Source organism: Allobosea sp. BK604, assembly GCF_004341515.1.
Taxonomy (GTDB): Bacteria; Pseudomonadota; Alphaproteobacteria; order Rhizobiales; family Beijerinckiaceae; genus Allobosea.
The window spans coordinates 1-53,994 of sequence record NZ_SLZF01000011.1; the positions used below are offsets into that span (position 1 = coordinate 1).

Sequence of the window (53,994 nt, forward strand, 5' to 3'; positions counted from 1 at the left end):
AACATCGCCATGGAAGTGCACCTGATCGTGCCGATCGCGATGGAAGAGAAGCTGCGCTTCGCCATCCGCGAAGGCGGCAGGACCGTCGGCGCCGGCGTCGTCGCCAGCATCATCGCGTAACGCGTTTTCGTGAGGGCGGAAGTCCCTCGGGGCTTTCGCCTTTTCACGTCACGGAGAGAACAAGACCATGAACGGTCAAAATATCCGGATCCGCCTCAAAGCGTTCGACCACCGCATTCTCGACGCTTCGACGCGCGAGATCGTGTCGACCGCGAAGCGGACTGGCGCCCAGGTGCGCGGACCGATCCCGCTGCCGACGCTTATCGAAAAGTTCACGGTCAACCGCTCGCCCCACATCGACAAGAAGTCGCGCGAGCAGTTTGAGATGCGGACCCACAAGCGGGTCCTCGATATCGTCGACCCGACCCCGCAGACGGTCGACGCCCTCATGAAGCTCGATCTCGCCGCCGGCGTCGACGTCGAAATCAAGCTTTGAGTTGACCATGGTCTCGACGGCGAACCGGTTTCCACTTCGCCTGACCATGGTTTGATCCTGTTTTAGCCGGGTCCTCTGTTTCCGGGTTTTCCGGATGGACATGACCCCAAGGGAAGGTATGCACCGATGCGTTCCGGTGTGATTGCACAGAAAGTCGGGATGACCCGCATCTTCACCGATGCCGGCGAGCATATCCCGGTCACCGTGCTGAAGCTCGACAGCTGCCAGGTTGTCGCGCATCGCACGATCGAGAAGAACGGCTATGTCGCCGTGCAGCTCGGAACGGGCTTGGCCAAGGTCAAGAACGTCTCGAAGGCTGAGCGTGGCCATTTCGCCGTGGCCAAGGTCGAGCCCAAGCGCAAGCTGGTCGAGTTCCGCGTCAGTGACGACGCGCTGATCCCGGTCGGCGCCGAGCTCACCGCGGACCATTTCGTCGTCGGCCAGTTCGTCGATGTCAGCGGCACGACCACCGGTAAGGGTTTCGCCGGCGGCATGAAGCGCTGGAACTTCGGCGGCCTGCGCGCCACGCACGGTGTTTCGGTCTCGCATCGTTCGATCGGTTCGACCGGCGGCCGTCAGGACCCGGGCAAGACCTTCAAGAACAAGAAGATGCCGGGCCATCTCGGCGTCGAGCGCGTCACCACGCAGAACCTGCGCGTCGTGCAGACCGATGCCGAGCGCGGCCTGATCCTGGTCGAGGGCGCCGTCCCCGGCGTTGCCGGCGGCTGGATCCATGTCCGTGACGCTATCAAGCGCGCGCTCCCCAAGGACGCGCCGCTTCCCGGCAAGTTCAAGGTCGCCGGTGGCGACGCCCAGGCTCCTGCGGCCGAGACGGTTGAGGAGAACGCGTGATGAAACTCGATATCACCACTCTCGAAGGCGGCTCGGCCGGTTCGGTCGAGCTTTCGGATGCGATCTTCGGCCTCGAGCCGCGCGCCGACCTGCTCGCCCGCATGGTGCGCTACCAGCTCGCCAAGCGCCGCGCCGGCACGCATAAGTCGAAGGGCCGCTCGGAAATCGATCGCACCCGCAAGAAGGTCTACAAGCAGAAGGGCACCGGCGGCGCTCGCCACGGTGCGGCTTCGGCTCCGCAGTTCCGCGGCGGCGGCAAGGCCTTCGGGCCGATCGTGCGCGACCATGCGCATGACCTGCCGAAGAAGGTGAAGGCGCTCGCGCTTCGCCACGCTCTCTCGGCCAAGGCCAAGGGCGCGGAGATCATCATCATCGACGACGCCAAGCTGGCGGAGCCGAAGACCAAGGTGCTGCTCGGCCATTTCAGCAAGCTGGACCTCTCCAGCGCCCTGGTGATCGGCGGCAGCGAGATCGATGTGAATTTCGGCCTGGCCGCGCGTTCGATCCCGAATGTCGACGTGCTGCCGGTCCAGGGCATCAACGTCTACGACATCCTGCGCCGCGACAAGCTCGTGCTGACGCGTCAGGCCGTCGATGCGCTGGAGGCGCGCTTCAAATGAGCCAGAACCTGGATCCGCGCCATTACGACGTCATCCGTGGTCCGGTGATCACGGAAAAGGCGACCATGCTCTCCGAGCACAACAAGGTCGTCTTCAAGGTCGCGAAGACCGCGACCAAGCCGCAGATCAAGGCGGCTGTCGAGAAACTGTTCGATGTCAAGGTGAAGAGCGTCAACACGCTGGTCACCGAAGGCAAGGTCAAGGTCTTCCGGGGCCGGCTCGGCCAGCGCTCGGACGTCAAGAAGGCCGTTGTGACCCTCGAAGAGGGCCACTCGATCGACGTGACCACGGGCCTCTGAGGAAGGATCGTCATCATGGCTTTGAAAAGCTTCAAGCCGATCACGCCGAGCCTTCGTCAGCTCGTGATCGTCGACCGCAGCGAGCTCTACAAGGGCAAGCCGCTCAAGACCCTGACCGAGGGCAAGTCGTCCTCGGGCGGCCGCAACAATCTCGGCCGCATCACCGTCCGCTTCCGCGGCGGTGGCCATAAGCGCACGCTTCGCATCGTCGATTTCAAGCGTCGCGCCAAGGCCGGCATCCCGGCGACGGTGGAGCGGATCGAGTATGATCCGAACCGCACCGCCTTCATCGCGCTGATCAAGTACAGCGACGGCGAGCAGTCCTACATCCTGGCGCCGCAGCGCCTGGCTGTCGGCGACACCGTGATCTCGGGCGACACGGTCGACGTGAAGCCCGGCAACGCGGCCCCGATGGGCTCGCTGCCGATCGGCACGATCGTCCACAATGTCGAGCTCAAGATCGGCAAGGGCGGCGCGCTGGCTCGTTCGGCGGGCAACTACGCCCAGGTCGTCGGTCGTGACCAAGGTTACGTCATCGTCCGCTTGAACTCGGGCGAGCAGCGCCTGATCAGCGGCCTGTGCTATGCCACGGTGGGCGCGGTCTCGAACCCCGACCACATGAACACCAACGCCGGCAAGGCGGGGCGTTCGCGCTGGCTCGGCAAGCGTCCGCATAACCGCGGCGTCTCGATGAACCCGGTCGACCATCCGCATGGCGGCGGCGAAGGCCGCACCTCGGGTGGCCGTCATCCGGTCACGCCGTGGGGTCTGCCCACCAAAGGCAAGAAGACCCGCTCGAACAAGCGGACCGATACGTTCATCGTGTCGAGCCGTCACGCCCGCAAGAAGAAGAACTGAGGTCCGTTATGGCGCGTTCGCTTTGGAAAGGTCCGTTCGTCGACGGATACCTCCTGAAGAAGGCCGAGGTCGCCCGCACGTCCGGGCGGGCCGAGGTCATCAAGATCTGGAGCCGTCGCTCCACGATTCTCCCGCAGTTCGTCGGTCTGACGTTCGGCGTCTACAACGGGCACAAGCATGTGCCGGTGAACGTGTCCGAGGACATGGTGGGCCATAAGTTCGGCGAGTTCTCGCCGACGCGCACCTTCCACGGCCATGCCGCCGACAAGAAGGCGAAGAGGAAGTAAGCCATGGGTAAGCCCTCCGCCCCCCGTGCCTTGCCTGAGAACGAGGCCATTGCGGTCGCCCGCAACCTGCGCGTCAGCCCGCAGAAGCTGAACCTGGTCGCGGCCCTGATCCGCGGCAAGAAGGTCGCGACGGCGCTCGCCGATCTCGAGTTCTCGCGCAAGCGGATCTCGGTCGACGTGCGCAAGTGCCTGCAGAGTGCGATCGCCAACGCCGAGAACAACCATGATCTCGACGTCGACGATCTGATCGTCGCGCAGGCCTTCGTCGGCAAGGCGCTTGTCATGAAGCGCTTCCATGCCCGCGCTCGCGGTCGTGGCGCCCGCATCCTGAAGCCGTTCGCGAACATCACGATTGTGGTGCGCGAAGTCGCGGCCAAGGCCTGAGGAGAGAACGATGGGTCAGAAAATCAATCCGATCGGCCTTCGTCTCGGCATCAACCGGACCTGGGATTCGCGCTGGTTCGCCGCCAAGGGCGAGTACGGCAAGCTGCTGCATGAGGATATGGCGATCCGCGCCGCCCTGATGAAGCTGCTGAAGCAGGCCGCCGTCTCGAAGATCATCATCGAGCGTCCGCACAAGAAGTGCCGCGTCACCATCCACTCGGCCCGTCCGGGCGTGGTGATCGGCAAGAAGGGCGCCGATATCGAGAAGCTGCGCAAGGAAGTCGCGAAGCTGACCAAGGCCGATGTGACGATCAACATCGTCGAGGTCCGCAAGCCCGAGATCGACGCGACGCTGGTCGCCGATTCGATCGCGCAGCAGCTCGAGCGCCGCGTTGCTTTCCGTCGCGCCATGAAGCGGGCCGTTCAGTCGGCCATGCGTCTGGGCGCCGAGGGCATCCGCATCAACTGCTCGGGCCGTCTCGGCGGCGCCGAGATCGCGCGCCTCGAGTGGTATCGCGAGGGCCGCGTGCCGCTGCATACGCTGCGCGCCGACGTGGATTACGGTGTGGGCACCGCCTTCACCACCTACGGCACGTGCGGCATCAAGGTCTGGATCTTCAAGGGCGAGATCCTCGAACACGACCCGATGGCCCAGGACAAGCGTCTCTCGGACGAGGGCGGCCGCTCGGGTGAGCGTCGCGATCGTCGTGAGCAGGCTGCGTAAGGCTGATCGAGAAGAGCCATGTTGCAACCGAAGCGAACCAAGTTCCGCAAGCAGTTCAAGGGGCGCATCTCCGGCGTCGCCAAGGGCGGCACGGACCTCAATTTCGGCCAGTTCGGCCTGAAGGCGATGATGCCCGAGCGCGTCACCGCCCGTCAGATCGAGGCTGCCCGCCGCGCCATCACCCGCGCGATGAAGCGTGCCGGCCGCGTCTGGATCCGCGTGTTCCCCGACGTGCCGGTCTCGAAGAAGCCGACCGAAGTCCGCATGGGTAAGGGCAAGGGCTCGCCGGAATTCTGGGCGGCCAAGGTCAAGCCCGGCCGGATCATGTTCGAGATCGACGGCGTGGCCGAGGACACCGCGCGCGAAGCGCTGCGTCTCGGTGCGGCCAAACTGCCGATCAAGACCCGTTTCATCCAGCGCATCGCCGAGTAAGGAGGGCGACATGAAAGCTACGCAACGCCTGTCCGACCTCAAGGTGATGAGTGTCGATCAGCTCCAGGACGAGCTTCTCAAGCTCAAAAAGGAGCAGTTCAACCTGCGTTTCCAGCGCGCCACCGGCCAGCTCGAGAATACCTCGCGCGTCACCGAAGTGCGCAAGGACATCGCCCGCATCAAGACGCTGCAGCGGTCCAAGACCGTTGCTGCGAGCGCCTGAGGAGCAAGAACAATGCCGAAGCGCGTGCTGCAGGGCGTCGTCGTCAGCGACAAGCAGAATAAAACTGTTGTGGTCAAGGTCGAGCGGCGCTATACGCACCCGCTCCTCAAGAAGACGGTGCGCCGTACCAAAAACTATCACGCCCATGACGAGGCGCAGGTGGTCAAGGTCGGAGACACGGTCTGGATCGAGGAGTCCAAGCCCATCTCCAAGCTGAAAAGCTGGGTTGTGCTCGACAACGCCCCCAAGGCGTAAGTCAAATCACTGAGGCCAGGGGGCGATCGACCCCCGTCAGTCGTAGTCCGGGCCGGCGCTGACGCCGCGTCCGGAAACCGCGCTGATATTGAAGTGGAAGGATCAAGGCCATGATCCAGGTGCAGACGAATCTCGAGGTCGCGGACAATTCCGGCGCCCGTCGCGTGATGTGCATCAAGGTTCTCGGCGGGTCGAAGCGCAAATACGCTGGTGTCGGTGACATCATCGTCGTTTCGATCAAGGAAGCCATTCCCCGTGGACGCGTGAAGAAGGGCGACGTCATGAAGGCGGTCGTCGTTCGCACCGCCAAGGACGTCAAGCGCGCCGATGGTTCGGTGATCCGTTTCGACCGCAATGCGGCCGTGCTGATCAACAACCAGAAGGAGCCGGTGGGCACCCGTATCTTCGGACCGGTTCCGCGCGAGCTGCGCGCCAAGAACCACATGAAGATCATCTCGCTTGCGCCAGAGGTGCTGTGATGGCTGCGAAGATCAAGAAGGGCGACAAGGTCGTCGTGCTGGCCGGCCGTGACAAGGGCAAGGGCGGCGAAGTGCTCAAGGTGCTGCCGAAGGATGGCCGCGCCTTGGTGCGTGGTGTCAATCTCGTGAAGCGCCATACCAAGCAGTCGGCGCAGTCCGAGGGCGGCATCATCAGCAAGGAAGCCACGATCGACCTGTCGAACATCGCCATCGCCGATCCCAAGGACGGCAAGGCGACTCGCGTCGGTTTCAAGGTCCTCGACGATGGTCGCAAGGTCCGTTTCGCCAAGCGCTCGGGGGATCTGATCGATGGCTGAGGCTCAGCAGGCGGCTCTTACGCCGCGCATGAAGAAGCATTACGAGGACGTCGTTCGTCCGGCGATGATCGCCGAGTTCGGCTACAAGAATGCCATGGAAGTCCCGTCGATCGAGAAGATCGTCATCAACATGGGCGTGGGCGAGGCCACTGCCGACCGCAAGAAGGTCGACAGCGCTGCCGGTGACCTGGCGCTCATCGCCGGCCAGAAGCCGGTGATCACCAAGTCCCGCCTCGCCATCGCCGGCTTCAAGCTGCGCGAGAACATGGCTGTGGGCTGCAAGGTCACGCTGCGCAAGACCAAGATGTTCGAGTTCGTCGACCGGCTCGTCACCATCGCCTTGCCGCGCGTGCGCGACTTCCGCGGTCTCAACCCGAAGTCGTTCGACGGGCGCGGCAATTTCGCGCTCGGGATCAAGGAGCACATCGTGTTCCCCGAGATCAACTACGACAAGGTCGACTCCGTGTGGGGCATGGACGTGATCGTCTGCACGACTGCGAAGTCGGATGACGAGGCGCGCGCCTTGCTCAAGCACTTCAACTTCCCGTTCCGGCAGTGAGCCTTACCGCTCATACGCGGAAACCAGGAGAGATCGATGGCTAAGAAGAGCTCCGTCGAGAACAACGAACGCCGCCGCAAGCTCGTGAAGAAGTTTGCTGGCAAGCGCTCGCGTCTTCTCGCGATTGCCAATGACGAAAGCCAGTCCATGGACGAGCGTTTCCTCGCTCGCCTCAAGCTGGCCGAACTGCCGCGCAACTCGGCTGCCAACCGTATTCGCAACCGCTGCGAAGTGACCGGCCGCCCGCGTGCGTTCTACCGCAAGCTGAAGATGTCGCGCGTTGCGCTGCGCGAGCTCGGCAACAAGGGGCTGGTTCCCGGCCTCGTCAAGTCGAGCTGGTGAGGAGGACGCAACATGGCGATCATTGATCCGCTAGGCGATATGCTGACCCGCATCCGCAATGCGCAGATGCGGCGCAAGTCCCGTGTGAGCACCCCCGGCTCGAAGCTGCGCGCCCGCGTGCTCGACGTGCTGCAGTCGGAAGGGTACATCCGCGGCTATTCGACGACCGAGTTCGGCAATGGCCGGACGGAGTTCGACATCGAGCTGAAGTACCATGAGGGACAGCCGGTCATCCGTGCGATCTCTCGGGTCTCGAAGCCCGGCCGCCGCGTCTACTCTTCGGTGGATACGATGCCGCGCGTGGCCGACGGCCTCGGCGTGACCATCGTCTCGACCCCGAAGGGTGTGATGCCCGATCACCTTGCCCGCGAGCAGAACGTGGGTGGCGAAGTGCTCTGCAAGGTCTTCTGACCTTCACAGCCGCTGCTCATCAGGAGAGATCCAATGTCTCGTATCGGTAAGAAGCCTGTTCCGGTTCCTGCTGGCGTCACCGCCAACGTCACCGGCCAGCTCGTCAAGATCAAGGGCGCGAAGGGCGAACTGTCCTTCGAAGTTCCAGACGACGTTTCGGTCGCGCTGGAGAACGGCGCCATCGCCGTCCAGCCGCGTTCGCAGTCGAAGCGCGCCCGGTCGCTCTGGGGCACTTCGCGCGCCCGCATCAACAACCTCGTCGTCGGCACCACGGCTGGCTTCGAGAAGAAGCTCGAGATCAACGGCGTCGGCTACAAGGCCGCAGTCGCCGGCAAGGTGCTGAAGCTCTCGCTCGGCTACAGCCACGACATCGACTACGAGATCCCGGCCGGGATCTCGATCGTCACGCCGAAGCCGACGGAGATCGTCGTTTCGGGCATCGACAAGCAGGTGGTCGGCCAGACCGCTGCGGAGATCCGCGAGTATCGTGGCCCCGAGCCGTACAAGGGCAAGGGCGTCAAGTACGCTGGCGAGTTCATCTTCCGCAAGGAAGGCAAGAAGAAGTAAGGACGCGAACGATGAGCAAGCAGACAGAGAACACTGCGCGCCGTCGGGCTCGGGTCCGTCGCGCGATCAAGGCGGTGGCCAATGGCCGCGCCCGCCTGTCGGTGCACCGCACCGGCAAGCAGATCTATGCCCAGGTCATCGACGATGCGAAGGGCCTGACCCTCGCTTCGGCCTCGACCATGGACAAGGACATCCGCGCCGACATCAAGTCGGGCGCGAATGTCGAGGCCGCGAGCGCCATCGGCAAGATCATTGCCGAGCGCGCCATCAAGGCCGGCGTGAAGGACGTGGTCTTCGACCGCGGCGCCTACATGTATCATGGCCGCGTCAAGGCGCTGGCCGAGGCGGCCCGCGAAGGCGGGCTGAATTTCTGAGCTTCAAGAATTTCCGGCTGGCATGACGCTGGCCGGAATGCTCGAGCGAGCGGCGCCGCCAAGACGGCGTCCGCGCAAGTAAGAGGAATGACATGGCGAGAGAACCTCGTGACCGCCAGGATCGCGAAGAGCGCGATTCGGAGTTCGTGGATCGGCTGGTCCACATCAACCGCGTCGCCAAGGTGGTGAAGGGCGGCCGACGCTTCGGCTTTGCTGCCCTCGTCGTCGTCGGCGACCAGAAGGGCCGCGTCGGCTTCGGCCACGGCAAGGCCCGCGAAGTGCCTGAGGCGATCCGCAAGGCGACGGAAGCCGCCAAGCGCGGTCTCGTCCGCATCCCGCTGCGCGAAGGCCGCACGCTCCATCACGACGTCCAGGGCCGCCATGGCGCCGGTCGCGTCGTGCTGCGCGCCGCCCCGGCCGGTACCGGCATCATCGCCGGTGGCCCGATGCGCGCCGTCTTCGAGGCGGTCGGCATGCAGGACGTGGTGTCGAAGTCGCTCGGCTCCTCGAACCCCTACAACCTCGTCCGCGCGACGTTCGACGCGCTGAAGAACGAGGACAGCCCGCGCAGCGTCGCTGCGCGCCGGTCGCTGAAGGTCTCGGCCCTGCAGACGCGTCGTCGCGATGCCGGCACCGATGCCGCGGCCGAAGCGTGAGGGCGGTCCGATGGCAAAAGCTGAAAAGACCGTCATCGTCGAGCAGATCGGCAGCCCGATCCGCCGCGACGCCTCCCAGCGCCAGACCCTCGTCGGTCTCGGCCTGAACAAGATCCGCCGCCAATCGACCCTGCAGGACACGCCGGCCGTGCGTGGCATGATCGAGAAGGTCAAGCACCTCGTGCGCGTCGTCGACGCGAAGTGAGGGGGATTGTCCGATGAAACTCACAGACATTCGTGACAACGAAGGCGCGCACAAGTCGCGCATCCGCGTCGGCCGTGGCATTGGCTCCGGCAAGGGCAAGACCGGTGGCCGTGGCGTCAAGGGTCAGAAGGCCCGCGCCGGCGTGGCGGTCAAGGGCTTCGAAGGCGGCCAGATGCCGCTCTATCGCCGCCTTCCGAAGCGCGGCTTCGTCAACCTGTTCGGCCGCGAGCTGAACGAGGTCAATCTCGGCCGCATCCAGCAGGCCGTCGAGGCCGGCAAGCTCGACGCCAAGGGCGCGGTCACCGTCGAATCGCTCGTTGCCGCTGGCGTGATCTCCAAGGCTGCCCGCGACGGCGTGAAGATCCTCGGCAATGGCGAGTTGAAGGCGAAGCTCGCCTTCGAAGTCGCCGGCGCGTCGAAGTCGGCCGTCGAGGCCATCGAAAAGGCTGGCGGCTCGGTCAAGATCCTGGCGGCGACCGCTTCACAGGCGTGATCTCGACGCTTACATGAGCGCTTGCGAACGGCGGCCGGGCCCGAAGCCCATGGCCGCCGTTTGACTGTTGGACGTACAAGGACCGGACGCATGGCATCGGCGGCTGAACAGCTTGCGGCAAATCTGAATTTCGGTGCTCTCGCCAAGGCGGACGAGCTGAAGAAGCGCATCTGGTTCACGCTGGGCGCGCTGATCATCTACCGGCTCGGCACCTATATCCCGTTGCCCGGAATGAATCCGGACGCCGTCGCCGACCTGTTCAAGCAGTCGCAATCGGGCGTGCTCGGCCTGTTCAACATGTTCTCGGGCGGCGCCGTCGGCCGCCTGGCGATCTTCGCCCTGAACATCATGCCGTATATCTCGGCCTCGATCATCGTCCAGCTGCTCTCGAGCGTGATTCCGAGCTTCGAGGCGCTGAAGAAGGAAGGCGAGGCGGGTCGCAAGATCCTGAACCAGTACACCCGTTATCTCACGCTGGTGCTGGCCATCTTCCAGGCCTGGGCGATCGCGGTCGGCCTGCAGGGCTCCGGCAACCTGGTCCACGAGCCGGGCATGTTCTTCCTGGTCTCGACCACGATCACGCTGGTCGGCGGCACGATGTTCCTGCTCTGGCTCGGTGAGCAGATCACCAGCCGCGGCATCGGCAACGGCACCTCGATGATCATCTTCGCGGGCATCATCGCCGAGTTCCCGGCTCAGCTCGCCCAGACCCTCGAGCTCGGCCGCCAGGGCGCGATCTCGACCGGCCTGCTGCTGCTCATCCTGGTCATGGCCGTCTGCGTCATCGCCTTCTGCGTGTTCATGGAGCGCGCGCAGCGCCGCCTGCTGATCAACTATCCCAAGCGCCAGGTCGGCAACCGCATGTATGAGGGCCAGACCTCGTTCCTGCCGCTGAAGCTCAACACCTCCGGCGTCATCCCGCCGATCTTCGCCTCGTCGCTGCTGCTGCTGCCGACCACGGTCGCGAGCTTCTCGCAGGCCTCGGGCGGCACCGGCTTCCTCTCGACCGTGGCGACCTATCTGGCGCATGGCCGGCCGCTCTTCATGGTGCTCTATGCGGCCCTGATCATCTTCTTCTGCTTCTTCTACACCGCGATCGTGTTCAATCCGGTCGAGACGGCGGATAATCTCAAGAAGCATGGCGGCTTCATGCCCGGCATCCGGCCGGGCGAGCGGACCGCCGAGCATATCGACCGGGTGCTGACGCGCATCACCGTTCTGGGCGCAGGTTATTTGACCATAGTGTGCCTTATCCCGGAATTCATGATCACCTATGCTCAGATTCCGATCATCCTGCTCGGCGGCACGTCGCTGCTGATCGTGGTGACGACGACGATGGATACCGTGGCGCAAGTCCACGGGCATTTGCTGGCCCACCAATATGAGGGCCTGGTCAAGAAAGCGAAGCTGCGAGGGGCGAGGCGCTGATGCGATTGATCTTCCTGGGTCCGCCGGGGGCGGGTAAAGGCACTCAGGCAACCCGTATCGTCGAGAAGCACGGCATTCCGCAGCTCTCGACGGGGGACATGCTCAGGGCCGCGGTGGCCGCGGGCACGCCGATCGGACAGAAGGCGAAGGCGGTGATGGATGCGGGCGGGCTCGTCTCGGACGAGATCGTCATCGGCATCGTCGCCGACCGCATCGAGGAGCCGGACGCGAAGAAGGGCTTCATCCTCGACGGTTTTCCGCGCACCCTGGCACAGGCCGAGGCGCTGGACGCCATGCTCCAGACCAAGGGGCTGAAGCTCGACGCGGTGCTGGAGCTCAAGGTCGACCAGACCAGGCTCGTCGACCGAATCGTGCGCCGCGCCGAAGAGGCGAGGGCGGCCGGTCAGCCGGTGCGCAAGGACGACGATCCGGAGGTCTTCAAGACGCGGCTCGAGGCCTATAACCGCGATACCGCGGTGGTCGCGCCCTATTACGCGAAGCGCGGCCAGCTCACCGCGATCGACGGAATGAAGCCGATCGACGATGTGACGGCGGCGATCCAGACGGCGCTCGGCGGCCCCTGATCCCGGCGCATCGCCAGACTGGTTAAGAAGGGTTGACTCGTTTGTCGAAAGCGACTAACGAGCCCCATCCGGTTTCATGTGGCGATGCCGATGCCTTCGCGAGAAGGGATGGCGTCGCATTATCGCGTGGATCGGTTTCAACGCCTGCATGGGCCGGCCTCCACCGGACGCAGGGCTTCGTTTCACAGGCTTCAGCTGCCATCGGGCGCCGGGGCGACATGGAGAGAGAGTATGGCTCGTATCGCGGGTGTGAACATCCCGACCGGCAAGCGCGTGGTTATCGGCTTGCAGTACATTCACGGCATTGGCGCGGCCAAGGCCAAGGAGATTTGCGCCAAGGTCGGCATCGCCGACGAGCGTCGCGTCAACCAGTTGACCGATGCCGAGGTGCTCCAGATTCGTGAGACGATCGACCGCGATTACCTGGTCGAGGGCGACCTGCGCCGCGAAGTCTCGATGAACATCAAGCGTCTGATGGATCTCGGCTGCTATCGCGGCCTGCGTCATCGCCGCTCGCTGCCGGTCCGCGGCCAGCGCACCCATACCAACGCCCGCACCCGCAAGGGCAAGGCGAAGCCGATCGCCGGCAAGAAGAAGTGAGGATTGCCATAGGCAATCCTCACCCTCGGGCCTGACCCGAGGAGCTCATGACGAAGGCGCTCACCGGCGCCTTCTCCTGCGAGAGATGGTCGGGGCAAGTCCGACCATGACGCGCAGAATTCTCTCCCCAGCGCCTGGAATGACGGGCGCGCCTGAAGGATGAAAGAAAGACCATGGCCAAGGAAGCCCAACGCGTCCGCCGTCGCGAACGCAAGAACATCGTCTCCGGCGTCGCTCACGTGAACGCGTCGTTCAACAACACCATGATCACCATCACCGACGCGCAGGGCAACACGATCTCGTGGTCCTCGGCCGGCACGATGGGTTTCAAGGGCTCGCGCAAGTCGACCCCCTATGCGGCTCAGGTCGCGGCCGAGGACGCCGCCCGCAAGGCTGCCGAGCATGGCATGCGCACCCTCGAGGTCGAGGTCACCGGTCCGGGTTCGGGCCGTGAGTCGGCGCTGCGCGCGCTGCAGGCCGCCGGCTTTACCGTCACCTCGATCCGCGACGTGACGCCGATCCCGCATAATGGCTGCCGGCCGCGCAAGCGCCGCCGCGTCTGAGATCGGGTCTGGAATTGCGGCGCTCGCACCGGCGAGCGCCGGTACGGGGCGGCCCGTCGCCGCCGAGAGATGAAGCACCAGGAGTGCGCTCGTGATCAGCAAGAACTGGCAGGATCTGTCCAAGCCGAACAAGCTCGAAGTCAAGGTCGGAGACGACCCGAAGCGTCAGGCCACCGTGATCGCGCGTCCGCTCGAGCGCGGCTTCGGCATGACGCTCGGCAACGCTCTGCGCCGCGTGCTGCTCTCCTCGCTCCAGGGCGCCGCCGTCACCGCCGTCCAGATCGACGGCGTGCTGCATGAGTTCTCCTCGATCCCGGGCGTCCGTGAGGACGTCACCGACATCGTCCTGAACATCAAGGCGATCGCCATCAAGATGCAGGGCGAGGGTCCCAAGCGCATGACCCTGCGCAAGTCGGGCCCGGGCTCGGTCACCGCTGGCGATATCAACACCATCGGCGACGTCTCGATCCTGAACCCCGACCTCGTGCTCTGCACGCTGGACGAGGGCGCCGAGATCCGCATGGAATTCACGGTCAATACCGGCAAGGGCTATGTCCCCTCCGAGCAGAACCGTCCGGAAGACGCGCCGATCGGCCTCATCCCGGTGGACAGCCTGTATTCGCCGGTCAAGAAGGTCTCCTACCGCGTCGAGAACACCCGCGAGGGTCAGAATCTCGACCGCGACATGCTGACCATGCAGATCGAGACCAATGGCTCGGTTTCGCCTGAGGACGCGCTGGCGCTCGCCGCCCGCATCCTGCAGGACCAGCTGGCCGTCTTCATCACCTTCGAAGAGCCGCGCAAGGAAGAGGCCGTTTCGACCGCGCCGCAGCTGCCGTTCAACCCGGCCCTGCTCAAGAAGGTCGACGAGCTCGAGCTGTCGGTCCGCTCGGCGAACTGCCTGAAGAACGACAACATCGTCTATATCGGCGACCTCATCCAGAAGTCGGAGGGCGAGATGCTGCGCACCCCGAACTTCGGTCGCAAGTCCCTCAACGAGATCAAGGAAGTGCTCGCCACCATGGGCCTCCACCTCGGCATGGACGTGCAGGGCTGGCCGCCGGAGAACATCGAAGAGCTCGCGAAGCGCTTCGAGGAGCATTACTGAGTTCAAGACGGCGCAGGCATTCGCCTGCGCCTTTTCGCACGGCGCATCTGCGCCGGAGCATAAGGAACGGCCGTTCCGTGGCACGGCGGCCGTAAGCAACGAAGGAGCCAAACTATGCGTCACGGTTTTCGCGGTCGTCGTTTCAACCGCTCGGCTGAGCATCGCCAGGCGATGTTCGCCAACATGGCCCAGGCCCTGATCAAGCACGAGCAGATCACCACCACGCTGCCGAAGGCGAAGGATCTGCGTCCGGTCGTCGAGAAGCTGGTCACCCTCGGCAAGCGCGGCGACCTGCATGCCCGCCGCCAGGCGATTGCGCAGATCAAGGACGTTGCCCTGGTCGGCAAGCTCTTCTCGGTGCTCGGCCCGCGCTACAAGGAGCGCAATGGCGGCTATCTGCGCATCATGAAGGCGGGCTTCCGCTTCGGTGACAACGCCCCGCTCGCCGTGATCGAGTTCGTCGATCGCGACGTCGATGCCAAGGGCCAGGATTCGGGCCCTGTCTTCACGGCGGAAGACGAGGCGGCCTGAGCTTGCGCTCGGTCCTGCGATGAATTGAGGGCGGCCTTCGGGCCGCCCTTTTTCGTTCGCCCTTGTGCTGCCTTGCCAGTGCGGCTTTCGCTGCTAGCTTTCCTTTCGACGAGTCCGCCCGCAGAGGCCGGCCAGATGGGAGGGACGAGGATGGCGCTTCGGATTTCGCTTGCTCGCGGGCTGGCATTGGCTGCCGCCCTGACGTGCTCGGCTGCCGCCCTGGCGCAAGACTCCTATCCCTCGAAGCCGATCACCATGATCGTGCCCTTCGCCGCGGGCGGGTCGTCGGATGTGATCGCGCGCCTCGTCGGCGACGAAATGGGCCGCGTGCTCGGCCAGCGCATCGTCATGGAGAATATGGGCGGGGCGGGCGGAGCGACCGCATTGTCGCGGGCTGCGCGGGCCGAGCCCGACGGCTACACCATCGTGATCGGAAATAGCGGCACCAATGCCGCCTCCTATACGATCTATCCCGATCTCAAGTACACCCAGGCCGATTTCGCGCCGATCGGCCTCGTCGCCAAGACCTCACCGATGATCGCGCTGAAGCTCGATTTCCCGGCGCAGACCCTGATGGAGTTCGTCGACTACGCCAAGAAGAACCCGGGCAAGATCAGCCTCGGCCATGCCGGCGTCGGCTCATCGAATTATCTGATCTGCCGGAATTTTCTGAAGGCGTCCGGCGTCGACATCGCGTTGGTGAGCTATCGTGGCGCGGGGCCGGCGCTGAACGATGCGATGGGCGGGCAGATCGACGGCGTCTGCGATGCGGCGACCTCACTTTCGGGCGCGATCCAAGGTGGCAAGGTCAAGGCGCTTGCGGTGGCGACGCCGCAGCGGCTCGATAATCTGCCGGAGGTGCCGACCTCACGCGAGGCCGGGCTGCCCGCCTTCGAGGCGCAGGGCTGGAACGCGCTGTTCGCGCCGAAGGCGACGCCAGAGCCGGTCATCGCCAAGCTCAATCAGGCCCTGCGCACCGCGCTCGCCAGCGAAAACCTGCGCGGCCGCTTCAAGGAGCTTTCCTCGGTCCTGCCAGCCGAGACCGAGCTTACCCCGGCCTATGTCGCCGGGATGGTGCCGGGCGAGATCGAGAAATACCGGGTCCTGCTGCAGGACAAGTGATCAGGCCGGCCGGCTGGCCAGCTCGCCGGCGAGATCGACCAGCGCGTCGGCCGGCTGCTCGGCGAGATCGGTCTCGGGCGTCACGCGGTAGAGGCCGAAGATGAACATGGTGGTCTCGTCCTGCTCGGCGAGCCCCATCGACCAACGCGGAAAGCGCCGCTCGGCGATCGGCTCCTGGCTCAGAAGGCGGATGTCGCGATGGCGGGGATCGACCACGATCCGGCCATAGGTCTCGGCGACATTGGCCGGCCTGCCTTCCAGCACCTGGGCGAAACCCGTCGGGGTCACCATGAAAAAGCCTGTCACGTCGTTCTGCGTGTTGAGCCTGCGGGCACTCGCGATGATGCGTTCGATCTCGCTGCGCCTATCGGTCTCGACGAATTCGCTCCGGCTGGCATAGACAAGGCGTGTCAACGTCAATGGACCGTCCTTTCCGGGTGCCGGACCAGCGCAATCGGCATGGAACGCCGGGCTGTTGCTCGCGATTATTGCGAGCGTTTCCATTATGAAAGTAGCTGAATCGATGTTTGGTTTCACCGCGGAGACAGGAATGGGCCGCAGGACGATCGGGAAGCGGGGGCGGTACGGGGCCGCCGCCATGGCAATGCTGCTGGTCGCCGGCCTGCTGCCGATGCCGGCCTCGAGCCAGTCCCGGCAGGTGCCCGAGAGCCGCCAGCAGATCACGCTTTCCTTCGCGCCGATCGCCACCAGGGCCGCTGCCTCCGTCGTCAATGTCTATGGCTCGCGCGTCGAGAAACAGGCGCCAAACCCGTTCATGGACGATCCGTTCTTTCGCCGCTTCTTCGGCGATGGCGGCTTCGGCGTGCCGCGCGAGCGGGTGCAGCGCTCGCTCGGCTCCGGCGTGATCGTCGATGTGAGCGGCCTCGTGGTGACCAATAACCACGTGATCGAGAACATGAGCGAGGTGAAGGTCGCGTTCGCCGACAAGCGCGAGATGGATGCCGAGATCCTGCTGCGCGACCCGCGCACCGATCTCGCCGTGCTGAAGCTCAAGGGCGCCAAGGCGCCCGCGGCGCTGGAACTGGCCGATGCCGATCAGGTCCAGATCGGCGATCTCGTGCTGGCGATCGGCAACCCGTTCGGCGTCGGCCAGACGGTGACGCAGGGCATCGTCTCGGCGCTGGCGCGCACGCAGGTCGGCGTCTCCGACGCGCAATCCTTCATCCAGACCGATGCCGCGATCAATCCGGGCAATTCCGGCGGCGCGCTGGTCGATATGGAAGGCAGGCTGATCGGCATCAACACGGCGATCTTCTCGCGCTCGGGCGGCAACCAGGGTATCGGCTTCGCGATTCCCTCCGGCATGGTCCGGCTCGTGGTCGACAGCGCCAAGGCCGGCGTCAACATGGTCCGCCGGCCCTGGTTCGGCGCGCGCCTGCAGGCGCTCACCGCCGATGTCGCCGACGGGCTCGGCCTCGACCGTCCGGCCGGCTCGGTGGTCGTCAGCCTGGTCGAGGGCGGGCCTGCCGCCGAGGGCGGCCTGAAACGCTCGGACGTCATCCTTGCGGTCGACGGCGTCACGGTCGACGATCCCGAGGCCTTCGGCTATCGCTTCGCGACGCGCCCGCTCGGCGGCACGACGACGCTCACCGTGCTGCGCGGCGGCAAGCGCGTTTCCGTGCCGGTCAAGCTGCAATCCGCTCCGGAGACGCGCCCGCGCGAAGCGGTGAAGCTCTCCGGGCGCTCGCCGCTCTCGGGCGCGACGCTGCTCAATCTCTCGCCGGCGGTCGCCGAAGAACTTGCGCTCGAGGCCGGCAGCGACGGCGTCGTCGTCGGCGAGGTCAGCGAAGGCAGCACCGCGGCGCGGATCGGCTTCCAGAAGGGCGACATCATCATGGCGCTCAACGGCGAGCGCATGAAGAGCTCGCGCGATGTCGAGGCGGCGTTCCGGGAGCGCAAGCGCGCCTGGGAGGTGACGATTTCCCGCGGCGGCCAGACCATCACCTCGGTCTTCCCGGGGTGAGCGACCTTTTCTCCGCTTCCGGTCTCGACAAATCGGGTCCGCGCCCGCTCGCGGACCGGGTGCGGCCGAAGACGCTCGCCGAGGTCGCCGGCCAGGAACACCTGACCGGGCAGGATGGCGTACTGACCCGGCTCGTCGCTTCCGGCTCGCTCGGCAGCCTGATCTTCTGGGGCCCACCCGGCACCGGCAAGACCACCGTGGCGCGGCTGCTCGCCGGCATGGTCGATCTTGGCTTCGAGCAGATCAGCGCGATCTTCTCTGGCGTCGCCGATCTCAAGCGCGTCTTCGAGCAGGCGCGGGGGAGGAGGCTCGGTGGCAAGGGCACCTTGCTCTTCGTCGACGAGATCCACCGCTTCAACCGGGCTCAGCTCGATGCCTTCCTTCCAGTGATGGAGGACGGCACGATCACGCTCGTCGGCGCCACCACCGAGAACCCGTCTTTTGCGCTCAATGCCGCGCTGCTCTCGCGGGCGAGGGTTCTGACCTTCAAGTCGCTCGACGAAGGCGCGCTGCTGTTCCTGCTCGGCCGGGCCGAGCTGCTGGAGAATCGCGCGCTGCCGCTGACCACAGAGGCACGGGCGGCGCTCGCCCGCTTCGCCGATGGCGATGGCCGTGCCGTGCTGACCCTGGCCGAGGAGATCTGGCGTGCGGCCAAGCCGGATGAGATCTTCGACGAGGCCGGGCTCTCCGAGGTGATCCAGCGTCGTGCCCCGATCTACGACAAGGCGCAGGACGGCCACTACAACCTGATCTCGGCGCTGCACAAGACGATCCGCGGCTCCGATCCCGACGCGGCGCTCTATTATTTCGCACGCATGCTCGATGCCGGCGAGGATCCGCGCTTCCTGGCGCGGCGGCTGGTCAGGATGGCGGTGGAGGATATCGGCCTTGCCGATCCGCAGGCGCTGGTGCATGCGCGGGCCGCAGCCGAGACCTATGAGCAGCTCGGCTCGCCGGAAGGCGAGCTCGCGCTCGCCAACACGGTGATCTACCTCGCGACCGCGCCGAAATCGAACGCGGCCTACACCGCCTACAAGGCGGCGGTCAGCGTCGCCAAGCAGGGCGGCTCCCTGATGCCGCCCAAGACCATCCTCAATGCGCCGACCAAGCTGATGAAGACCGAAGGTTACGGCGCCGATTATTTCTACGATCACGATGCGCCCGACGCCTTCTCCGGCCAGAACTATTGGCCGGAGGCGCTGGGGCGCCAGCACTTCTACGATCCGCCGGAGCGCGGCTTCGAGCGCGAGATCAGGAAGCGGCTGGAGTATTGGGAGAAGCTGAGGCAGGAGCGCGGGGAGTGAGGTTCCCTTTCTTGCGCGCGGAGGCGGCAAGACAGGCACGATTTCGTTTGTACGCTTATCATCTCGGCTCTATTCCAACCCTATGATCACGACCCTCCTCATCTTTCTCGGCGCCGGCATCGGCGGCGTGATGCGCCATGGCATCAATCTCGTTTCGCCGAAATGGCTCGGGATGGGCTTCCCGTACGGGACGATGGCGATCAACATCCTCGGCTCGGCCGTGATGGGGCTCGTTGCCGGCTGGTTCGCCTTCAAGGCGGGTGAGAGCGCCTCGCAATCGCTGCGGCTCTTCCTGACCACCGGCATCCTCGGCGGCTTCACCACCTTCTCGGCCTTCTCGCTCGATGCCGTCCTCCTGTGGGAACGCGGCGAGAGCGGGTTTGCGGCCTTCTATGTGATCGGGTCGGTCATTCTTTCGCTCGCCGGGCTCGTGGCCGGGTTCGCGATCGTGCGGGGGCTGTCATGAGGCAGGGTGGCAAGGGCGACGGGCCTTCGCGCGGCGGCAGGCCGCCTGCACCGGGTGGCACCAAGCCCGGTGGCGCCAAGTCCGGCGGCGCTAAGAAGCGGCCGAGCCATGATGCCCGCCGGCGGGCGCAGGCCTCCGCCAAAGCGAGGCCCGATCTGACTGAGGGCGCGGTCCGCGCTGCGGCGCCGCGCAAGCCGGCGCCCCGCAAGCCCGCCGCTTCGGCGGCGCCGACACGGGCCGAGGTGAAGGCCGAGACCGCGCAGGTTCTCGCCACCGGTGTGCAGCAGCTCGTGGTGACGCCGGATGAGAACGAGATGCGGATCGACCGCTTCCTCGAGGCGCGGTTCCCACAGCTCTCCTTCAGTCATATCCAGCGCATCGTCCGGAAAGGCGAATTGCGCGTCGATGGCAAACGCGCCGACAGCAAGGACCGGCTCAGCGAGGGCCAGACCGTGCGCATCCCGCCGCTGAAGCTGGAGCAGGCGGCGGAGCGGCCGCGCTCGGCCAAGGCCGATGCCGATACGCTCGGCTTCCTGCGGTCGATCACGCTCTATGAGGACGATGACGTCATGGTCCTCAACAAGCCGGCGGGCCTGGCCGTACAGGGCGGCTCCGGCACCACGAGACATATCGACGGCATGCTGGAGGCGCTGACCGGCAAAGATGGGCAGAAGCCGCGCCTGGTGCATCGGCTCGACAAGGACACCTCCGGCTGCCTCGTCATCGCCAAGTCGCGCTTTGCCGCGGCTACGCTGGCCAAGACGTTTCGCTCGCGCTCGGCGCGCAAGGTCTATTGGGCGCTGGTCGCCGGCGTGCCGCGCGTGCGCCAGGGCCGGATCTCGACCTATCTCGCCCGCGAGGAGGCCTATGACGGCGACCAGCGCATGGCGGTCGCCAAGCATGGCGAGGACGGCGCGATGCATGCCGTGACCTACTATGCCGTGGTCGAGACCGCGGCGCAGAAGCTCGCCTGGCTCTCGCTCAAGCCGGTGACGGGCCGCACCCATCAGCTGCGCGCGCATGCGGCCCATATCGGCCACCCGATCGTCGGCGATCCCAAATATTTCAACATTCAGAACTGGGAGCTGCCGGGAGGCATCCAGAACAAGCTGCACCTCCTGGCGCGACGCATCGTGCTGCCGCATCCACGCGGCAAGGGCACGATCGATGTCAGCGCGCCGCTGCCGCCACATATGCGCCAATCCTGGAACCTGCTCGGCTTCGAGGACGCGCATTACGATCCGATCGTCGACGCGCCGGACGAATAGAACGGAGCGATTTCACCTGACCTTGCGTAAGAGAACGCTTGCAGAACAAAATTGATTGTGTTCTAATTTTGTTCTCGATCCTCCTACGCAGGTGCTCCGATGATGCGTTTCGCTTCTGTTCTCGCTGGCCTGACTCTCATGCTGGCCGTTCCCGCTATTGCCCAGACTCCCGCTGCGCCGACGTCACCGGTCGCGGCCGCCACGAGCGACGAGCCCGTGCCGCGCGCCGAGCGCGCCAAGGCCAGGCAGGATTGCCTCGCCGAGAATGTCGCGCTCTCCGGCGACGACCTGCGCCAGGCGATGCGCGACTGCGTCCAGGGCAAGTTCCCCGGCGTGCAGCTCTATGCGCGCGACGGCCTGACCCGCGACGGCAAGCCGACCGCGGTCGCGGCTCGCGCCACCTGCAAGACTGAAGCCGACGAGCGCAATCTCTCCGGCGCCGCCCGGCGCGAGGCGCTCACTGCTTGCTTCAAGGCGAAGCGGCCGGATCTGGCGGCACGCGCCGAGTGCCGCAAGGACAGCCGTGCCAAGGGGCTCGATGGCGCGGATCTGCGCAAGGCCGTGGCCGATTGCGCCCGCGCGGTCCAGTCATGAGCGAAGCGCGCTGGATGTGATGGCCTGGCTGCGTTTTTCGAGCTAAAGCGCAGCCATGTCTCTCGTCATCTTCGATCTCGACGGCACGCTGATCGATTCAGCCGCCATCATCCTCGGCGCGCAGTACGAAACCTTCGAGCGCTGCGGCCGCGTTCATCCCGGCCGCGAGGCCGGACTTGGCATCGTCGGATTGACGCTCGATGTCGCCTTGGCACGGCTCGCCGGGCTCGATGAGCCCGACGACCATCTGACGGAAACCTACCGGCAGGTCTTCAACGCGATGCGTGTGCGCGCCGAGACCGATCCGGCGCTGGCCGAGCCGTTCTTCCCGGGCGTCGAGGATATGCTCGAGACCCTGGCGGCGCGGCCGGGCCTGCGGCTCGGCGTCGCCACCGGAAAGTCGCGGCGCGGTCTCGACTATATCGTCGAGCGCCATGGCTGGCAGAAGCTCTTCGTGACCTTGCAGAGCGCCGACGACGCGCCCTCCAAGCCGCATCCCGGCATGATCCTGCGGGCGATGTCGGAAACCGGCGCCCGGCCGGAGCAGACTGCGATGGTCGGCGACAGTTCCTTCGACATGGAGATGGCCGTTGCGGCCGGTGTCGCGCCGATCGCGGTATCTTGGGGCTTCCAGCCCGTCGCCACCCTGCAAGCGCTGGGGGCGAAGGCCGTGCTGAGCCATTGCTCGGAATTGCCCGGCGTGCTCGACCGGCTGCTGGCGCGAGAGCCGGTATAAGGCTCGTCATTGCGAGGAGCCTGGATCTTCGGTCGTATCCGGTCCGAAGATCTAGCTTCTTGTTTTCGCATCGGCTTTTCCAACAACCGCAATCCACTTTTCGGGCCGATGCGCTAGCGACGAAGCAATCCAGGGGACGTAGAGCGCTGCCGCCCCTGGATTGCTTCGCGCAGCTCGCAATGACGGCCGAGCGGGCTCGCCGTCGTGGCGTCAGGCCCTTGGCGAGTAACATCCCCGCAACCACGTCCGCTCAGCACCGTTTAACCTGAACACACGTTCAGATTTGGCCGTTAACCACCTACTGGCCAGCCATCCCCCATGGTGTTCCTGCAACAGGGACAACCCGGCACAAAACAACGCCGGACAGGGGTCGAACAATGATTGGCCATGAACTTCGTGAATTCGTCGATCGCGTGATGGACAGGCACGCGATCGACGACGAAGACGTCAAGATGCTTCAGCGCGAAATCTTCGCTGATTGCGTGATGAGCCGCGACGTCATCGATGTTCTGATCGCGCTCGACAGGGCGGTGCCGAACAGCACTGCGAGCTTTGCCGATTACCTCGTCGCGCTCACCGTCGATTTTGCCGTCTGGGAAAGCCGCCCGACCGGCCTGATCGATCGCGAGAAGGCGCATTGGCTGGTGACGACGCTGGCGGCCGGCGACGGCCCGACCGCGACCGCCCGGCGCATCGCCTTCGAGGTTGTGCGCGAGGCCGAGCGCTGCGACGAGCTGCTGCTCGCCTTCGCCATGCGCAAGGGCGCTCTCAGCGCGCAGAGCCTTGCCAGCGAGCGCATGCTGCTCGCCAGCTGAACCGGCATTTTGTTTGTGCATCGGGACCTTCCGAAGACCGGATTCCACTTTTCGGTCCGATGCTCTGGCGCGGGCAGGGGCGCACAGCCCGCTCGCGCGATCTGAACCTTCGCATCAGTGGACGAAGCCGCCAGCCTCCAATACATCCGACTGTCATAGTCCAAGGCAGCCGGGGGACGCCGCGCATGTTCACGAAGATCCTGATCGCGAACCGTGGCGAGATCGCCTGCCGCGTCATCAAGACGGCGCGCCGCATGGGCATTCAGACGGTCGCGGTCTATTCCGATGCCGATCGTGATGCGCTCCATGTCGAGATGGCCGACGAGGCCGTGCATATCGGCGCTGCCCCCGCCGCCGATTCCTATCTCCAGATCGAGAAAATCGTCGCCGCCTGCAAGCAGACGGGCGCGCAGGCCGTTCATCCCGGCTATGGCTTCCTGTCCGAGCGCGAGGCCTTCGCCCAGGCGCTGAAGGATAACGGCATCGTTTTCATCGGCCCCAATCCCGGCGCGATCGCCGCCATGGGCGACAAGATCGAATCGAAGAAGGCGGCGGCTGCAGCCAAGGTCTCGACGGTGCCGGGCTATCTCGGCGTCATCGAGAACCCGGAGCATGCGGTCACGATCGCCGACGAGATCGGCTACCCCGTGATGATCAAGGCCTCGGCCGGCGGCGGCGGCAAGGGCATGCGCATCGCCCATTCGGCCGGCGAGGTCGCGGAAGGCTTTGCTCGCGCCAAATCGGAAGCGGCCTCTTCATTCGGCGACGACCGCGTCTTCGTCGAGAAATTCATCGTCGACCCGCGCCATGTCGAGATCCAAGTGCTCGGCGACAAGCATGGCAACGTCATCTATCTCGGCGAGCGCGAATGCTCGATCCAGCGCCGCAACCAGAAAGTCGTCGAGGAGGCGCCGTCGCCTCTGCTCGACGAGGCGACGCGGCGCAAGATGGGCGAGCAGGCGGTCGCGCTCGCCAAGGCGGTGAACTACGATTCCGCCGGGACGGTCGAGTTCGTCGCCGGCCAGGACAAGTCCTTCTACTTCCTCGAGATGAACACGCGGCTCCAGGTCGAGCATCCCGTGACCGAGATGGTCACCGGTGTCGACCTCGTCGAGCAGATGATCCGCGTCGCCTATGGCGAGAAGCTCGCGATCGGGCAGGAGGACGTGAAGCTCAACGGCTGGGCGGTGGAGAGCCGGGTCTATGCCGAGGACCCGACCCGCAACTTCCTGCCGTCGACCGGGCGGCTCGTGACCTATCGCCCGCCGAGCGAGGGGCCCGATGGCGAGGCGGTCGTGCGCAACGACACCGGCGTGTTCGAGGGCGGCGAGATCTCTATCTATTACGACCCGATGATCGCCAAGCTGGTGACGCATGCGCCGACGCGCGAGGCGGCGGTCAAGGCGCAGGCGCGCGCGCTCGATGCCTTCGCGATCGACGGCATCCGCCACAACATTCCCTTCGTCTCGGCGCTGATGCAGCATCCGCGCTGGATCGCCGGCAATCTCTCGACCGGGTTCATCGCCGAGGAATTCCCGGAGGGCTTTGCCTTGCCTGAGCCCAAGGGCGAGATCGCGCTGCGCATGGCGGCGATCGCGATCGCCTGCGATCACAAGCTCAACCAGCGCAAGCGCCATGTCTCGGCGCAAATGGAGGGCTGGCGCACGGTCGAGTTCGAGCGCACCCGCGTCGTCACGCTTGGAAAGACGAGTTTCGAAGGGCAGGTGACGGAGCAGGGCGACATGCTCACGATCCGGATCGGCGAGCGCAGCATTGCGGTTTCGACCGGCTGGCGCCCAGGCGAACCGGTCTGGCAGGGCACGCTCGACGGGGTGAAAGTGGCGGCGCAGGTCCGCGCCATCCTCAATGGCGTCGCGCTCGGCCATGCCGGCGCCTATGCCGATGCGCGGGTCTTTACGCCGCGCGAGGCCGAGCTCGCGGCGCTGATGCCGGAAAAGGTCGCGGCCGATACCGGCAAGTTCCTGCTTTGCCCGATGCCCGGACTGGTCAAGGCGGTTTCGGTCAAGGTCGGCCAGGAGGTCAAGGCTGGCGAGGCGCTCTGCATGGTCGAGGCGATGAAGATGGAGAACGTCTTGCGCGCCGAGCGCGATGTCACCATCGCCAAGATCCTGGCGAAGGAAGGCGATTCGCTGGCGGTGGACGCGGTCATCATGGAGTTTGCCTGAGGCTGAGGCGCAGGCCGATCGTCCCGGACGAGCGGCTTGAGCGGCGCATTCGCTTCGCTTCGGCCGGCATGATCTCGCGAGGGCCGAAGCATTTGCTTTCTTCCGCCTCAGGCCGGACAATCTCGTTAGCCGGACTTTCGGCGCGGAGCCCGACATGCTGACGATCTGGGGGCGCATCAGCTCCATCAATGTGCAGAAGGCGGTGTGGGCGGCCGGGGAGGTCGGCCAGACCTTCGAGCGCATCGATGTCGGCGGCGCCTTCGGTGGCACGAGCGGCCCGGCCTATCGCGCCAAGAACCCGAACGGGCTCGTGCCCGTGCTGGAGGATGGCGAGATCTGCATCTGGGAATCCAACAGCATCGTGCGCTATCTGGCGGCACGCTACGGCGCCGGCTGGATCTGGGAGGAGGATCCGGCGCTGCGGGCCGAGTCGGACCGTTGGATGGACTGGATGATCGCCGAGCTGCAGCCGGCGCTCAATCCGGGGTTCCGCATGCTGCTGCGCACGCCGGCCGAGCAGCGCGACCCGGCCCTGATCGAGAATTCGATCGCTCGCACCGAAGCGCTGATGGCGATCCTCGATGCGCATCTCGCCCAGCGCAGCTACCTCGCCAATGAGCGCTTCGGCATGGCCGATATCGCGGTCGCACCCGGGGCGCATCGCTGGCTGCATATGCCGGTGGAGCGCCAGCCGCGGCCGCATGTCGAGCGCTGGTATGCGGCGGTCTCGGCGAGGCCCGCGGCGAAGCCGGCTCTGCCGGTGCCGATCTCGTGAGCCGGGCTCTGCCCACCTTGATCCGGCCGCGATGGCTGCCATGATGCGCGCCATGATGTCAAAACCGGCTTTCGCCCTGCTCTTACTTTGCGTCACGTCTGCGCCGGTGCTGGCGCAGACGCCTGCGCCCAGCCCGACGCTCGCGGCCGACCGTGCGCAGATGGCGAGTTGCTTGCGCCAGAGCGGCACGGCGACCAGCTCCTGTATCGGCCTGATCGCCGTCAGCTGCGTACGCTCTGCCGGCGGCGACCGGCGCGATGCCGAGACCACCTGTGCCCGGCGCGAGGAGGCTGTCTGGCGCGAGCGGCTGGAATTGGCGAGCCTTGCGGTGCTGCGCGCCGAGCAGACCGGCGCGCGCGGCCAGTTCGTGGCGTTGCAGCTGGCCTGGGAAAGCTATGTCGCGCAGAAATGCGCTTTCTTTGGCGGTACCCAGCCAGCGGCGCGGGTCGCCGGCATGCAGGCCGGCTGCGAATTGCGCGAGGTGGCGAACCGCTCGCTCGAGCTCGAGCGCTTCATCACCCAGCGCAGCAGCACCACCACCCAGCGCCGGCCGAACAACCCGCCAGAGATCATTCGCTGATCCGCTGCGTAACGTTAGCGGCGTATCAGTATTCATGAGCTAAGGCATGCGCGGTGCCGGAGGCCGCGATGTTCTTTCCCATTTCCAAGATCGTCTGGTTCGCGCTGTCGCCGGTGAACCTGCTGCTGCTTCTTGCTGCGCTCGCCGCCATCCTCGCCTTCACCCGCTTTGCCCGTTTCGGGCGCTGGCTCGGCCTCCTGGCGATGCTCGGCGTGCTCACGCTCGCCTTCAGCCCGTTGCCACGCATCCTGGTGCGGCCGCTGGAGAACCGCTTTCCGCAGCAGGACGCCGCCAAGGGGCCGGTGGCCGGGATCATCGTGCTCGGCGGCGCGATCGGCGTGGCGCGCGGCGACGTCACCATGAATTTTGCCGCAGCGCGGATGACCAAGGCGGTCGAGCTCGCGCGCCTGCATCCGGAGGCGAAGCTCGTCTTCACCGGCGGCGGCGCGAACCTGCTCACCGAAGTGGTCGAGACCGAGGCCGACGGCGCCCGCATGCTCTTCGAAGGGCTCGGCCTGCCGCCTGGGCGGCTGATCCTGGAGGATCAGTCGCGCAACACGCGCGAGAATGCCAGCTTCACGCGTCGGCTCGTCGACCCGAAGCCCGGCGAGCGCTGGCTGCTGGTGACCTCGGCCTGGCACATGCCGCGCTCCATCGGCGTGTTCCGGAAGGCCGGTTTCAACGTCGAGGCCTTTCCGGTCGATTATTTCTCGGCCAATGAGCCGGCCGATTTCTTCAGGCCTTATCGCGAGGCCTCGCGCGGATTCAACATTGCCGAGAACGGCTTGAAGGAATGGGTCGGCCTCCTGGCCTATTGGGCCGCCGGCTATACGGATTCGCTCTTCCCGGCGCCCTGATCGTCGCGCGGCAGGCTCAGCCGGTAGACGCCACGGAAATCGTCGGGATCGACCGGACGGCCCTTGCGAGTGATGACCAGCTTGCCTTCCTTCATCAGCCGGACCGCGATGCGCCGGATCGGCTGCATCAGCGGGCCCCAGCCGTCGGGATGATCGCCGCCGACAATGCGGGCGGCGTCCATCGCGCTGATCGTATGGCCCGGGCCGCGCGCGGCCAAAAGGTCGAAGATCGCGGCCTCCAGGGCGTCGTCCTGGGCGCTCATGCCTGATCGGCCTTGCCGAAGACGCGCGCGGAATCGGAGGCGAATTGCCGCCGCCACATCACGGTCAGCACCGCCGCCGTCGTGATCAGGAAGAGCCAGGGGCTGAGGAACCAGCCGAGATAGGCGACCGCGAAGAAGAAGGCGCGCTGGCCGTGGTTGAAATGCCGTCCGGCCGCGATGTTCATCGCGGTGGTCTCGCGCACGGCCTCCTTCGTCTCCGGCTGATCCTGGAACCGCATATCGGGGATCGCGCCGAGCAGGATGGCGCAATAGTTGAACAGCCGGTAGCTCCAGGCGAATTTGAAGAAGGCATAGGCGAAGATCACCGAAAGTCCGATCACCTTGAGTTCCCAGGCGGCGCGGCTGGTCTCGACCCCGATCGGCAGGTCGGCGAAGATCTGGGCGACGCGATCGGTCGCCTGCAGCAGGCTGAGCGCGCCGCCGATCGCGATCAGCGAGGTCGAGGCGAAGAAGGCGGTGCCGTTCTGCAGGCCGTTCATGATCTGCGTGTCGATGATGCGGACTTCGCGCTGCACCGATTCCGCGAGCCAGCGGGCGCGCCGGACATTCATGCGCGCGTTCAGGCTGCGCTCGGCATGCGGGCCGAGCTCGACAGCGACGTGATAGCCGACCCAGGCCGCGACGAAGAATATCAGCGCGATGATGTCGATGGTGGCGAATCCGGCCATCCTCTCCCCCTTTGATAGGGGAGAGTGCGGTGCGCCCGCCCGCTCCGCAAGCCGTGATTGACGGACGAGGCGCGAGCCGCCACGGTGCCGCCGCAAGAGCATTTCCGCGCTTCTCCGAATCGCGGAAACTCTCTAGCCCTTTGTTTTAACGCATTTTCTTCACGCGAACCGGTATCCACTTCGCTCGAAAATGCTCAAGAGGTAGGGGCCGATGCCGCAAACCATCACCAAGGGCTACAAGGCCCTGCTGGCCGAGGCCGAGGCCAAGATCAAGACCCTCTCCGTCGATGAGGCCAAGGCGCTGGCCGGCCGCGACGACACCGTCTTCGTCGACCTGCGCGATCCACGTGAGCTGGAGCGGGAAGGGCGCATGCCCGGCGCCTTTCATTGCCCGCGCGGCATGCTGGAATTCTGGATCGACCCGGAAAGCCCCTATGCCAAGCCGGTGTTCCAGGAAGACAAGCAATTCGTCTTCTTTTGCGCCGGCGGCTGGCGCTCGGCGCTGGCTGCCAAAGCCGCGCAGGAGATGGGCTTGAGCCCGGTCGCACATATCGAGGGCGGCTTCGGCGCCTGGTTTAAGGCGGGAGCGCCGGTCGAGGCGCCCGCGCCTCGCCCCGAAAAGAGCGTCGGCTGAGACCACTGCCTTGCTGTCCCATATCCTGATCGTCCTGGCGGTTGTCGCCTTCCTGTTCCGCAAGCCGCTGCTGCGCCTGCTGCAGAAACGGCTGCCCGATCGGCAGAAGCGCCATCAGGTGCTCGGCCTGATCATCACCGCTTTCGTGCTGGTGATCGCCGTGCGGTTGCTGGCCTTGTTCTGGTGAGGTGCCTGCAATGCGGCGCGGCCCGCAGCATGTGAACACTTGTACACACGGCGCGATTGGGCGATGAAGGCATAGGTTTCCGACAGAAGGGCTTGCATGCCGATTTCTCAAGCCGGCTTCGTGCGAACGACGATGATCGTTCTCGCGGCCGGCATCCTGGTCCTCGTCGGCATCGTCGGCGCCATCATCTGGCTCACCAATCAGAGCGCTTCGCAATTCGCCGAAGTCGTGCGGGCGCGCGATATCCGCAGCACCTCGGCCGACCTGCTCACGCTGATCCAGGATGCCGAAACCGGCCAGCGCGGCTTCCTGCTGACGCGCGATAACAGCTATCTCGACCCCTACAATCGCGCGCAGGGCGAACTGGAGCAGAGTCTGGCGCGCTTCCGCGAGGCAGCGAGTGGCGATGCCGCGATCGCGGCGCTCTTGCCCGGCCTGAACGAGACGCTGCGCCAGAAGCTGGGCGAGCTGAAGCAAACGATCGAGCTCGGCCAGAGCGGCAACTGGGCCGGGGCCCTGGCCGAGGTCGACACGGATCGCGGCAAGCGCCTGATGGACGAGGTCCGCGCGGCATTCAGGCAGGTGCTGCAGATATCCGAGACCAACCTGCGCAACAGCATCGCAGCGCAGGAGACGGCGTTCGCGCGGCTACGCTGGGTCGCGATCGTCGGAGCCCTGGCGCTGCTCGCGATGGCGGCGCTCGCGGTCTGGACGATCTGGCAATATACGCGCGAGCTCAGCGTGACGCGCAGCGAGCTGCAGCATCTCAATCTCGGCCTGGAGGAGCGGGTCAAGGAGCGCACTGAGGACCTGATGCGCGCCAACGAAGAGATCCAGCGCTTCGCCTATATCGTCACGCACGACCTGCGGGCGCCCCTGGTCAACATCATGGGGTTCACCAGCGAGCTCGAGGCGGCAATCAAGCCGATCCAGGCCCATGCCCAGGCTGACGAGGGTGCGGATGAGAGCCTGCAGGCCGAAGCGAAGCAGGCTGCGCTCGAGGACCTGCCGGAGGCGCTCGGCTTCATTCGTTCTTCGACCAAGAAGATGGACGGGCTGATCAACGCCATCCTGAAGATCTCGCGTGAGGGAAGGCGGACGCTGAAGCCCGAGCCGATCGACCTGAACCAGCTGCTCGAGACGGCGGCGGCCGCCGTGCACCACCAGGCCAGCCAGGATGGCGGCGGGATTTCGATCGAGGCGAAGGTGCCGATGATGGTCAGCGACCGGATGTCCCTCGAACAGGCGCTGGGCAACCTGATCGACAACGCGATCAAGTACAGGTCGACGGAGCGGCCGGTCGAGATCAGCATCCTGGCGCGCAAGGAGCCGCTGGGGCGTGTGGCGATCGAGGTGCGCGACAATGGGCGCGGCATTGCCGATACCGACCACGAGCGCATCTTCGAGCTGTTCAGGCGCTCGGGCGCGCAGGACCAAGCGGGCGAGGGGATCGGCCTGGCCCATGTGCGCACATTGATCCGCAATCTGGGCGGCGATATCTCCGTCCGCTCTGTCTTTGGACAAGGTAGCACTTTCAGAATCGTGCTACCGGCCGATTTGAGAACCGTGAAACGGAGTGTCGCCGCATGAGCCAAAACGGTAGGCCCGTCCTGATCATCATGATCGAGGACGACGAAGGCCATGCGCGGCTGATCGAGAAGAACATCCGCCGCGCCGGCGTCAACAACGAGATCGTCCCGTTCGCCAATGGTACGGCCGCGCTGAATTACCTGTTCGGAGCCGATGGTTCGGGCCAGGCCAGCGCAGGCCGGCACATGCTGGTGCTGCTCGACCTCAACCTGCCGGACATGGGCGGGGTCGATATCCTCGAGAAGCTGAAAGCCAATCAGCATACGCGGCGATCGCCAGTTATCGTGCTGACCACGACCGACGATAGCCGTGAGATCCAGCGCTGCTATGATCTCGGCGCCAATGTCTACATCACCAAGCCGGTCGATTATGACGGATTCGCCCATGCGATCCGGCAGCTCGGGCTGTTTTTCTCGGTGATGCAGGTGCCGGAAACGGCATAAGGATGCCCAATCGCCAGATCCACATTCTGTATATCGACGATGACGCCGCGCTCGGACGCCTCGTCGAGAAGACGCTGGCGCGGCGAGGCTATCAGGTCGAGAGCGCGACCGACGCGACTGTCGGCCTGGCGCGAGTGGACGAGCAGGCCTTCGACGTCGTCATCCTCGACCATGATCTGGGGACCACCTGGGGCCTCGACGTGCTGGCTTCACTTCGGGAGCGTCCGACGCCACCGCCCGTCGTCTATGTCACGGCCTCATCCGAGATCACCGTCGCAGTGCAGGCGCTCAAGGCCGGCGCGGTCGACTATGTCCTCAAGACCGTCGGCGACGATTTCGACGTGCTGCTGAATTCGGCGATCGAGCAGGCGCTCGATACGGCGCGGCTGCGCCGCGACAAGGAACGGGCCGAGCGCGAACTGCGCCAGGCCCATGACCGGGCTGTGACGCTGCTCGCCGAGGTCAACCACCGGGTCGCCAACAGCCTGGCCCTCGTCGGATCGCTGGTCCGGATGCAGGCGGCTGCGGTTTCCGATACGGCTGCCAAGCATGCCCTGGCAGAGACGCAGGGACGCATCGCCGCGATCGGCAGCCTGCATCGCCGCCTCTACACGTCGGACGATGTCCGCTCGGTCGATGTCGGTTCCTATCTCGAAGGCTTGGTCGGAGAGCTTTCCACGTCGATGACGGCGACCGGGCGCACACCGAGCATACGGACCGCGTTGAGCTCGATCGAGCTGCCGACCGACAAGGCCGTCTCGGTCGGAATGGTCGTTACCGAACTCGTCACCAATGCGGTGAAATACGCCTATCCCGCGGGAGACGGCGAGGTCCGCGTGCTGCTCAGCGAGGCGCCGGACGGGGGCATCGATATTGTCGTCGAGGATGACGGCATCGGCTGGCGTGGCGTCGGCGTTGCTCAAGGCACTGGGCTTGGCGGCAAGGTCATCGCCGCGACCGTTCGCAATCTCAGTGGCGATTTCAGCTACGAGAGCGCCGAGCGCGGGACGCGGGCGCGCCTGCGGATTCCCCTGCAGTAGAGTTCGGCGCGCGGTAGCGAAGCCCGCTGTGTCCTCGACGCCTCACATCGTCCCATTTGAAAACGGGCGGCTTGCGCATTGAATTTTGATGCGGCATCTTGTCCGCCTTGGCTCCAACTCAAGAAAGGGAGGGCAGCATGGTATTCATGATCATCGTCACCTCTCCCAGGCCTTCCGTCCGCCACTAGGTCGGAACAGCCCGTGGCCCGCCTGATGGCGGCCTGAGCCAGTATTTCCATCTCTATTCGTTCAGTCGGGGACAGGCGCATTGCGTCGTCTCCATCGATCTGGAGTCGGTCCCGTCCGGGGGCCGAATGACCGACATGTCTATTCGCAACCAAACGGAGCGGCAGGAGCCGTTCCGGGCCGTTCTCGGCTTCACTTTCGGGCACTGGGCGCGTCAGCCCGGGTCCGTTGCCTTCGTCGGCGGCTCGATGATGCTCGCCACCATGGCCGATCTGTTCATGCCGCTCTATGCCGGCCACCTCGTCGATGCCGTGACGCGGCAGGGTGCCGGCGCGCTCGATGCGGCGCTGCTGGCGCTCGGCGCGATGCTCGCTCTTGGCGCGGTCGGCGTGCTGTTCCGCCATCTCGGCTTCATCGGCATCACCGGCATGACCCTGCGCACGATGAGCGATACGGCGCAGGAATCCTTCGCGCGCCTGCAGCGCTTCTCGACCGACTGGCACGCAAATAACTTTGCCGGCTCGACAGTGCGCAAGATCACGCGCGGCATGTGGGCGCTCGACCTGCTGACCGACACGATCCTGATCGCGCTCCTGCCTTCGCTGGTCGTGCTCATCGGCACGACGGCGCTGCTGGCCTGGCATTGGCCGGCGATGGGCCTCGTCGTCTTCATGGGCGCGCTGATCTATGTCGGCGTCACCGTGACGCTGTCGCTAAAGTTCGTCGCGCCGGCGGCGCGGCTGGCCAATAGCTGGGACACGCGTGTCGGCGGGGCGCTCGCCGACGCGATCTCGTGCAACCCGGTGGTCAAGGCCTATGGCGGCGAGCTTCGGGAAGATGCGCGGCTCGCGACCGTGATGGCGAAATGGGCGTTGAGGACGCGCCGCACCTGGGTGAGGGGCACGACCTCGGGCACGGCGCAGCAATTCGTGCTGCTCGCCTTGCGCGCCTCGGTGATCGGGCTCGTCATCTGGCTCTGGGCCAATGGCCAGGCGACGCCGGGCGATGTCGCCTTCGTGCTGACCAGCTACGCCGTCGTGCATGGCTATCTGCGCGATGTCGGCCAGCACGTGCACAACCTGCAGCGTTCGGTGAACGACATGGAGGAGCTCGTTGCGATGCATGCCCAGCCCTATGGCGTGCCGGATCGCAAGGGGGCGAGCGCGATGGTGGTCGATGCCGGCGAGATCGCCTTCGAGCGCGTGACCTTCCATTACGGCGGCCATGCCGAGCCGCTCTACCGCGACTTCTCCTTGAAGATCGCGGCGGGCGAGAAGGTCGGGCTCGTCGGGCGCTCGGGTTCCGGCAAGACGACCTTCGTCAAGCTGGTGCAGCGGCTCTATGACGTGACGGATGGGCGCATCGCCATCGATGGGCGCGATATCGCCGAAGCGACGCAGGCCTCGCTGCGCTCGCAGATCGCGATAGTGCAGCAGGAACCCGTACTGTTCCACCGCTCGCTGGCGGAGAACATCGCCTATGGAAAGCCGGGTGCCTCGATGGCGCGGATCATCCAGGCGGCGAAGCTCGCCAATGCGCATGAGTTCATCATGCGCCTGCCCAAGGGCTATGCCACGCTCGTCGGCGAGCGCGGTGTCAAGCTCTCGGGTGGCGAGCGACAGCGCGTCGCCCTGGCCCGCGCCTTCCTGGCCGATGCGCCGATCCTGATCCTGGACGAGGCGACCTCGAGCCTCGATTCGGAATCGGAGGCGCTGATCCAGGAGGCGATCGAGCGGCTGATGCAGGGCCGCACCACGATCGTCATCGCGCACCGGCTCTCGACCGTGCGGGCGATGGACCGGATCCTGGTCTTCGACCGCGGCAAGGTGGTCGAGGAGGGCAGCCACGAGGCGCTGCTCACCCGCGAGAACGGCGCCTATCGCGCGTTGTTCGAGCGCCAGGCCAGCGAGATGGCGAAGGGGCTGGCAGCCTGAGGCGGCGCGAGCCGGAAACAGAAGGGGCCGCGACGAGCGGCCCCTTTTTATTGCGCCTTCACGCGCTCAGGTGGGCTGCTGCTGCAGATGATGATGTCGAGATGCTGTCGGATGCCGAGTGTCAGGGCTTGTCGGCCGGCCGGCGAGGGGGGCGTGCCGGTGTGATGTCGGGCGCGGCCGCCCTAGGCCTGACTCCCTGGACCGGTCCCGGTGGCAGCGCTTCGGTCAGATCCTGGTTCAACGGCTTCGGATCGAGGCTCGGCTTGCTCAGAAATCGATTCATCGCGGCGACGTAAGTCTCCGGCAGCGCCCAATCTTTGGCGCTGGCGATGACGGTCTCCATATAGCCAGGCCGCGCCTTGCCGATCGAGCCGCTGCGGCCGACATAGACCAGCGCCCGCTTGGCGCCGCCTTGGACGATGACCGGCTGGTTGATCTTGACATAGAGCCCGCTGGCGATGTCCTCGAACTTGTCCAGCGTTCGGATGTCGCCGAGCGAGCAATCCCAGAGCACGCCGTGGACGGTCTCGCGCGGATCGCGGATCACCGAAGCATAGCCGTCGCTCGTGACGATGAAGCGATGTCGCGGCAGCCGGGCAAGGCCGAGTGCGCGCGAGTTCGGGCAGCGCTGCGCCATGCCGGTTATGTCCATGTTGAGCCCGTAGGCGAAGTAGAGGGGCATGGCTGCGCTACACTATGCTCGGAAACACCACCGTCATGCTCGATTTCGTGCCGAGCATCCACGTCTTGAACACTACCCCGCACCCAGGGAAGACATGGATGGTCGGGACAAGCCCGCCCATGACGGAAAGGGCAAGGGTCACTTCGTCTTGTTGAACAGTTCTCGCCCGATCAGCATGCGCCGGATCTCGCTGGTGCCGGCGCCGATCTCGTAGAGCTTGGCGTCGCGCAGCAGGCGGCCGGTCGGGTAGTCGTTGATATAGCCGTTGCCGCCCAGGAGCTGGATGGCGTCGAGCGCCATCTGCGTCGCCTTCTCGGCCGCGATCAGGATAGCGCCGGCGGCGTCCTCGCGGGTGGTCTCGCCGCGGTCGCAGGCTTTGGCGACGGCATAGACATAGGCCCTGCACGAGTTCATCGCGACATACATGTCGGCGACCTTGCCCTGGACGAGCTGGAACTCGCCGATCGACTGGCCGAACTGCTTGCGCTCGTGGATATAGGGCAGCACCACATCCATCGCCGCCTGCATGATGCCGAGCGGCCCGGCGGAGAGCACGACGCGCTCATAGTCCAGCCCCGACATCAGCACGTTGACGCCGCGGCCGACCTCGCCGAGCACGTTCTCCTCCGGCACCTCACAGCCGTCGAAGACGAGCTCGCAGGTATCCGAGCCGCGCATGCCGAGCTTGTCGAGCTTCTGCGCCGTCGAAAAGCCCTTCATGCCCTTCTCGATCAGGAACGCGGTGATGCCCCGCGAGCCGGCGCTCGGATCGGTCTTGGCGTAGACGACCAGCGTCTCGGCGACCGGGCCGTTGGTGATCCACATCTTGTTGCCGGTGATGACATAGCGGTCGCCCTTCTTCTCGGCCCGCGTCTTCATCGAGACGACATCGGAGCCGGCCCCCGGCTCGGACATGGCGAGCGAGCCGACATGCTCGCCCGAGATCAGCTTGGGCAGGTATTTTGCCTTCTGCGCGGCATTGCCGTTGCGGGCGATCTGGTTGACGCAGAGATTGGAATGGGCGCCATAGCTGAGCCCGACCGAGGCCGAGGCGCGCGAGACCTCCTCGATCGCGACGACATGCTCGAGATAGCCGAGGCCGGCGCCGCCATCCTCCTCCTTCACGGTGATGCCGTGCAGACCGAGCGCGCCCATTTGCGGCCAGAGGTCGATCGGGAACTGGTTGCTGCGGTCGATCTCCTCGGCGCGCGGGGCGATCTTCTCCTGCGAGAAGGAGTGGACCGTGTCGCGGATCGCGTCGGCGGTCTCGCCGAGGTCGAAATTGAACGGGCGCGGGGCATTGGCGAGCATGATGGCCTCCCGGATGTCGTTTGAGCGCGTGGGCGCAGCCTTGCCAGCGTTATAGCGCGGTTTGCGGCGCTGTCAGGCTCACCGAAGGTCGGCCCCGGATGGGAGAGGGCGCACGGCTCTTGCTTTCCCCCTGCGGGAGCTTGCTTCTCCCCTTGCGGGAGAAGGTGGCGCGCAGCCCCGGGTGAGGGGCGCACCGATCTTTCCGATGTCGGGTCCACTGCCTGCGAATATAGGATGCGTCGCGCGACCCTCATCCGTCTCGGCTTCGCCGAGCCACCTTCTCCCGCAGGGGGAGAAGGTAAGCTCCCGCAGGGGAGAGGAAAGCTGCGGCGATGTGGCGGCTTCCATATCCTACCCTGGAGGATAGGATATGGTCATGAGTCACCACCTCGATCCCGATATCCTGAAACGCCTGCGCCGAGCGCAGGGGCATCTCGACACCGTCGTGAAGATGGTCGGGGCGGGGCGGGACGTGCCCGATGTGGTGCAGCAGCTCCAGGCGGTCGAGAAGGCCCTTGAGAAGGTCAAGATGCTGCTGATCTTCGACCATATCGACCATCACCTGTTTGAGACCTCGGGGCCGCAGACGCCCGAGGCGCGCAAGTCGATCGAGGGGCTGAAGGCCCTGACCAAGTATCTCTAGGACCAGGTATCTCAGGGAGCGGAGACCAGCATGACCGATACGGCCCATCTCTCGCCCCGGCACGAGCATGTCTTCCTCGGCGCCGGCCATGAGGAGAACGAGCGCCGGACCTGGCTCGTCATCGCGCTGACCGCGGCGATGATGGTCGGCGAGATCGTGGCCGGCACGCTCTTCGGCTCGATGGCGCTGGTCGCCGACGGCTGGCACATGTCGACCCATGCGGCGGCGCTGGCGATCGCGGCCTTCGCTTATCGCTTCGCCAGGCAGCACGCGCGCGACCCGCGCTTCACCTTCGGCACCGGCAAGCTCGGCGATCTCGCGGCCTTTGCGAGCGCGCTGGTGCTGGCGCTGGTCGCGCTGTTCATCGGCGTCGAGTCGGTGTTCAGGCTGTTCCAGCCGGTGCCGATCGTCTTCGGCCAGGCGATCGCGGTCGCGGTGCTCGGTCTCGTCGTCAATCTGGTCAGCGCCTGGCTGCTCGGCGGTGGGCACGCGCACGGGCCTGGCCATGATCATGGCCACGATTACAATGGCCACCATCACCATGGTGACCACCATGGACATGGTCATCATCACGGCCATGACCACGCCCATGCCTCTTCCGGGCTGAATCGCGACCACAATCTGCGTGCCGCCTATCTGCATGTGCTGGCCGATGCCTTCACCTCGGTGCTGGCGATCGCCGCGCTGCTCGGCGGCAGCCTCGTCGGCTGGGTCTGGCTCGATCCGGTGATGGGTATCGTCGGCGCGCTGGTGATCGCGCATTGGTCGCTCGGGCTGCTGCGCGCCTCGGGCGCGGTGCTGCTCGATACAGTCCCCGATCGGAATCTCGCGGCGAAGATCGGCGAACGTGTCACCGCCGATGGCGCCGAGGTCGCGGACCTGCATCTCTGGCAGGTCGGCCCCGGCCATTGCTGCGCCATCGTCTCGGTGGTCGCGGCCGAGCCGAAGCCGCCCGCCGCCTACAAGGCGCTGCTCGCCGGGTTGCCCGGCCTGTCGCATGTCACCGTCGAGGTGAACCCCGCCGCCGCGGCTGCGGCCTGAGCCGCGGATCAGCGGCCGATGATGCCGCGGTTGCGCAGAAGGTACAGCGTCAGCATCGAGGCGGCGAGACAGGTCAGGGTGACGATCGCGGCGCCGGCATCCTCTTCGACCCAGGGGAGGCCTTTCACGTTGATGCCGAACAGGCCGGTGATGAACGTCGCGGGCAGGAAGAGCGCAGTCAGGATCGAGAGCACATAGAGCTGCCGGTTGGTTTGATTGGCGGAGCTCGCCGCGATCTCGTCCTGGAGCAGTCGCGCGCGATCCTGGATCGCCTGCACGTCCTGGTAGAGCGTGTCGACGCGCAGCAACAGGCGGGTGGCGCACGTTCGGACGTCTTCGGGCGCTGAGCGTCCGGATGGTGTCTCGGCGAAGCGGCGGAACAGCAGATGGAGCCCGCTGAGCTGGCGGCGCAGCTGCACGGCCGTGCGGCGGACGGTGCCGACCCGCGACGGGCCGTCCCTCAGCCGGTCGAGCAGGATCTGGTCCTCGATGCTGTCGGTCTCATCCGCCAGGCGCACGACCGCGTCGGTGACGTCGTCGATGAGATATTCGATGATGTGCTCGAAGAGCTCGGCCGGCGAACCGATCCGCTCCCCGGCATTGACAGCATCGGCCGCCTTGCGGATCGACTGCAGCGCCTCGCGCCGGCCGGTCAGCAGGAAGTGTTCGCCCACCGCCCAGAACAGTGCGCCGACATTGTCGGTGCGGTCGACGATATCGCGGGTGATGTCGTGGGCGATGCCCCAGGCCTGGCTCGAGGAATGGTCGAGCCGCTGGTGGGTCTCGCGGGAGAGGAGAAGCTCCCGGGCCGCGGGGCGCAGTTCGCTCTGCTCGTTGATCCAGGCCTGGGCCCTGGTGTGGACGAGGTCGAGATGCAGCCAGGTGAAGCCGATCTCGGGCGAAAGGCCTGGCAGTTGCTCGCGCGGGACTTGCGTGGCGACGCCATCGGCATCGAAATGATAGGCCCAGACGATGCCTGTCTGCGATTGCAGATCGTTCATTCGGAACGGCTGCCTGTCCATGAGTTCTGGCCTTGTCGGACTGTGGACCGACCGGCAAGGGGTAAGCCCCGCGCCGGTGCGGCGCGGGGCGGATTAGCCGTTCAGAACACGGCGCGCAACACCACGAAGAGCGTGCCGGAGATCAGGATGGCGCAGGGCAGGGTGAGAACCCAGGCCATCAGCAGGTTGCGGACCGTCGACATCTGGAGCCCGGACTTGTTGGCCGCCATGGTGCCGGCGACGCCCGAGGACAGGATATGTGTCGTCGAGACCGGCAGGCCGTAATTATCGGCCGCGAAGATGGTCGCGGCGGCGACCAGCTCAGCCGAGGCGCCTTGGGCATAGGTCAGGTGCGTCTTGCCGATCTTCTCGCCGACGGTGACGACGATGCGCTTCCAGCCGACCATGGTGCCGAGACCGAGCGCCAGGGCGACGACGACCTTGACCCAGAACGGGATGAACTTGGTGGCGTTGTCGAGTGAGCTCTTGAAGGACTGCATCACCTTGAGATCGTCGGGCGTGAAGATCTTCTCTTCCTTCTTGTCGGCCACGAAGATGAAGCGCAGCGCCTCGGAGGCGAGGTACATGTCGTTGCGGGCGTTGCCGACCGCAGCGGCCGGGAACTTCGCGGGCGAGCCATAGGTCTCGATCGTCTTGACGATCTCGCGGGTCAGGGCTGCCAGCGCCGGGAAGGTCGATTCATTGATCTGGCGCTCGGCGACATAGCGCGTGACGATCGGGCGCGGATCGCCGAGGATCTGGTGGCCGCCGGCCTTGGCGTCGATCACGGCGCTGGCCGCGATCGCGGTCTGGCGGAAATTGTTCAGGTCCGCCGGCGAGATCGCGCGGTTGAGCGCATAGGCGGTGGGCGCGCAGCCGATCAGGATCAGCATGATCAGGCCCATGCCCTTCTGGCCGTCATTCGAGCCATGCGCGAAGGAGACGCCGGTGCAGGTGGCGACGAGCAGGCCGCGAATCCAGAGCGGGGGCGGCTTGTTGCCCTTCGGCTCGGAGTAGAGCTCGGGGTTCTTGATCAGGACCTTGATGGTCAGGAAGAGCAGGGCCGCGGCGATGAAGCCGACGAGCGGCGAGAGCAGCAGCGAATAGCCGATCTCGACCGCCTTCGACCAATCGACGCCGGAGGTGCCGTTATTCGCGCCGAAGAGCTGGTTGGCGAGGCCGACGCCGATGATCGAGCCGATCAGCGTGTGCGAGGACGAGGCTGGCAGGCCGAGCGCCCAGGTGCCGAGATTCCACAGGATCGCGGCGATGAGCAGCGCGAAGACCATGGCGAAGCCGGCGCCGGAGCCGACATTCAGGATGAGCTCGACCGGCAGCAGCGAGATGATGCCGAAGGCGACGGCGCCGGTGGAGACCATGACGCCGAGGAAGTTGAAGAAGCCCGACCAGACGACCGCGAAGTTGGCCGGCATCGCGTTGGTGTAGATCACCGTGGCGACGGCGTTGGCGGTGTCGTGGAAGCCGTTGACGAACTCGAAGCCGAGCGCGGTCAGGAGCGCGATGCCGAGCAGGATGAAGGGCAGCCAGGTCGTCGTCGGCATGCCGGCGGAGCTGATGTCCTGGTAGAGGCTGAAGACCATGTAGCCGAGGCCAATGGTGAGGACGGCCGCGAAGGCGACCATCGCAAGCAGGCTTTTCGGCGATTCAAGCTGCGGTTTTCCTGCGCCCGGCTCATGGCCCTGGCTGCTGTCAAGCGTCATACTGGTCATGGAAACGGTCCCCGAACCCTCGTGGAGGTGCGGGGAAGCTGAGCCAGTTTGCCGACAATCTGATGACGATTTCGCAGTTGCGAGAAAGTCGTTTCAAAATGTCAAGCGATGATTGACGCAGAGATCTACGACTTTAGTCTTACTACCTGGAGCATTCGCGCCTGATTCGACTTCAAAGTATAGACTAATCTGCCTCGCTGCTTGCAATCGAGCCGGTCACCCGTGGATCGCGCGCGCCGTGCCGGCCGGGCACGCGGCCCGGCGGCAGGAGCCGGATCGGAACATTGTCAGCTGCCTTGGCCGCGGGAGCCTGGCTTGGCCGCGCCGGCGGCTTGCGGGTCACGGCGACCTTCGGCTCGTCGCCATGCCATTTGCGCGCGCCGATATCGAAGCGGCCCTGGCGCCAGGCGGCGAATTCATGCTCGGAGCCGAAGAAGGCGTTGCGGTCGACATCGCCGGTGATGCCCGGCACGCGGCCGGTCGTGGTGAATTGCCAGAACTCCCATTGCTCGCGGTTATAGCGATGGCGCAGCGGCGCCGCGGTCGAGCGCAGCCAATAAGGATAATCGTTGAACTCGCCCTCGAGCACGTCCTCGTGGAAGGTGATGTCGGTATAGATGATCGGCTTCTTGCCGGTATGGGCCTGGAGCCCATGAAGCATCTCGCGGATCTTGGCGAGCGCCTTCTCGCGCGAGATCTTCTTGCCGCACTTCTCCGAATGGCCGTTCCATTCGACGTCGAGCACCGGGGGCAGGGCGTCCGGATCGCGCGGGATGTGGCGCTTGAACCAGCGCACCTGGTCCTTGGCCGGGCGGCACCACCAGACGAAATGATAGGCGCCGCGTGCGACGCCGGCCTTCTTCGCCTCGCTCCAGTTGCGGCGGAAGCTCGGATCGAGATGGTCGCCGCCTTCTGTCGCCTTGATGAACGCGAAGCGCGTGCCGGCGTCCTTGACACTCTGCCAGTCGATCTCGCCCTGCCAGCGCGAGACGTCGATGCCCTGGATCGCCTTGCGGCGGGCGTCGCGCACGCCGTGATGCGGATCGGCATCGCCCTTCTTGGGGTAGAGCGCCAAGGCCGACCCCGCACAGGCGAGGGTGAGGCCAAGGATCGCGAGGATACGGGGCAGAATTGTCGTTGTTAAAGTCGTGCGCACCTGCACCGGCTCCTTCTGTCCGGGATCAGTGGTGCGGGGGCAGGGTTAAGGCGCGGTTAGCAATCGCTCGGATGCGAGGGATCGGCTTCAGCCTTGGTTAACCGGCGGGCCCGGTGGGTGCGCCGGCTCAGGATCGTGACGGGACGGAGCGCCTTTACTCGGCCTCGCCGGTTTCGGCGTAGGCTTGGCTGACATGCAGCGAAGACGCCATCGGCGTGAGCGCGCCGGGGATCGTCGCGACCATCGGTTCGTCCGGCGCCGGCGTGCGCTCGGGGCCCGGGCTCGGCTGCGGCGGCACCGAACGGCGCTTGTCCCAGCTCAGCGTGCCGATGTCGTATTCGCCATTGACCCAGGCGGCGAAGTCGCGCTCGGAGCCGTAGAAGGCGTTGCGATCGACATCGCCCTTGATGCCCGGGACGCGGCCAGTGGTGGTGAACTGCCAGAAGGCCCAGCGTCGGCTGCTGTAGCGGGCTTCGGGCTTCGCGGCGGTCGAGCGGATCCAGTAGGGATACTCGTTGAACTCGCCTTCCAGCACGTCCTTGTGAAAGGTGATGTCGGTATAGATGATCGGCTTCTTGCCGGTGAGCTGCTCGAGCTCGGTCAGCATCAGCTTGATCTTCTCGAGCGCAAGCGACCGGTCGATTTTCTGCGGGCAGGTCCGCGAATGGCCGTTCCATTCGACATCGAGCACCGGCGGCAGGGCGTCCGGGTCGTTCGGGATGTGCTGCTTGAACCAGACAGCCTGCTCATGGGCCGGCCGGCACCAGTAGACGAAATGGTAGGCGCCGCGCATCACGCCGTGGCGGCGGGCGGCTTCCCAGTTCCTCTGGAAGGCTGGGTCGACATGGTCGCCGCCCTCGGTCGCCTTCATGAAGGCGAAGCGGGTGCCTGCGGCCTTGACCGAGGCCCAGTCGATATCGCCCTGCCAGCGCGAGATGTCGATGCCGTGGATGGGATAGTTATGCGCTGCCGCGACGCCCGGATGCGGGCGCGCGTCGCCCTTCTGCGGATAATTGTCGAGCGCGACGCAGCCGCCCAGAGCGGCAAACGCGGTCGCGGCCAGAAAAGGGATCAGTTTGGGGCGGAACATGCGGCGGGCGATCATCTCGTGGACAATTACGGAGAAAAATTGACGGCCGGTTTACGTTACCAGGACTCCAGTTTCCTGTTTTGACGCAGTCTCGCCACGCGGGGCGCGGTCGGCATCGCCCGGAGGATGCTTCCGGACGCTTATTTCAGGCCGAGCAACAGCGTGGCGATGCCGAGAAAGGCGAAGAAGCCGACCACATCAGTCACTGTCGTCACGAATGTCCCGGAGGACACCGCCGGATCCACCCCGAACCGCTCCAGCAGAACCGGGATGGCAACCCCCGCCAATCCGGCGGCGAGGAGATTGATGATCATCGCGACGCCGATGACAAGCCCTAATCCGACATGAGAGAACCAGATTGCTGCCACAATCCCGGTAATCAGCGCGAAGGCGAGGCCGTTGAGCGCCGCCACAATCAGCTCGCGCGTGAAGAAACGCCGGACGTTCCAGGCGCCGAGTTCCTGCGTCGCGAGCGCGCGCACCGCGACCGTCATGGTCTGCGTCGCGGCGTTGCCGCCCTGGCTGGCGACGATCGGGGCGAGGATGGCGAGCGCGACGAGCTGGGAGAGCTGCGCCTCGAACAGGCCCATCACAGCCGCGGCCAGGAAGGCCGTCAGCAGGTTGATGAAGAGCCAGCGGAAGCGGCTCCTGGCGATCTGGGCGACCGGGTCCGACAATTCTTCGGCCGCGTCGACGCCGCCGAGCTGCTTGACGTCGTCGTCTGCCGCCTCCTCGATGACGTCGACGACATCGTCGATGGTCATCACGCCGACCAGCCTTCCAGCATCGTCGATCACCGGGGCGGCGACGAGGTTATAGCGCTGGAACTGGCGCGCCACGTCCTCGAGATCCTCGGTCGCCCGGACGACGCGGCGATCCTCCTCCAGCAATTGCGAGATCGGCACCGGCCGCTTGGTGCGCAGCAGATGGTCGAGCCGGACGGTGCCGACGAAATGATGCGCCGGGTCGGCGACGAAGATCTCGAAGAAGCGCTCGGGCAGGTCGGCCGTCTCGCGCAGGTAGTCGATAGTCTGGCCGACCGTCCAGAAGGGCGGCACGGCGATGACCTCGCTCTGCATGCGGCGGCCGGCCGTGCCTTCGGGATAGTCGAGGCCCTGCTGCAGCGCAATACGCTCGGCCGGCGAGAGATGCTCCAGCACCTCCTGCTTGTCGGCCTCGTCGAGGTCCTCGAGAATGTAGACGGCGTCGTCGGTGTCGAGCTCGCGCACGCCCTCGGCGACGGTCTCGGGCGAAAGCTCTTCGAGAATCTCCTCGCGGACGGCGTCGTCGACCTCGGTCAGCGCGGTGAAGTCGAAATCCGAGCCGAGCAGCGAGATCAGCCGCGGCCGCTCATCCGGGTCGAGCGCTTCCAGCAGCGCGCCGAGATCGGCCTCGTGCATATCCGCGACGATGGCGCGCAAGGTCGTGAGATCGGAGAGCAGGACGGCCTGCGAGACCTCCTCGACCAGGCGCAGATCGATGGCGCCTTCCTCGTCTCGGATCACGCGGACCGGCGTCAGGGGGCGATCGGGAGCGCTATCGGCTTCGACCATCCGTCGGGCTCCGCGATTCGAGGTTGGGGGCAGGGCTCTTTTGTCAGCCGCATCCCGCCGTGGCAACGCAGCATGACGCTTTCGCGGCGATATCTTGTCCGGAAGCGTGGCCTCTGCCGCGAAACGAAAAACGGCGATCCGTGAGGATCGCCGTTTGACGAGGCTTCAGCCTGAATCTGGTGCGGTCAAGAGGACTCGAACCTCCACGGGTCTCCCCGCTACCACCTCAAGGTAGTGCGTCTACCAATTCCGCCATGACCGCAGCGGCTCAGAAATCTTGCCGCAGCGATGCGGCTCACTCCGGAGCGGCGCGGGTCTAGCAAATCGAATCCGCGGCCACAAGAGTGCTGACGAAGGAAATGTGACTTATGCCGCTTCGGCGATCGTCTCGGAGCTGTAAACGGTCGGCCGCTTCAGCATCTCGGTGACCTCGACGGCGATGCGCGTGCCGTTGACGACGACATGGCCGCGCGCGAACGGATGATTGTTGGCGAGGATCTGGACCTCGTCATTCTCGCTGGCATTGAGCTCGATGATGGCGCCGCGGCCCATGCGCAGCAATTTGTAGATCGGCATCTGGGCGGAACCCAACACCACGGTCAGTTCGACTCCGACGAGATCGAGATCAGCCTTCAAGTTTTCTCTCCCAGAGCCGGATGACTTCGGATGGGATCCGAAGTCTGAATCCGTCTCTCACTAAAAAATTGGGAACGTGATGTCGTCCGAAAACCGCTTCGCACTTTTCGGCATCACGCTCACACCCTACTTGCGAATTCCACCAACGGAACTTGCCAGCCTGCCGGCTTGGGCGCATGAGCCTGCCGGTCGGTGGGCCGGGCGCTGCCGGTTAGCGATCGTTGAACAAACAGGGTTAACGCGGCGTGAAGACACGAGAGGCGCTTTCGGTTTCGTTCCTGCCGCAGCCCGGCGCGGAGCCGGTCGAATGGGTGATCGGCGAGGGGCTCGTCGGCTATGACGAGGCCGTGGCGGAGATGGAGGCGCGTGCGGCACTGATCGCCGACGGCAAGGCGCGCGAGCGCGTCTGGCTGATCGAGCATCCGCCGCTCTACACCGCCGGCACCTCGGCCCGCGACGAGGACCTGACCCAGCCAGAAAGACTGCCGGTCTATCGCAGCGGTCGCGGCGGGCAATTCACCTATCACGGCCCTGGCCAGCGCGTGGCCTATGTCATGCTCGACCTGAAGCGGCGCGACCCGGACCTCCGGCGATTCGTCGCCGCGCTCGAGGCCTGGCTGATCGGCACGCTCGACGGTTTCAACATCCGCGGGGAGCGGCGCGAGGACCGCGTCGGCGTCTGGGTGCGCCGGCCCGAGAAGGGGGCGGAGGCCGAGGACAAGATCGCCGCGATCGGCATTCGGGTGCGGCGCTGGGTCTCGTTCCACGGCATCTCGCTCAATGTCGAGCCGGAACTCTCGCATTTCGAGGGCATCGTGCCGTGCGGCGTCAGCGACCAGGGCGTGACGTCGCTGGTCGATCTCGGCCTGCCGGTGACGATGCCGGAGGTCGATTCGATGCTGCGGGCCGAGTTCGAGCGGGTCTTCGGGGCAACCGTCGCGATCTGAGGATTCGCGAATCCCGTTCTGTGCATCCGCGCCGGTTGGCCTTTTGCGCTGGTCGCGCCATAACCCGGCACAGAGATATCCGCTGGGAGTGCGCGCCGTGCCGGTCATCGAGAGCAAGATCGATCTGAATTCCGCCGAGACGCGCGCCAATGCCGAAGCCTGGGCCGGCCTGCGCGCCGAACTGGGCGAACGCCGCGCCACCGCCGCTCTCGGCGGCAATGCCAGGTCGCGCGATCGCCATACGGCCCGCGGCAAGCTCCTGCCGCGCGAGCGCGTCCTGCGCCTGCTCGATCCCGGCTCTGCCTTCCTCGAGATCGGCGCGCTCGCCGCCTTCGACATGTATGAGGGCGATGTCCATGCCGCCGGGATGATCGCCGGCATCGGCCGCGTCGCCGGTCGCGAGGTGATGGTCGTCTGCAACGATGCCACGATCAAGGGCGGCACCTATTACCCGATGACGGTGAAGAAGCACCTGCGCGCCCAGGAGATCGCGCGCGAGAACAGGCTGCCCTGCATCTATCTGGTCGATTCGGGCGGCGCCAACCTGCCGCATCAGACCGAGGTCTTCCCCGACCGCGAGCATTTCGGCCGCATCTTCTACAACCAGGCGACGCTTTCGGCCGAGGGCATTCCGCAGATCGCCGTGGTGATGGGCTCCTGCACCGCCGGCGGCGCCTATGTCCCGGCCATGTCGGACGAGACGGTCATCGTCCGCCGCCAAGGCACGATCTTCCTCGGTGGCCCGCCTTTGGTGAAGGCTGCGACCGGCGAGGTCGTCTCGGCCGAGGATCTGGGCGGGGCCGATGTCCATGCCCGGCTTTCGGGCGTAGCCGACCACTATGCCGGCGACGACACCCATGCGCTCGCCATCGCGCGCCGCATCGCCGCAAATCTGAACAGCGTCAAATCACCGGATATCGACATCGCCGAACCGGTCGAGCCCGCCTATGACCCGGCCGAGCTCGAGGCGGTCGTCCCGACCGACCTCAAGAAGCAATACGATATCCGCGAGGTCATCGCCCGGCTGGTCGACGGTTCGGAATTCGACGAGTTCAAGCGGCTCTACGGCACGACGCTGGTGACGGGCTTCGCCCGGATCCACGGCATTCCGGTGGGCATCATCGCCAATAACGGCATCCTGTTCTCCGAGAGCGCGCTCAAGGGTGCGCATTTCATCGAGCTCTGCTGCCAGCGCCGCATTCCGCTGCTCTTCCTGCAGAACATCACCGGCTTCATGGTCGGCCGCGATGTCGAGACGCGCGGCATCGCCAAGGACGGGGCTAAGCTCGTCACGGCGGTCGCCTCGGCGCGGGTGCCGAAGATAACGGTTCTGGTCGGCGGCTCGTTCGGCGCCGGCAATTACGGCATGTGCGGCCGGGCGTATTCGCCGCGCTTCCTCTTCGCCTGGCCGAATTCGCGCATCTCGGTGATGGGCGGCGAGCAGGCGGCGAGCGTGCTCGCGACCGTGCGCCGCGACAATATCGAGGCCGAGGGCAAGAGCTGGAGCGCGGACGAGGAGGAGGCCTTCAAGGCGCCGATCCGCTCGAAATACGAGGAGGAGGGCTCGCCCTACCACGCCACGGCGCGGCTCTGGGACGACGGCATCATCCTGCCCTCGGAGACCCGCCGCGTGCTCGCGCTCGCCTTCTCGGCGACGCTCAATGCCGAGGTGCCGCAGACCCGATTCGGCGTATTCAGGATGTAGGATTCCGTCTTTCCTCGTGCAGATCGAGACGGCCGGCTAAAGCATTTCCGCGTTTCTCCGAATCGCGAATATTCTCTAACCCTTTGTTTTGACGCATTTTCTTCATGCGAACCGGGATCCACTTCGCTCGAAAATGCTCTGCGACGGGGCGCCGATTGGGCGCCCCGTTTTGTTTGATGCGCGCTACGCGGCTCGGCTCAGACGAAGCGGAAATCGTCCTGCGCGAGGCTGGCGAGTTGGACGCCCTTCAGCGTCAGCGAAGTGTCGGCGTCGATCGTGAACACCGTGTCCGAGCCGACCTGCGCGGCCTTGGCGATAGCGGCGCCGAAATCGGCGAAGACGGCGTCGTCGAATTCCAGCACGTCCGAGCTCGAGCCCGTCGTCTTGAAGTCGCTGATCGTGTCCTTGCCGAAGCCCGCCGCGAAGGCGAAGACGTCGTGGCCCGAGCCGCCCGTGAGCAGGTCGTTGCCGGCCCCGCCCGCGATGCGGTCGTCGCCCGAGCCGCCGTCGACGACGTCGTTGCCCGCGCCCGCCGTGATGACGTCGTTGCCCGAGCCGGCGTCGATGGAGTCGGTCCCTTCGCCGCCATCGACGGTGTCGTTGCCCGAACCGCCCACGAGGCTGTCGTCGCCAGCGCCACCGGCGACGACGTCGTCGCCCGAACCGCCATCGAGCGTGTCGTTGCCCTCAGCGCCCGCGAGCTGGTCATTGCCGGCGCCGCCCTTGAGCGTGTCGTTGCCGGCGCCGCCGTCGAAGATCTCGTTACCGTTGCCGCCCATGAGCACGTCGTCACCGGCGCCGAAGCGGAAGGCCTCGATTCCGGTGAAGCCGTCGGTGCCGATGCCGGCGCCCGAGACCTGGCCAGTTGCGAGATTGAGGCTGATCGCGCCGGTGGCGTCGGAGAGGTCGAGCGTGTCGAAGCCCGCGCCGCCCTTGATGATGTCGTCGCCGGCGCCGCCGGAGAGCACATCGTCGCCGGCGCCGCCGTCGATCGTGTCGTTGCCGGCGCTGCCGTGGAGGATGTTGGCGGCGTCGTTGCCGATCAGCGTGTCGTCGCCCTTGCCGCCGATGACGTTCTCGATGTCGATGAGCGTGTCCGCGCCGGCATCATCGCCGTAGGCTTCGCCGGTCGAAAGATCGACGGTGACCCCGGCCGTATCGCTGAGGCCAGCCAGATAGGAGACGGTGTCGATGCCATCGCCACCGTCGAGCTCGTCGTCACCGACGCCGCCAACCAGCAGGTCGTCGCCTTCGCCGCCGATCAGAGCGTCATCGCCCGAGCCGCCGAAGAGCTGGTCGTTGCCGGCCCCGGTATCGACGGTGTCGTCGCCTGCGTCGCCGAAGGCCACGTCGTTGCCGTCGCCGGTCTCAATGGTGTCGTCGCCGGCCATTGCGTAGATCTGGTCGTCACCGTTCGTGCCGGAGATCTCGTCGTCGCCGGTGGTGCCGTAGGCGACCTTGACGCCATCGATGTTCGCGAGAGCCGTGCGGGCGGTGTTGGTCTCGTCGACGAAGACGCCATCGACGCCCATGTCGATGAGGCGCTGGATCTGGGCCTGCGTGCCCTGGATCGTCCAGGTGACGACTTGCAGACCGGCAGCGTGCGCGGCGGCGACGCCCGCCGCGGTGACGGCGGCCTGGTTCGGCGCAATGATGTCGGCATAGGTCGCGGTGTCCGCGATGGTCGCCGCGCTCATGCTGTAGCCGAGGAAGGCGAGCGGCAGGTCGACGCCAAATTGCGGCATGATCGTCTCGTGCAGCATCTTCAGGTTGGCTGACGAGAAGCTCTGGATCACGACGCGGTTCGGATCGGTGAAGTCATGCGCGATCAGCTCGCGGACGACGGCCTCGCTGGTCGCATAATTGGTGTTCTTGGTCTCGGGGATGATGCCGAGCTCACGACCGGTCTCGATCGACATCTGCTTCACGAGCTCGATGACTTCGCCGAAGGTCTGCAGGGCCGGCTCGAGAGCCTTGGCCTCGGCATAGGTCAGGTTGGAATAGTTGTGGTTGTCGTGGCTGACGACCAGCACGCCATCCTTGGTCAGCCAGAGATCCGGCTCGATAACGTCAGCGCCCCAGTTGGCGGCCCAGACATGGGCTTCGCGCGAGTGGTCGGGATAAGGATTGCTGCCGCGATGAGCGTATAGTGTGATGTTGGGCATAGTATGGTCTCCGCAATAAAAGAGTATTCGTGCACCAATTGTGCAACGAGAGCACGGTTTTTGGTTGGATATAGCGAGCCGGCTTCAGTTGCTGGCTGCTGATATTGTCGCTAATGGCCGATCATGACGTAATATTAACAAATCGTTGACATGCGCGCCTTTCGTCGTACGACCTCCCTCCGGCCTGGCGTGGCGCCGATCACGCGCGCAAAAAGCCAGCGCGTTCGGCTACAGCATCGGTGGGAAGGATCCGGCTCGGTCCCCGTCTTCGGCACCGGGTCGACGGCCTTCTCGGCTGCCTCTTCCTCTCGACGTTAACTTTCTGTTAAGAGTTTCGGGATTCCTTTCCGGTGAGACCGGTCCGCCGCCTGTGGCAGCCCAAATCCCGTAATCAGGAGGTTGCCGCATGAAGCGGGCCGTGATCGCTGCGAATGCCGACCATTCCATCGGGAAGAGACGTCACAAACGTAAAGCGATTCCGCTTCTGATCTTATTGGCTGCACCGGCTCTGGGTGCCTGCAGCATGTCGCCCGTCGAGACTGCCGCGACGTCGAACCCGGCGGTCAAGGAACCGCGAGAGGCCCGCAAGCGCGCCATCGCCCTGGCGAAGGCCGATCCGCGCGAGAAGGAATGCCTCATCCGCGCGATGTATTTCGAATCGAACCGGTCGAGCGAGGCGGGGCTGCTCGGCGTCGGCACGGTCGTGCTGAACCGGGTGGAATCGCCGCGCTATCCGGAGACGATCTGCGGTGTCGTCGGCGCACCGCGCCAGTTCGCCTCGGGCGTACTGACACGTCCGATGGCTGCGCGTGACCTGCCGAAGGTCGAGGCCGCCGCGGAAGATATCCTCAACGGAAAGCGCAACGAGGCGGTCGGCGCGGCCAAGCATTTTCATATGGCCGGCATGCGCTTCTCCTACACCAACATGCACTACATGACGGTGGCCGGCGGCAACGCCTTTTATGTGAAGGGCGAGCGGCCCGAGCGGCGGCGCATCGAGGAGCCGAGCTATCAGCTCGCTGCGGTTTCCGAGCCTGCGCCCGTCGTCACCCGTTCCTCGACGATGCCGACCTCCTTCACCAATGCGCCGCTGGCTTTCGCGCCGACAGCTCCCGCTGCGGCGGCGGCCACGCCGGCAAGTCAGGCTTCGAAGCTCGTCAACAAAGCGCTGCTGCCGCCCAGCCGCCCGTTCGATCTGGGCCTGCGCACGAAGACGGCAGCCGCCTTCATCGCACCGCCGCGGCGCGACGCCCGCCTGGCGGCGCTGATGCCCGATTCCCGCGGCCTTCGCGGCAGCGTGCCGCTGAACTGAGTCGCGCTGAGGCCTGGAGCGCTGCTAGCGCTTAGGGCTCACGCTGCCGCGACAACACCGGCCGAGCCTGCGATCTCGACCCGGTTCCGTCCCAGCGCCTTCGCCTGATAGAGTGCGCGGTCGGCTGCTGAGAGTAGCGCGGGCAGGTCGTTGCGATCGGGTTTCGTCTCGGCGACGCCGACGCTGAGGGTGACCTCGATGCCCGGCCCATCCTGACGCGCAGCCTCGGCGGTGAAGCGTGCCGAGACGGCTTCGCCGAGCTGTCGTGCCGCCTTGCAGCCCAGGCCGGGCAGCAGGATGACGAATTCCTCGCCGCCGAGCCGGGCGACGATCCCGTCCGGTCCGGCCATGTCCCGCGCCACGCCGGCGAAGAGCTTCAGCACCTCGTCGCCGACGCCATGGCCGTAGCGGTCATTGATCGCCTTGAAATGATCGAGGTCGATGGCGAGCAGCGAGACCGGCCGATCGGCGCCCCTCCGCAGGAGAATCTTCGTGCCCTGCTCGAAGAAGCCCTGCCGATTGCCGAGGCCGGTGAGGAAGTCGGTGCGGGAGGCCGTGAGCAGCTGGGCCTGATATTCCTCGCGGATCAACGCCAGGAAAGCCATCGGCATGGCCATTGAATAGAGCACGGCTTCATACATCGTCGCCTTGGCGAAGATCGGCAGCAACCGCTCGCCATAGGCTGCGACGAGAATGGGCGAGACGACGATGCGCAACACGTAGAACAGGCTGTGGCAGGCGAAGACCGCGACCGCGACCGGCCGGGAGCGCAGATGGCGGACCGTGCCGCTGTGCCAGAGGGTCCAGGCCGTCAGGCCGCTGATCAGTGCGATCGGGAAGGCCGAGACGTGGTTCCACAGGATGTCGGTATAGGCCGCGCCGGCGATCGCCCAGCCCAGCACGACAAGCGCAACGATGAGCGCGTATCGGTATCGGAGCGCGCGAACGGGCCCGTCCAGCCTGGCCGCGCCGTGCCAGACCATCGTGTAGCCGACCACCATCACGAGGTTTGTCAGGGCCCAGCCGGCCGGGCCGGGAAACTCGCGGCGGTTCATCGCAAGAACGCAGCCGATCGCGAAGACGAGATAGCTCGCCGCCCAGATGCCGAGCTGACGCGAGCGATGACCATGGGCCTGACGCTCCCATAGCGTCATCGCCGCGCCAATCAGCAGCGTTCCAATGGTCAGATACCAGAGGGTCGGCAGGTCCATCTGAATCGACGCCAAGCAGGTAACGGGGTTCCCTTGCGGGGTTTCACTCTCCCGCCCAACGTTCAACAAACAGGTTAAGCGTGCGTGATCGCGCGCCGAAGATCGGGGATCCGAGGCGTCGCTGCGACGATCGGTCTTTGGGTGGTCGAGCCGGCACGGGACCGTTGCGCCGGCAGTCCGCTCAGTTGGCGTACCAATCCCCCGGATGCACGCCATCGCGCCGCTCGCCGGCCTTCACCGTCACGGCGATCGGCTTGTGCGAGGGGCATTTGATGTCGAGCCCGCAGGTGACGAACTCCGAGTAATAGGCCGGTGGGCCGTCCCATTCCGCCGTGGTGGCGTGGACATGATAGCTGCCCGGCGGCACCTTGAGTTCGTAGCGCGTGACGCGGCCGCGCCTGGTCTTTCGTGAGGTGCAGATCCCCTCGCGCGTCAGCAGCGAGATGGCGCAGATGCGCAGGTCCTGCGGGATATGGTCGCTCGGATAGGAGAGCTCGCCGCTGATCGTCGCCGACGGGCTCTGGGCCTGGGTGATACCGGCCGAGAGGCCGAGCAGGAGGAGGACGAGGGCGGGGCGGATCATGACAGGGTGAAGGCCTCGTGCACCGCGCTCTGCACGCCGCCGCCCATGATCGGGCCGCCGCCGGCGACATGGATCGCGTCGCCCACCAGAGCGGCGCCGAGGCCGTGGCGCGGCGTCAGCATCGGAGCGTATTGCTCCCAGCTGTCGCCCGCTGGGTCATAGGCCTCCATCTGGCCGAAGACCCGGTTTGTGCCTTCACCGCCCATGATGAAGACCTTGCCGCGATAGAGCACCGCGCCATGGCCGGAGCGTGCCGTCGGCAGCGGGTTCTTCATCGCCCAATTGTCGGTCGCCGGATCGTAGGCATGGTGCAGGTTCGAGTTCGTATGGAACGAGTCGACGCGGCCGCCGATGACATGGATGAGCGAGCCGATGACCAGAGTGCCGGTATGGTCACGGGCGGTCGGCATCGGCGCGCGGCTCTCCCATTTATCGGCCTTGGGATCGTAGGTGAGGTGCCAGTCGATCGAGCGCTTGGTGTCGAACGTGTCGCCGATGGCGCCGCCGATGACATGCAGCTTGCCACCGAGGCCGACCACCGCGGCGGAGCCGACCGGGCGGGGCAGCGGCGCGATCTCCGTCCATTTGTCGGATGCCGGTTCCCAGGTGAAGCAGCGCGGATGCGGCTTGCGGTTCTGCTCGAGGAAGCCGCCAATGGCGTAGAGCTTGCCGTCGAGGAAGGCGACGCCGACATGGTTGGCGCCCAATGGCAGCGGCGCGCCATCGCGCCAGCGATTCTCGGCCGCGACATAGACATGGTGATAGGGCCGGTCGACGCGCTGCTCGGCATAGCCGCCGACGATATGCATCTGGTCCTGATGGGCCGTGGCCCAGGCCATTTCCGAGCGCGGCATCGGCAGGGCCGGCTTCTCGCTCCAGCGGCCGGGATTGACGGCCTTGGGGGCGGGGGAATCGAAGACGTTCTGCG

General features: G+C 65.7%; 66 protein-coding genes and 1 tRNA gene (1 of these 67 only partly in view). 51 read left to right on the top strand and 16 right to left on the bottom strand.

All coding sequences use genetic code 11. From position 1 onward, the window contains the following. From EV560_RS28225 to EV560_RS28365, 29 genes are all read left to right on the top strand, one after another. On the top strand, positions 1-120 hold a 120-nt coding region (locus tag EV560_RS28225; RefSeq protein WP_465247050.1), incomplete at its 5' end, for an EF-Tu C-terminal domain-related protein. A 67-nt stretch (positions 121-187) separates the two neighbouring features. Continuing rightward, positions 188-496 carry a 30S ribosomal protein S10 gene (rpsJ, locus tag EV560_RS28230; RefSeq protein ID WP_043237115.1) on the top strand — a complete coding sequence of 103 codons (309 nt, stop codon included), beginning with the start codon at positions 188-190 and terminating at the stop codon, positions 494-496. A 126-nt stretch (positions 497-622) separates the two neighbouring features. Beyond that, entirely contained in the window at positions 623-1,348 is a 726-nt protein-coding gene (rplC, locus tag EV560_RS28235) for a 50S ribosomal protein L3 (protein ID WP_131859188.1), read from the top strand. Continuing rightward, positions 1,348-1,968 (top strand): 50S ribosomal protein L4, encoded by a 621-nt coding sequence (rplD, locus tag EV560_RS28240; protein ID WP_131859189.1) that lies wholly within the window; start codon positions 1,348-1,350, stop codon positions 1,966-1,968. Before rplC ends, rplD begins: the two co-directional genes overlap by 1 nt. Continuing rightward, positions 1,965-2,267, top strand: coding sequence for a 50S ribosomal protein L23 (locus tag EV560_RS28245; protein ID WP_131859190.1), 303 nt, complete (start codon positions 1,965-1,967; stop codon positions 2,265-2,267). The genes rplD and EV560_RS28245 overlap by 4 nt, the downstream gene beginning before the upstream one ends. A gap of 15 nt (positions 2,268-2,282) precedes the next feature. Then, positions 2,283-3,125 carry a 50S ribosomal protein L2 gene (gene rplB, locus EV560_RS28250; protein ID WP_131859191.1) on the top strand — a complete coding sequence of 281 codons (843 nt, stop codon included), beginning with the start codon at positions 2,283-2,285 and terminating at the stop codon, positions 3,123-3,125. Between the two features lie 8 nt (positions 3,126-3,133). Next, positions 3,134-3,412: a 30S ribosomal protein S19 gene (gene rpsS, locus EV560_RS28255; protein ID WP_131859192.1), complete on the top strand. Its 279-nt coding sequence runs from the start codon at positions 3,134-3,136 to the stop codon at positions 3,410-3,412. A 3-nt stretch (positions 3,413-3,415) separates the two neighbouring features. Then, positions 3,416-3,796, top strand: a complete 381-nt coding sequence (rplV, locus tag EV560_RS28260; protein WP_131859193.1) for a 50S ribosomal protein L22 — start codon at positions 3,416-3,418, stop codon at positions 3,794-3,796. Between the two features lie 10 nt (positions 3,797-3,806). Next, the gene (gene rpsC / locus EV560_RS28265) at positions 3,807-4,520 is read left to right on the top strand and encodes a 30S ribosomal protein S3 (protein ID WP_131859194.1); all 714 of its coding nucleotides are present in this window, start codon (positions 3,807-3,809) and stop codon (positions 4,518-4,520) included. Positions 4,521-4,538: 18 nt separating this feature from the next. Continuing rightward, a complete protein-coding gene (gene rplP / locus EV560_RS28270) occupies positions 4,539-4,952 on the top strand; it encodes a 50S ribosomal protein L16 (RefSeq protein ID WP_131859195.1) in 414 nt (137 codons plus the stop codon). Between the two features lie 10 nt (positions 4,953-4,962). Continuing rightward, positions 4,963-5,175: a 50S ribosomal protein L29 gene (rpmC, locus tag EV560_RS28275; protein WP_131859196.1), complete on the top strand. Its 213-nt coding sequence runs from the start codon at positions 4,963-4,965 to the stop codon at positions 5,173-5,175. Between the two features lie 12 nt (positions 5,176-5,187). Next, a complete protein-coding gene (gene rpsQ, locus EV560_RS28280; protein WP_131859197.1) occupies positions 5,188-5,430 on the top strand; it encodes a 30S ribosomal protein S17 in 243 nt (80 codons plus the stop codon). A gap of 110 nt (positions 5,431-5,540) precedes the next feature. Beyond that, positions 5,541-5,909 (top strand): 50S ribosomal protein L14, encoded by a 369-nt coding sequence (gene rplN, locus EV560_RS28285; RefSeq protein WP_043237099.1) that lies wholly within the window; start codon positions 5,541-5,543, stop codon positions 5,907-5,909. Then, positions 5,909-6,226, top strand: a complete 318-nt coding sequence (gene rplX, locus EV560_RS28290; RefSeq protein WP_131859198.1) for a 50S ribosomal protein L24 — start codon at positions 5,909-5,911, stop codon at positions 6,224-6,226. Before rplN ends, rplX begins: the two co-directional genes overlap by 1 nt. Then, positions 6,219-6,785: a 50S ribosomal protein L5 gene (rplE, locus tag EV560_RS28295; protein ID WP_131859199.1), complete on the top strand. Its 567-nt coding sequence runs from the start codon at positions 6,219-6,221 to the stop codon at positions 6,783-6,785. Before rplX ends, rplE begins: the two co-directional genes overlap by 8 nt. Before the next feature lie 36 nt (positions 6,786-6,821). Further along, complete coding sequence (rpsN, locus tag EV560_RS28300) at positions 6,822-7,127, top strand: 30S ribosomal protein S14 (protein ID WP_131859200.1); 306 nt, start codon at positions 6,822-6,824, stop codon at positions 7,125-7,127. 12 nt (positions 7,128-7,139) lie between these two features. Further along, complete coding sequence (rpsH, locus tag EV560_RS28305) at positions 7,140-7,538, top strand: 30S ribosomal protein S8 (RefSeq protein WP_131859201.1); 399 nt, start codon at positions 7,140-7,142, stop codon at positions 7,536-7,538. 33 nt (positions 7,539-7,571) lie between these two features. Further along, positions 7,572-8,105: a 50S ribosomal protein L6 gene (gene rplF / locus EV560_RS28310; RefSeq protein ID WP_131859202.1), complete on the top strand. Its 534-nt coding sequence runs from the start codon at positions 7,572-7,574 to the stop codon at positions 8,103-8,105. An 11-nt stretch (positions 8,106-8,116) separates the two neighbouring features. Then, on the top strand, positions 8,117-8,479 hold the full coding sequence (rplR, locus tag EV560_RS28315; protein ID WP_131859203.1) for a 50S ribosomal protein L18: 363 nt from the start codon (positions 8,117-8,119) through the stop codon (positions 8,477-8,479). Between the two features lie 92 nt (positions 8,480-8,571). Then, positions 8,572-9,135 carry a 30S ribosomal protein S5 gene (gene rpsE / locus EV560_RS28320; RefSeq protein ID WP_131859204.1) on the top strand — a complete coding sequence of 188 codons (564 nt, stop codon included), beginning with the start codon at positions 8,572-8,574 and terminating at the stop codon, positions 9,133-9,135. 10 nt (positions 9,136-9,145) lie between these two features. Further along, positions 9,146-9,340 carry a 50S ribosomal protein L30 gene (gene rpmD / locus EV560_RS28325; protein ID WP_131859205.1) on the top strand — a complete coding sequence of 65 codons (195 nt, stop codon included), beginning with the start codon at positions 9,146-9,148 and terminating at the stop codon, positions 9,338-9,340. Positions 9,341-9,353: 13 nt separating this feature from the next. Next, positions 9,354-9,833: a 50S ribosomal protein L15 gene (gene rplO / locus EV560_RS28330; RefSeq protein ID WP_131859206.1), complete on the top strand. Its 480-nt coding sequence runs from the start codon at positions 9,354-9,356 to the stop codon at positions 9,831-9,833. A 90-nt stretch (positions 9,834-9,923) separates the two neighbouring features. Then, on the top strand, positions 9,924-11,261 hold the full coding sequence (gene secY / locus EV560_RS28335) for a preprotein translocase subunit SecY (RefSeq protein WP_131859207.1): 1,338 nt from the start codon (positions 9,924-9,926) through the stop codon (positions 11,259-11,261). Continuing rightward, positions 11,261-11,845, top strand: coding sequence for an adenylate kinase (locus tag EV560_RS28340; RefSeq protein ID WP_131859208.1), 585 nt, complete (start codon positions 11,261-11,263; stop codon positions 11,843-11,845). The genes secY and EV560_RS28340 overlap by 1 nt, the downstream gene beginning before the upstream one ends. Positions 11,846-12,076: 231 nt before the next feature. Continuing rightward, positions 12,077-12,445, top strand: a complete 369-nt coding sequence (rpsM, locus tag EV560_RS28345; protein WP_131859209.1) for a 30S ribosomal protein S13 — start codon at positions 12,077-12,079, stop codon at positions 12,443-12,445. A 173-nt stretch (positions 12,446-12,618) separates the two neighbouring features. Next, positions 12,619-13,008, top strand: coding sequence for a 30S ribosomal protein S11 (gene rpsK, locus EV560_RS28350; protein WP_043237079.1), 390 nt, complete (start codon positions 12,619-12,621; stop codon positions 13,006-13,008). 91 nt (positions 13,009-13,099) lie between these two features. After that, on the top strand, positions 13,100-14,116 hold the full coding sequence (locus tag EV560_RS28355) for a DNA-directed RNA polymerase subunit alpha (RefSeq protein WP_131859210.1): 1,017 nt from the start codon (positions 13,100-13,102) through the stop codon (positions 14,114-14,116). Between the two features lie 114 nt (positions 14,117-14,230). Continuing rightward, positions 14,231-14,647 carry a 50S ribosomal protein L17 gene (rplQ, locus tag EV560_RS28360; protein WP_131859211.1) on the top strand — a complete coding sequence of 139 codons (417 nt, stop codon included), beginning with the start codon at positions 14,231-14,233 and terminating at the stop codon, positions 14,645-14,647. A gap of 150 nt (positions 14,648-14,797) precedes the next feature. Then, a complete protein-coding gene (locus EV560_RS28365) occupies positions 14,798-15,769 on the top strand; it encodes a tripartite tricarboxylate transporter substrate-binding protein (RefSeq protein ID WP_131859212.1) in 972 nt (323 codons plus the stop codon). Here the strand turns inward: EV560_RS28365 and EV560_RS28370 are convergent, their stop codons facing one another. After that, the gene (locus EV560_RS28370; protein WP_165923693.1) at positions 15,770-16,189 is read right to left on the bottom strand and encodes a BLUF domain-containing protein; all 420 of its coding nucleotides are present in this window, start codon (positions 16,187-16,189) and stop codon (positions 15,770-15,772) included. Between the two features lie 178 nt (positions 16,190-16,367). Here EV560_RS28370 and EV560_RS28375 point away from each other — a divergent pair, with 178 nt between their 5' ends. From EV560_RS28375 to EV560_RS28430, 11 genes are all read left to right on the top strand, one after another. Then, the gene (locus EV560_RS28375; RefSeq protein WP_131859214.1) at positions 16,368-17,753 is read left to right on the top strand and encodes a DegQ family serine endoprotease; all 1,386 of its coding nucleotides are present in this window, start codon (positions 16,368-16,370) and stop codon (positions 17,751-17,753) included. After that, entirely contained in the window at positions 17,750-19,057 is a 1,308-nt protein-coding gene (locus tag EV560_RS28380) for a replication-associated recombination protein A (RefSeq protein ID WP_131859215.1), read from the top strand. The genes EV560_RS28375 and EV560_RS28380 overlap by 4 nt, the downstream gene beginning before the upstream one ends. Before the next feature lie 85 nt (positions 19,058-19,142). After that, entirely contained in the window at positions 19,143-19,523 is a 381-nt protein-coding gene (gene crcB, locus EV560_RS28385) for a fluoride efflux transporter CrcB (protein ID WP_131859460.1), read from the top strand. Further along, on the top strand, positions 19,520-20,791 hold the full coding sequence (locus tag EV560_RS28390; protein ID WP_131859216.1) for an RluA family pseudouridine synthase: 1,272 nt from the start codon (positions 19,520-19,522) through the stop codon (positions 20,789-20,791). Before crcB ends, EV560_RS28390 begins: the two co-directional genes overlap by 4 nt. Before the next feature lie 99 nt (positions 20,792-20,890). After that, on the top strand, positions 20,891-21,385 hold the full coding sequence (locus tag EV560_RS36555) for a hypothetical protein (RefSeq protein WP_248312241.1): 495 nt from the start codon (positions 20,891-20,893) through the stop codon (positions 21,383-21,385). Between the two features lie 55 nt (positions 21,386-21,440). Beyond that, positions 21,441-22,121, top strand: coding sequence for an HAD-IA family hydrolase (locus EV560_RS28405; RefSeq protein ID WP_131859218.1), 681 nt, complete (start codon positions 21,441-21,443; stop codon positions 22,119-22,121). 377 nt (positions 22,122-22,498) lie between these two features. Further along, positions 22,499-22,936 carry a hypothetical protein gene (locus EV560_RS28410; protein WP_131859219.1) on the top strand — a complete coding sequence of 146 codons (438 nt, stop codon included), beginning with the start codon at positions 22,499-22,501 and terminating at the stop codon, positions 22,934-22,936. Between the two features lie 185 nt (positions 22,937-23,121). Beyond that, positions 23,122-25,122 carry an acetyl-CoA carboxylase biotin carboxylase subunit gene (locus tag EV560_RS28415; protein ID WP_131859220.1) on the top strand — a complete coding sequence of 667 codons (2,001 nt, stop codon included), beginning with the start codon at positions 23,122-23,124 and terminating at the stop codon, positions 25,120-25,122. A gap of 154 nt (positions 25,123-25,276) precedes the next feature. Then, on the top strand, positions 25,277-25,897 hold the full coding sequence (locus EV560_RS28420) for a glutathione S-transferase family protein (RefSeq protein WP_131859221.1): 621 nt from the start codon (positions 25,277-25,279) through the stop codon (positions 25,895-25,897). A gap of 52 nt (positions 25,898-25,949) precedes the next feature. After that, a complete protein-coding gene (locus tag EV560_RS28425) occupies positions 25,950-26,477 on the top strand; it encodes a lysozyme inhibitor LprI family protein (RefSeq protein WP_165923694.1) in 528 nt (175 codons plus the stop codon). A 68-nt stretch (positions 26,478-26,545) separates the two neighbouring features. Then, positions 26,546-27,334 carry a YdcF family protein gene (locus tag EV560_RS28430; RefSeq protein ID WP_131859223.1) on the top strand — a complete coding sequence of 263 codons (789 nt, stop codon included), beginning with the start codon at positions 26,546-26,548 and terminating at the stop codon, positions 27,332-27,334. Here the strand turns inward: EV560_RS28430 and EV560_RS28435 are convergent. Both EV560_RS28435 and EV560_RS28440 read right to left on the bottom strand, forming a co-directional pair. After that, positions 27,304-27,597, bottom strand: coding sequence for a DUF3253 domain-containing protein (locus EV560_RS28435; protein ID WP_131859224.1), 294 nt, complete (start codon positions 27,595-27,597; stop codon positions 27,304-27,306). The two genes, EV560_RS28430 and EV560_RS28435, sit on opposite strands and share 31 nt — an antisense overlap. After that, entirely contained in the window at positions 27,594-28,286 is a 693-nt protein-coding gene (locus EV560_RS28440; RefSeq protein WP_131859225.1) for a DUF599 domain-containing protein, read from the bottom strand. The genes EV560_RS28435 and EV560_RS28440 overlap by 4 nt, the downstream gene beginning before the upstream one ends. 211 nt (positions 28,287-28,497) lie before the next feature. Here EV560_RS28440 and EV560_RS28445 point away from each other — a divergent pair, with 211 nt between their 5' ends. The 6 genes from EV560_RS28445 to EV560_RS28465 all read left to right on the top strand — a co-directional run bounded on the left by EV560_RS28445 (position 28,498) and on the right by EV560_RS28465 (position 34,300). Next, on the top strand, positions 28,498-28,920 hold the full coding sequence (locus tag EV560_RS28445) for a rhodanese-like domain-containing protein (RefSeq protein WP_131859226.1): 423 nt from the start codon (positions 28,498-28,500) through the stop codon (positions 28,918-28,920). A gap of 10 nt (positions 28,921-28,930) precedes the next feature. Beyond that, entirely contained in the window at positions 28,931-29,107 is a 177-nt protein-coding gene (locus tag EV560_RS35900) for a hypothetical protein (protein ID WP_165923695.1), read from the top strand. 96 nt (positions 29,108-29,203) lie between these two features. Further along, entirely contained in the window at positions 29,204-30,697 is a 1,494-nt protein-coding gene (locus EV560_RS28450) for a sensor histidine kinase (RefSeq protein WP_131859227.1), read from the top strand. Next, entirely contained in the window at positions 30,694-31,140 is a 447-nt protein-coding gene (locus tag EV560_RS28455) for a response regulator (RefSeq protein WP_131859228.1), read from the top strand. Before EV560_RS28450 ends, EV560_RS28455 begins: the two co-directional genes overlap by 4 nt. A gap of 2 nt (positions 31,141-31,142) precedes the next feature. Next, on the top strand, positions 31,143-32,180 hold the full coding sequence (locus tag EV560_RS28460; RefSeq protein WP_131859229.1) for a sensor histidine kinase: 1,038 nt from the start codon (positions 31,143-31,145) through the stop codon (positions 32,178-32,180). Between the two features lie 323 nt (positions 32,181-32,503). Further along, on the top strand, positions 32,504-34,300 hold the full coding sequence (locus EV560_RS28465) for an ABC transporter ATP-binding protein (protein WP_131859230.1): 1,797 nt from the start codon (positions 32,504-32,506) through the stop codon (positions 34,298-34,300). Positions 34,301-34,421: 121 nt separating this feature from the next. Here the strand turns inward: EV560_RS28465 and EV560_RS28470 are convergent, their stop codons facing one another. Then, on the bottom strand, positions 34,422-34,982 hold the full coding sequence (locus EV560_RS28470; protein ID WP_131859231.1) for a gamma-glutamylcyclotransferase family protein: 561 nt from the start codon (positions 34,980-34,982) through the stop codon (positions 34,422-34,424). A gap of 138 nt (positions 34,983-35,120) precedes the next feature. Further along, positions 35,121-36,293, bottom strand: coding sequence for an isovaleryl-CoA dehydrogenase (locus EV560_RS28475; protein WP_131859232.1), 1,173 nt, complete (start codon positions 36,291-36,293; stop codon positions 35,121-35,123). A 376-nt stretch (positions 36,294-36,669) separates the two neighbouring features. Here EV560_RS28475 and EV560_RS28480 point away from each other — a divergent pair, with 376 nt between their 5' ends. Further along, entirely contained in the window at positions 36,670-36,936 is a 267-nt protein-coding gene (locus EV560_RS28480) for a metal-sensing transcriptional repressor (RefSeq protein ID WP_131859233.1), read from the top strand. A 30-nt stretch (positions 36,937-36,966) separates the two neighbouring features. Continuing rightward, the gene (dmeF, locus tag EV560_RS28485; RefSeq protein ID WP_131859234.1) at positions 36,967-37,977 is read left to right on the top strand and encodes a CDF family Co(II)/Ni(II) efflux transporter DmeF; all 1,011 of its coding nucleotides are present in this window, start codon (positions 36,967-36,969) and stop codon (positions 37,975-37,977) included. A gap of 8 nt (positions 37,978-37,985) precedes the next feature. Here dmeF and EV560_RS28490 read toward each other — a convergent pair whose 3' ends face one another. The 7 genes from EV560_RS28490 to EV560_RS28520 form a co-directional block, all read right to left on the bottom strand. Next, positions 37,986-38,978 (bottom strand): CorA family divalent cation transporter, encoded by a 993-nt coding sequence (locus EV560_RS28490; RefSeq protein ID WP_165923696.1) that lies wholly within the window; start codon positions 38,976-38,978, stop codon positions 37,986-37,988. Positions 38,979-39,079: 101 nt separating this feature from the next. Further along, positions 39,080-40,708, bottom strand: coding sequence for an inorganic phosphate transporter (locus EV560_RS28495; RefSeq protein WP_131859236.1), 1,629 nt, complete (start codon positions 40,706-40,708; stop codon positions 39,080-39,082). A gap of 184 nt (positions 40,709-40,892) precedes the next feature. Further along, positions 40,893-41,870, bottom strand: coding sequence for a glycoside hydrolase family 25 protein (locus EV560_RS28500; RefSeq protein WP_131859237.1), 978 nt, complete (start codon positions 41,868-41,870; stop codon positions 40,893-40,895). A 148-nt stretch (positions 41,871-42,018) separates the two neighbouring features. Beyond that, positions 42,019-42,954, bottom strand: coding sequence for a glycoside hydrolase family 25 protein (locus EV560_RS28505; RefSeq protein WP_248312242.1), 936 nt, complete (start codon positions 42,952-42,954; stop codon positions 42,019-42,021). A gap of 140 nt (positions 42,955-43,094) precedes the next feature. After that, positions 43,095-44,507 (bottom strand): magnesium transporter, encoded by a 1,413-nt coding sequence (gene mgtE / locus EV560_RS28510; RefSeq protein WP_131859239.1) that lies wholly within the window; start codon positions 44,505-44,507, stop codon positions 43,095-43,097. Between the two features lie 177 nt (positions 44,508-44,684). Further along, positions 44,685-44,769: transfer RNA gene (locus tag EV560_RS28515), tRNA-Leu, on the bottom strand. 104 nt (positions 44,770-44,873) lie between these two features. After that, positions 44,874-45,143, bottom strand: coding sequence for a FliM/FliN family flagellar motor switch protein (locus EV560_RS28520; protein WP_131859240.1), 270 nt, complete (start codon positions 45,141-45,143; stop codon positions 44,874-44,876). Positions 45,144-45,388: 245 nt separating this feature from the next. On the opposite strand from EV560_RS28520, the gene lipB reads away from it, so the two are divergent. Together lipB and EV560_RS28530 are read left to right on the top strand one after the other, a co-directional pair. After that, positions 45,389-46,090, top strand: a complete 702-nt coding sequence (lipB, locus tag EV560_RS28525; RefSeq protein WP_131859241.1) for a lipoyl(octanoyl) transferase LipB — start codon at positions 45,389-45,391, stop codon at positions 46,088-46,090. A 97-nt stretch (positions 46,091-46,187) separates the two neighbouring features. Next, positions 46,188-47,795: a carboxyl transferase domain-containing protein gene (locus EV560_RS28530; protein ID WP_131859242.1), complete on the top strand. Its 1,608-nt coding sequence runs from the start codon at positions 46,188-46,190 to the stop codon at positions 47,793-47,795. A 197-nt stretch (positions 47,796-47,992) separates the two neighbouring features. On the opposite strand, the gene EV560_RS28535 is transcribed toward EV560_RS28530, so the two are convergent. After that, positions 47,993-49,960 carry a glycerophosphodiester phosphodiesterase family protein gene (locus EV560_RS28535; RefSeq protein WP_165923697.1) on the bottom strand — a complete coding sequence of 656 codons (1,968 nt, stop codon included), beginning with the start codon at positions 49,958-49,960 and terminating at the stop codon, positions 47,993-47,995. Positions 49,961-50,483: 523 nt separating this feature from the next. Here EV560_RS28535 and EV560_RS28540 point away from each other — a divergent pair. After that, positions 50,484-51,272: a cell wall hydrolase gene (locus EV560_RS28540; protein ID WP_131859243.1), complete on the top strand. Its 789-nt coding sequence runs from the start codon at positions 50,484-50,486 to the stop codon at positions 51,270-51,272. Between the two features lie 38 nt (positions 51,273-51,310). Here the strand turns inward: EV560_RS28540 and EV560_RS28545 are convergent, their stop codons facing one another. From EV560_RS28545 to EV560_RS28555, 3 genes are all read right to left on the bottom strand, one after another. Continuing rightward, the gene (locus EV560_RS28545) at positions 51,311-52,483 is read right to left on the bottom strand and encodes a GGDEF domain-containing protein (RefSeq protein WP_207908139.1); all 1,173 of its coding nucleotides are present in this window, start codon (positions 52,481-52,483) and stop codon (positions 51,311-51,313) included. Positions 52,484-52,664: 181 nt separating this feature from the next. Continuing rightward, the gene (locus EV560_RS28550; protein ID WP_131859244.1) at positions 52,665-53,066 is read right to left on the bottom strand and encodes a hypothetical protein; all 402 of its coding nucleotides are present in this window, start codon (positions 53,064-53,066) and stop codon (positions 52,665-52,667) included. After that, a protein-coding gene (locus tag EV560_RS28555; RefSeq protein ID WP_131859245.1) for a Kelch repeat-containing protein crosses the window boundary here: on the bottom strand, positions 53,063-53,994 show its 3' portion. 154 nt of this gene lie beyond the right edge of the window; only the last 932 of its 1,086 coding nucleotides appear in the window; the start codon falls outside the window, past its right edge — the gene reads right to left on this strand; the stop codon is at positions 53,063-53,065. The genes EV560_RS28550 and EV560_RS28555 overlap by 4 nt, the downstream gene beginning before the upstream one ends.

Coding starts and splice junctions, on each gene's coding strand:
- rpsK (WP_043237079.1), top strand. CDS start 12,619: ATGGCCAAGGAAGCCCAACGCGTCCGCCGTCGCGAACGCAAGAACATC.
- EV560_RS28405 (WP_131859218.1), top strand. CDS start 21,441: ATGTCTCTCGTCATCTTCGATCTCGACGGCACGCTGATCGATTCAGCC.
- rplV (WP_131859193.1), top strand. CDS start 3,416: ATGGGTAAGCCCTCCGCCCCCCGTGCCTTGCCTGAGAACGAGGCCATT.
- EV560_RS28435 (WP_131859224.1), bottom strand. CDS start 27,597: ATGAGCGCCCAGGACGACGCCCTGGAGGCCGCGATCTTCGACCTTTTG.
- EV560_RS36555 (WP_248312241.1), top strand. CDS start 20,891: ATGATGCGTTTCGCTTCTGTTCTCGCTGGCCTGACTCTCATGCTGGCC.
- EV560_RS28465 (WP_131859230.1), top strand. CDS start 32,504: ATGTCTATTCGCAACCAAACGGAGCGGCAGGAGCCGTTCCGGGCCGTT.
- rplR (WP_131859203.1), top strand. CDS start 8,117: ATGAGCAAGCAGACAGAGAACACTGCGCGCCGTCGGGCTCGGGTCCGT.
- rplD (WP_131859189.1), top strand. CDS start 1,348: ATGAAACTCGATATCACCACTCTCGAAGGCGGCTCGGCCGGTTCGGTC.
- rplC (WP_131859188.1), top strand. CDS start 623: ATGCGTTCCGGTGTGATTGCACAGAAAGTCGGGATGACCCGCATCTTC.
- mgtE (WP_131859239.1), bottom strand. CDS start 44,507: ATGGTCGAAGCCGATAGCGCTCCCGATCGCCCCCTGACGCCGGTCCGC.
- rpsM (WP_131859209.1), top strand. CDS start 12,077: ATGGCTCGTATCGCGGGTGTGAACATCCCGACCGGCAAGCGCGTGGTT.
- rplP (WP_131859195.1), top strand. CDS start 4,539: ATGTTGCAACCGAAGCGAACCAAGTTCCGCAAGCAGTTCAAGGGGCGC.
- rplB (WP_131859191.1), top strand. CDS start 2,283: ATGGCTTTGAAAAGCTTCAAGCCGATCACGCCGAGCCTTCGTCAGCTC.
- EV560_RS28415 (WP_131859220.1), top strand. CDS start 23,122: ATGTTCACGAAGATCCTGATCGCGAACCGTGGCGAGATCGCCTGCCGC.
- rpsS (WP_131859192.1), top strand. CDS start 3,134: ATGGCGCGTTCGCTTTGGAAAGGTCCGTTCGTCGACGGATACCTCCTG.
- EV560_RS28375 (WP_131859214.1), top strand. CDS start 16,368: ATGGCAATGCTGCTGGTCGCCGGCCTGCTGCCGATGCCGGCCTCGAGC.
- secY (WP_131859207.1), top strand. CDS start 9,924: ATGGCATCGGCGGCTGAACAGCTTGCGGCAAATCTGAATTTCGGTGCT.
- rpsQ (WP_131859197.1), top strand. CDS start 5,188: ATGCCGAAGCGCGTGCTGCAGGGCGTCGTCGTCAGCGACAAGCAGAAT.
- EV560_RS28365 (WP_131859212.1), top strand. CDS start 14,798: ATGGCGCTTCGGATTTCGCTTGCTCGCGGGCTGGCATTGGCTGCCGCC.
- rpsE (WP_131859204.1), top strand. CDS start 8,572: ATGGCGAGAGAACCTCGTGACCGCCAGGATCGCGAAGAGCGCGATTCG.
- EV560_RS28390 (WP_131859216.1), top strand. CDS start 19,520: ATGAGGCAGGGTGGCAAGGGCGACGGGCCTTCGCGCGGCGGCAGGCCG.
- EV560_RS28455 (WP_131859228.1), top strand. CDS start 30,694: ATGAGCCAAAACGGTAGGCCCGTCCTGATCATCATGATCGAGGACGAC.
- EV560_RS28245 (WP_131859190.1), top strand. CDS start 1,965: ATGAGCCAGAACCTGGATCCGCGCCATTACGACGTCATCCGTGGTCCG.
- EV560_RS28470 (WP_131859231.1), bottom strand. CDS start 34,982: ATGCCCCTCTACTTCGCCTACGGGCTCAACATGGACATAACCGGCATG.
- rplF (WP_131859202.1), top strand. CDS start 7,572: ATGTCTCGTATCGGTAAGAAGCCTGTTCCGGTTCCTGCTGGCGTCACC.
- EV560_RS28540 (WP_131859243.1), top strand. CDS start 50,484: ATGTCGCCCGTCGAGACTGCCGCGACGTCGAACCCGGCGGTCAAGGAA.
- EV560_RS28505 (WP_248312242.1), bottom strand. CDS start 42,954: ATGTTCCGCCCCAAACTGATCCCTTTTCTGGCCGCGACCGCGTTTGCC.
- rpmC (WP_131859196.1), top strand. CDS start 4,963: ATGAAAGCTACGCAACGCCTGTCCGACCTCAAGGTGATGAGTGTCGAT.
- rplO (WP_131859206.1), top strand. CDS start 9,354: ATGAAACTCACAGACATTCGTGACAACGAAGGCGCGCACAAGTCGCGC.
- rplE (WP_131859199.1), top strand. CDS start 6,219: ATGGCTGAGGCTCAGCAGGCGGCTCTTACGCCGCGCATGAAGAAGCAT.
- rpsJ (WP_043237115.1), top strand. CDS start 188: ATGAACGGTCAAAATATCCGGATCCGCCTCAAAGCGTTCGACCACCGC.
- rplQ (WP_131859211.1), top strand. CDS start 14,231: ATGCGTCACGGTTTTCGCGGTCGTCGTTTCAACCGCTCGGCTGAGCAT.
- EV560_RS28475 (WP_131859232.1), bottom strand. CDS start 36,293: ATGCTCGCCAATGCCCCGCGCCCGTTCAATTTCGACCTCGGCGAGACC.
- dmeF (WP_131859234.1), top strand. CDS start 36,967: ATGACCGATACGGCCCATCTCTCGCCCCGGCACGAGCATGTCTTCCTC.
- EV560_RS28430 (WP_131859223.1), top strand. CDS start 26,546: ATGTTCTTTCCCATTTCCAAGATCGTCTGGTTCGCGCTGTCGCCGGTG.
- EV560_RS28450 (WP_131859227.1), top strand. CDS start 29,204: ATGCCGATTTCTCAAGCCGGCTTCGTGCGAACGACGATGATCGTTCTC.
- EV560_RS28425 (WP_165923694.1), top strand. CDS start 25,950: ATGATGTCAAAACCGGCTTTCGCCCTGCTCTTACTTTGCGTCACGTCT.
- rpsC (WP_131859194.1), top strand. CDS start 3,807: ATGGGTCAGAAAATCAATCCGATCGGCCTTCGTCTCGGCATCAACCGG.
- rpsH (WP_131859201.1), top strand. CDS start 7,140: ATGGCGATCATTGATCCGCTAGGCGATATGCTGACCCGCATCCGCAAT.
- EV560_RS28420 (WP_131859221.1), top strand. CDS start 25,277: ATGCTGACGATCTGGGGGCGCATCAGCTCCATCAATGTGCAGAAGGCG.
- EV560_RS28550 (WP_131859244.1), bottom strand. CDS start 53,066: ATGATCCGCCCCGCCCTCGTCCTCCTCCTGCTCGGCCTCTCGGCCGGT.
- rpmD (WP_131859205.1), top strand. CDS start 9,146: ATGGCAAAAGCTGAAAAGACCGTCATCGTCGAGCAGATCGGCAGCCCG.
- rplN (WP_043237099.1), top strand. CDS start 5,541: ATGATCCAGGTGCAGACGAATCTCGAGGTCGCGGACAATTCCGGCGCC.
- EV560_RS28460 (WP_131859229.1), top strand. CDS start 31,143: ATGCCCAATCGCCAGATCCACATTCTGTATATCGACGATGACGCCGCG.
- EV560_RS28535 (WP_165923697.1), bottom strand. CDS start 49,960: ATGCCCAACATCACACTATACGCTCATCGCGGCAGCAATCCTTATCCC.
- EV560_RS28495 (WP_131859236.1), bottom strand. CDS start 40,708: ATGACCAGTATGACGCTTGACAGCAGCCAGGGCCATGAGCCGGGCGCA.
- EV560_RS28445 (WP_131859226.1), top strand. CDS start 28,498: ATGCCGCAAACCATCACCAAGGGCTACAAGGCCCTGCTGGCCGAGGCC.
- EV560_RS28410 (WP_131859219.1), top strand. CDS start 22,499: ATGATTGGCCATGAACTTCGTGAATTCGTCGATCGCGTGATGGACAGG.
- EV560_RS28340 (WP_131859208.1), top strand. CDS start 11,261: ATGCGATTGATCTTCCTGGGTCCGCCGGGGGCGGGTAAAGGCACTCAG.
- EV560_RS28545 (WP_207908139.1), bottom strand. CDS start 52,483: ATGGACCTGCCGACCCTCTGGTATCTGACCATTGGAACGCTGCTGATT.
- rplX (WP_131859198.1), top strand. CDS start 5,909: ATGGCTGCGAAGATCAAGAAGGGCGACAAGGTCGTCGTGCTGGCCGGC.
- EV560_RS28440 (WP_131859225.1), bottom strand. CDS start 28,286: ATGGCCGGATTCGCCACCATCGACATCATCGCGCTGATATTCTTCGTC.
- rpsN (WP_131859200.1), top strand. CDS start 6,822: ATGGCTAAGAAGAGCTCCGTCGAGAACAACGAACGCCGCCGCAAGCTC.
- EV560_RS28480 (WP_131859233.1), top strand. CDS start 36,670: ATGAGTCACCACCTCGATCCCGATATCCTGAAACGCCTGCGCCGAGCG.
- EV560_RS28490 (WP_165923696.1), bottom strand. CDS start 38,978: ATGAACGATCTGCAATCGCAGACAGGCATCGTCTGGGCCTATCATTTC.